58 protein-coding genes and 2 tRNA genes (2 of these 60 cut by a window edge) are annotated in these 57,671 nt (G+C 33.8%); 27 read left to right on the top strand and 33 right to left on the bottom strand.

The window, feature by feature from the left end:
- On the top strand, window positions 1-628 hold the 3' end of the coding sequence (locus ACIDC4_RS15375) for a DUF5686 family protein (RefSeq protein WP_412043444.1). It extends 1,865 nt beyond the left edge of the window; the window shows 628 of its 2,493 coding nt (coding positions 1,866-2,493); its start codon lies off the left edge, out of view; it ends in the stop codon at window positions 626-628.
- A 374-nt stretch (window positions 629-1,002) separates the two neighbouring features.
- Here ACIDC4_RS15375 and ACIDC4_RS15380 read toward each other — a convergent pair whose 3' ends face one another.
- The 4 genes from ACIDC4_RS15380 to ACIDC4_RS15395 all read right to left on the bottom strand — a co-directional run bounded on the left by ACIDC4_RS15380 (window position 1,003) and on the right by ACIDC4_RS15395 (window position 5,602).
- Entirely contained in the window at window positions 1,003-3,273 is a 2,271-nt protein-coding gene (locus ACIDC4_RS15380) for a cation:proton antiporter (protein WP_412043445.1), read from the bottom strand.
- Window positions 3,274-3,589: 316 nt separating this feature from the next.
- Entirely contained in the window at window positions 3,590-4,309 is a 720-nt protein-coding gene (locus ACIDC4_RS15385; RefSeq protein WP_412043446.1) for a LytR/AlgR family response regulator transcription factor, read from the bottom strand.
- The gene (locus ACIDC4_RS15390) at window positions 4,272-5,033 is read right to left on the bottom strand and encodes a sensor histidine kinase (protein WP_078006883.1); all 762 of its coding nucleotides are present in this window, start codon (window positions 5,031-5,033) and stop codon (window positions 4,272-4,274) included. The genes ACIDC4_RS15385 and ACIDC4_RS15390 overlap by 38 nt, the downstream gene beginning before the upstream one ends.
- 239 nt (window positions 5,034-5,272) lie before the next feature.
- The gene (locus tag ACIDC4_RS15395; protein ID WP_412043447.1) at window positions 5,273-5,602 is read right to left on the bottom strand and encodes a DMT family transporter; all 330 of its coding nucleotides are present in this window, start codon (window positions 5,600-5,602) and stop codon (window positions 5,273-5,275) included.
- Window positions 5,603-5,781: 179 nt separating this feature from the next.
- Between ACIDC4_RS15395 and ACIDC4_RS15400 the strand changes: the two genes are divergently transcribed.
- The 4 genes from ACIDC4_RS15400 (at window position 5,782) to rpoN (ending at window position 12,527) form a co-directional block, all read left to right on the top strand.
- Complete coding sequence (locus tag ACIDC4_RS15400) at window positions 5,782-8,163, top strand: efflux RND transporter permease subunit (protein WP_412043448.1); 2,382 nt, start codon at window positions 5,782-5,784, stop codon at window positions 8,161-8,163.
- A 10-nt stretch (window positions 8,164-8,173) separates the two neighbouring features.
- Entirely contained in the window at window positions 8,174-9,157 is a 984-nt protein-coding gene (locus tag ACIDC4_RS15405) for a PDDEXK nuclease domain-containing protein (protein WP_412043449.1), read from the top strand.
- 322 nt (window positions 9,158-9,479) lie between these two features.
- Entirely contained in the window at window positions 9,480-10,928 is a 1,449-nt protein-coding gene (asnS, locus tag ACIDC4_RS15410; RefSeq protein ID WP_412043450.1) for an asparagine--tRNA ligase, read from the top strand.
- Window positions 10,929-11,066: 138 nt separating this feature from the next.
- Window positions 11,067-12,527 (top strand): RNA polymerase factor sigma-54, encoded by a 1,461-nt coding sequence (gene rpoN / locus ACIDC4_RS15415; RefSeq protein WP_194617715.1) that lies wholly within the window; start codon window positions 11,067-11,069, stop codon window positions 12,525-12,527.
- A gap of 1,355 nt (window positions 12,528-13,882) precedes the next feature.
- Here the strand turns inward: rpoN and ACIDC4_RS15420 are convergent.
- Both ACIDC4_RS15420 and ACIDC4_RS15425 read right to left on the bottom strand, forming a co-directional pair.
- Window positions 13,883-14,320 (bottom strand): hypothetical protein, encoded by a 438-nt coding sequence (locus ACIDC4_RS15420; protein ID WP_412043451.1) that lies wholly within the window; start codon window positions 14,318-14,320, stop codon window positions 13,883-13,885.
- A 25-nt stretch (window positions 14,321-14,345) separates the two neighbouring features.
- Window positions 14,346-14,936 (bottom strand): thymidine kinase, encoded by a 591-nt coding sequence (locus tag ACIDC4_RS15425; RefSeq protein WP_029270718.1) that lies wholly within the window; start codon window positions 14,934-14,936, stop codon window positions 14,346-14,348.
- A 236-nt stretch (window positions 14,937-15,172) separates the two neighbouring features.
- Here ACIDC4_RS15425 and ACIDC4_RS15430 point away from each other — a divergent pair, with 236 nt between their 5' ends.
- The 9 genes from ACIDC4_RS15430 (at window position 15,173) to ACIDC4_RS15470 (ending at window position 24,288) form a co-directional block, all read left to right on the top strand.
- Window positions 15,173-16,222: a hypothetical protein gene (locus ACIDC4_RS15430; RefSeq protein WP_412043452.1), complete on the top strand. Its 1,050-nt coding sequence runs from the start codon at window positions 15,173-15,175 to the stop codon at window positions 16,220-16,222.
- 123 nt (window positions 16,223-16,345) lie between these two features.
- The gene (rsmI, locus tag ACIDC4_RS15435; protein WP_412043453.1) at window positions 16,346-17,083 is read left to right on the top strand and encodes a 16S rRNA (cytidine(1402)-2'-O)-methyltransferase; all 738 of its coding nucleotides are present in this window, start codon (window positions 16,346-16,348) and stop codon (window positions 17,081-17,083) included.
- Between the two features lie 143 nt (window positions 17,084-17,226).
- A complete protein-coding gene (locus ACIDC4_RS15440) occupies window positions 17,227-17,571 on the top strand; it encodes a HopJ type III effector protein (RefSeq protein ID WP_412043454.1) in 345 nt (114 codons plus the stop codon).
- Between the two features lie 151 nt (window positions 17,572-17,722).
- Entirely contained in the window at window positions 17,723-19,423 is a 1,701-nt protein-coding gene (gene recJ, locus ACIDC4_RS15445) for a single-stranded-DNA-specific exonuclease RecJ (protein ID WP_412043455.1), read from the top strand.
- The gene (locus ACIDC4_RS15450; RefSeq protein ID WP_412043456.1) at window positions 19,413-20,693 is read left to right on the top strand and encodes an MFS transporter; all 1,281 of its coding nucleotides are present in this window, start codon (window positions 19,413-19,415) and stop codon (window positions 20,691-20,693) included. Before recJ ends, ACIDC4_RS15450 begins: the two co-directional genes overlap by 11 nt.
- 3 nt (window positions 20,694-20,696) lie before the next feature.
- Window positions 20,697-21,620, top strand: coding sequence for an alpha/beta fold hydrolase (locus ACIDC4_RS15455; protein WP_412043457.1), 924 nt, complete (start codon window positions 20,697-20,699; stop codon window positions 21,618-21,620).
- A 46-nt stretch (window positions 21,621-21,666) separates the two neighbouring features.
- The gene (locus ACIDC4_RS15460) at window positions 21,667-22,530 is read left to right on the top strand and encodes a carboxypeptidase-like regulatory domain-containing protein (protein ID WP_412043458.1); all 864 of its coding nucleotides are present in this window, start codon (window positions 21,667-21,669) and stop codon (window positions 22,528-22,530) included.
- 115 nt (window positions 22,531-22,645) lie between these two features.
- Complete coding sequence (locus tag ACIDC4_RS15465) at window positions 22,646-23,002, top strand: hypothetical protein (RefSeq protein WP_412043459.1); 357 nt, start codon at window positions 22,646-22,648, stop codon at window positions 23,000-23,002.
- 83 nt (window positions 23,003-23,085) lie between these two features.
- Complete coding sequence (locus tag ACIDC4_RS15470) at window positions 23,086-24,288, top strand: cytochrome c3 family protein (RefSeq protein WP_412043460.1); 1,203 nt, start codon at window positions 23,086-23,088, stop codon at window positions 24,286-24,288.
- Window positions 24,289-24,295: 7 nt separating this feature from the next.
- Here ACIDC4_RS15470 and ACIDC4_RS15475 read toward each other — a convergent pair whose 3' ends face one another.
- The 4 genes from ACIDC4_RS15475 to ACIDC4_RS15490 form a co-directional block, all read right to left on the bottom strand.
- Complete coding sequence (locus tag ACIDC4_RS15475; protein WP_230033444.1) at window positions 24,296-25,039, bottom strand: UDP-2,3-diacylglucosamine diphosphatase; 744 nt, start codon at window positions 25,037-25,039, stop codon at window positions 24,296-24,298.
- Between the two features lie 73 nt (window positions 25,040-25,112).
- On the bottom strand, window positions 25,113-25,565 hold the full coding sequence (locus ACIDC4_RS15480) for a 6-pyruvoyl trahydropterin synthase family protein (protein WP_230033446.1): 453 nt from the start codon (window positions 25,563-25,565) through the stop codon (window positions 25,113-25,115).
- A gap of 31 nt (window positions 25,566-25,596) precedes the next feature.
- Window positions 25,597-25,773, bottom strand: coding sequence for a hypothetical protein (locus tag ACIDC4_RS15485; protein WP_412043461.1), 177 nt, complete (start codon window positions 25,771-25,773; stop codon window positions 25,597-25,599).
- A gap of 106 nt (window positions 25,774-25,879) precedes the next feature.
- Window positions 25,880-26,644: an enoyl-CoA hydratase/isomerase family protein gene (locus ACIDC4_RS15490; RefSeq protein WP_412043462.1), complete on the bottom strand. Its 765-nt coding sequence runs from the start codon at window positions 26,642-26,644 to the stop codon at window positions 25,880-25,882.
- A 191-nt stretch (window positions 26,645-26,835) separates the two neighbouring features.
- On the opposite strand from ACIDC4_RS15490, the gene ACIDC4_RS15495 reads away from it, so the two are divergent.
- The 4 genes from ACIDC4_RS15495 to ACIDC4_RS15510 all read left to right on the top strand — a co-directional run bounded on the left by ACIDC4_RS15495 (window position 26,836) and on the right by ACIDC4_RS15510 (window position 29,454).
- Window positions 26,836-26,909, top strand: a tRNA-Ala gene (locus ACIDC4_RS15495).
- A gap of 68 nt (window positions 26,910-26,977) precedes the next feature.
- Window positions 26,978-27,226, top strand: a complete 249-nt coding sequence (locus ACIDC4_RS15500; RefSeq protein ID WP_412043463.1) for a GIY-YIG nuclease family protein — start codon at window positions 26,978-26,980, stop codon at window positions 27,224-27,226.
- A gap of 326 nt (window positions 27,227-27,552) precedes the next feature.
- The gene (locus ACIDC4_RS15505) at window positions 27,553-28,923 is read left to right on the top strand and encodes a hypothetical protein (RefSeq protein ID WP_412043464.1); all 1,371 of its coding nucleotides are present in this window, start codon (window positions 27,553-27,555) and stop codon (window positions 28,921-28,923) included.
- Between the two features lie 126 nt (window positions 28,924-29,049).
- Window positions 29,050-29,454, top strand: coding sequence for a hypothetical protein (locus tag ACIDC4_RS15510; protein WP_412043465.1), 405 nt, complete (start codon window positions 29,050-29,052; stop codon window positions 29,452-29,454).
- A 78-nt stretch (window positions 29,455-29,532) separates the two neighbouring features.
- Here the strand turns inward: ACIDC4_RS15510 and ACIDC4_RS15515 are convergent, their stop codons facing one another.
- On the bottom strand, window positions 29,533-29,709 hold the full coding sequence (locus ACIDC4_RS15515; protein WP_412043466.1) for a hypothetical protein: 177 nt from the start codon (window positions 29,707-29,709) through the stop codon (window positions 29,533-29,535).
- 410 nt (window positions 29,710-30,119) lie between these two features.
- Between ACIDC4_RS15515 and ACIDC4_RS15520 the strand changes: the two genes are divergently transcribed.
- From ACIDC4_RS15520 to tnpA, 6 genes are all read left to right on the top strand, one after another.
- A complete protein-coding gene (locus ACIDC4_RS15520) occupies window positions 30,120-30,584 on the top strand; it encodes a hypothetical protein (protein WP_412043467.1) in 465 nt (154 codons plus the stop codon).
- On the top strand, window positions 30,571-31,167 hold the full coding sequence (locus ACIDC4_RS15525) for a hypothetical protein (RefSeq protein WP_412043468.1): 597 nt from the start codon (window positions 30,571-30,573) through the stop codon (window positions 31,165-31,167). The genes ACIDC4_RS15520 and ACIDC4_RS15525 overlap by 14 nt, the downstream gene beginning before the upstream one ends.
- Window positions 31,168-31,189: 22 nt before the next feature.
- On the top strand, window positions 31,190-31,543 hold the full coding sequence (locus ACIDC4_RS15530) for a hypothetical protein (protein WP_412043469.1): 354 nt from the start codon (window positions 31,190-31,192) through the stop codon (window positions 31,541-31,543).
- Between the two features lie 24 nt (window positions 31,544-31,567).
- A complete protein-coding gene (locus ACIDC4_RS15535) occupies window positions 31,568-32,599 on the top strand; it encodes an oxidoreductase (RefSeq protein ID WP_412043470.1) in 1,032 nt (343 codons plus the stop codon).
- A gap of 195 nt (window positions 32,600-32,794) precedes the next feature.
- The gene (locus ACIDC4_RS15540) at window positions 32,795-33,166 is read left to right on the top strand and encodes a VOC family protein (protein ID WP_412043471.1); all 372 of its coding nucleotides are present in this window, start codon (window positions 32,795-32,797) and stop codon (window positions 33,164-33,166) included.
- A 376-nt stretch (window positions 33,167-33,542) separates the two neighbouring features.
- Entirely contained in the window at window positions 33,543-33,995 is a 453-nt protein-coding gene (gene tnpA, locus ACIDC4_RS15545) for an IS200/IS605 family transposase (protein WP_230033471.1), read from the top strand.
- Between the two features lie 517 nt (window positions 33,996-34,512).
- On the opposite strand, the gene ACIDC4_RS15550 is transcribed toward tnpA, so the two are convergent.
- From ACIDC4_RS15550 to ACIDC4_RS15570, 5 genes are all read right to left on the bottom strand, one after another.
- Complete coding sequence (locus tag ACIDC4_RS15550) at window positions 34,513-35,715, bottom strand: hypothetical protein (RefSeq protein ID WP_412043472.1); 1,203 nt, start codon at window positions 35,713-35,715, stop codon at window positions 34,513-34,515.
- Window positions 35,716-35,797: 82 nt separating this feature from the next.
- Window positions 35,798-36,718: a hypothetical protein gene (locus ACIDC4_RS15555; protein ID WP_412043473.1), complete on the bottom strand. Its 921-nt coding sequence runs from the start codon at window positions 36,716-36,718 to the stop codon at window positions 35,798-35,800.
- A gap of 48 nt (window positions 36,719-36,766) precedes the next feature.
- Window positions 36,767-37,723, bottom strand: a complete 957-nt coding sequence (locus ACIDC4_RS15560; protein ID WP_412043474.1) for a lipid A deacylase LpxR family protein — start codon at window positions 37,721-37,723, stop codon at window positions 36,767-36,769.
- Complete coding sequence (gene mtgA, locus ACIDC4_RS15565; RefSeq protein WP_412043475.1) at window positions 37,713-38,504, bottom strand: monofunctional biosynthetic peptidoglycan transglycosylase; 792 nt, start codon at window positions 38,502-38,504, stop codon at window positions 37,713-37,715. The genes ACIDC4_RS15560 and mtgA overlap by 11 nt, the downstream gene beginning before the upstream one ends.
- Window positions 38,504-39,616, bottom strand: a complete 1,113-nt coding sequence (locus tag ACIDC4_RS15570) for an NAD(P)/FAD-dependent oxidoreductase (protein WP_412043524.1) — start codon at window positions 39,614-39,616, stop codon at window positions 38,504-38,506. Before ACIDC4_RS15570 ends, mtgA begins: the two co-directional genes overlap by 1 nt.
- 252 nt (window positions 39,617-39,868) lie before the next feature.
- Here ACIDC4_RS15570 and ACIDC4_RS15575 point away from each other — a divergent pair, with 252 nt between their 5' ends.
- Window positions 39,869-41,770, top strand: a complete 1,902-nt coding sequence (locus tag ACIDC4_RS15575) for a S9 family peptidase (protein ID WP_412043476.1) — start codon at window positions 39,869-39,871, stop codon at window positions 41,768-41,770.
- A 178-nt stretch (window positions 41,771-41,948) separates the two neighbouring features.
- Window positions 41,949-44,390, top strand: a complete 2,442-nt coding sequence (locus tag ACIDC4_RS15580; protein ID WP_412043477.1) for an ATP-binding protein — start codon at window positions 41,949-41,951, stop codon at window positions 44,388-44,390.
- On the opposite strand, the gene ACIDC4_RS15585 is transcribed toward ACIDC4_RS15580, so the two are convergent.
- The 12 genes from ACIDC4_RS15585 to pdxA all read right to left on the bottom strand — a co-directional run bounded on the left by ACIDC4_RS15585 (window position 44,387) and on the right by pdxA (window position 52,972).
- Window positions 44,387-45,736 (bottom strand): sigma-54-dependent transcriptional regulator, encoded by a 1,350-nt coding sequence (locus ACIDC4_RS15585; RefSeq protein WP_412043478.1) that lies wholly within the window; start codon window positions 45,734-45,736, stop codon window positions 44,387-44,389. The genes ACIDC4_RS15580 and ACIDC4_RS15585 overlap by 4 nt on opposite strands.
- 129 nt (window positions 45,737-45,865) lie before the next feature.
- Window positions 45,866-46,162, bottom strand: coding sequence for a PepSY-like domain-containing protein (locus ACIDC4_RS15590; protein ID WP_412043479.1), 297 nt, complete (start codon window positions 46,160-46,162; stop codon window positions 45,866-45,868).
- Between the two features lie 16 nt (window positions 46,163-46,178).
- A complete protein-coding gene (locus tag ACIDC4_RS15595; RefSeq protein ID WP_065448662.1) occupies window positions 46,179-46,472 on the bottom strand; it encodes a PepSY-like domain-containing protein in 294 nt (97 codons plus the stop codon).
- 26 nt (window positions 46,473-46,498) lie between these two features.
- Complete coding sequence (locus ACIDC4_RS15600; protein ID WP_065448663.1) at window positions 46,499-46,789, bottom strand: hypothetical protein; 291 nt, start codon at window positions 46,787-46,789, stop codon at window positions 46,499-46,501.
- A gap of 28 nt (window positions 46,790-46,817) precedes the next feature.
- Window positions 46,818-47,114 carry a hypothetical protein gene (locus tag ACIDC4_RS15605; protein WP_230033486.1) on the bottom strand — a complete coding sequence of 99 codons (297 nt, stop codon included), beginning with the start codon at window positions 47,112-47,114 and terminating at the stop codon, window positions 46,818-46,820.
- Window positions 47,115-47,194: 80 nt separating this feature from the next.
- Entirely contained in the window at window positions 47,195-47,491 is a 297-nt protein-coding gene (locus tag ACIDC4_RS15610) for a hypothetical protein (protein WP_078006853.1), read from the bottom strand.
- A 437-nt stretch (window positions 47,492-47,928) separates the two neighbouring features.
- Window positions 47,929-49,278, bottom strand: a complete 1,350-nt coding sequence (gene accC, locus ACIDC4_RS15615) for an acetyl-CoA carboxylase biotin carboxylase subunit (protein WP_412043480.1) — start codon at window positions 49,276-49,278, stop codon at window positions 47,929-47,931.
- 110 nt (window positions 49,279-49,388) lie between these two features.
- Window positions 49,389-49,874, bottom strand: coding sequence for an acetyl-CoA carboxylase biotin carboxyl carrier protein (gene accB / locus ACIDC4_RS15620; RefSeq protein ID WP_055093857.1), 486 nt, complete (start codon window positions 49,872-49,874; stop codon window positions 49,389-49,391).
- Between the two features lie 23 nt (window positions 49,875-49,897).
- Complete coding sequence (locus ACIDC4_RS15625) at window positions 49,898-50,896, bottom strand: beta-ketoacyl-ACP synthase III (RefSeq protein ID WP_230033487.1); 999 nt, start codon at window positions 50,894-50,896, stop codon at window positions 49,898-49,900.
- Window positions 50,897-51,069: 173 nt separating this feature from the next.
- Complete coding sequence (gene rpmF / locus ACIDC4_RS15630; protein WP_007137315.1) at window positions 51,070-51,264, bottom strand: 50S ribosomal protein L32; 195 nt, start codon at window positions 51,262-51,264, stop codon at window positions 51,070-51,072.
- A gap of 9 nt (window positions 51,265-51,273) precedes the next feature.
- Window positions 51,274-51,816, bottom strand: a complete 543-nt coding sequence (locus ACIDC4_RS15635; RefSeq protein ID WP_230033489.1) for a YceD family protein — start codon at window positions 51,814-51,816, stop codon at window positions 51,274-51,276.
- A gap of 106 nt (window positions 51,817-51,922) precedes the next feature.
- The gene (gene pdxA / locus ACIDC4_RS15640) at window positions 51,923-52,972 is read right to left on the bottom strand and encodes a 4-hydroxythreonine-4-phosphate dehydrogenase PdxA (RefSeq protein WP_412043481.1); all 1,050 of its coding nucleotides are present in this window, start codon (window positions 52,970-52,972) and stop codon (window positions 51,923-51,925) included.
- A gap of 57 nt (window positions 52,973-53,029) precedes the next feature.
- On the opposite strand from pdxA, the gene ACIDC4_RS15645 reads away from it, so the two are divergent.
- Window positions 53,030-53,620: a riboflavin synthase gene (locus tag ACIDC4_RS15645; protein WP_412043482.1), complete on the top strand. Its 591-nt coding sequence runs from the start codon at window positions 53,030-53,032 to the stop codon at window positions 53,618-53,620.
- A 34-nt stretch (window positions 53,621-53,654) separates the two neighbouring features.
- Here the strand turns inward: ACIDC4_RS15645 and ACIDC4_RS15650 are convergent, their stop codons facing one another.
- The 5 genes from ACIDC4_RS15650 to ACIDC4_RS15670 form a co-directional block, all read right to left on the bottom strand.
- Entirely contained in the window at window positions 53,655-53,909 is a 255-nt protein-coding gene (locus tag ACIDC4_RS15650) for a hypothetical protein (RefSeq protein ID WP_412043483.1), read from the bottom strand.
- A 379-nt stretch (window positions 53,910-54,288) separates the two neighbouring features.
- Window positions 54,289-54,362, bottom strand: a tRNA-Ile gene (locus ACIDC4_RS15655).
- Window positions 54,363-54,508: 146 nt separating this feature from the next.
- The gene (mce, locus tag ACIDC4_RS15660; protein ID WP_412043484.1) at window positions 54,509-54,913 is read right to left on the bottom strand and encodes a methylmalonyl-CoA epimerase; all 405 of its coding nucleotides are present in this window, start codon (window positions 54,911-54,913) and stop codon (window positions 54,509-54,511) included.
- Between the two features lie 11 nt (window positions 54,914-54,924).
- Window positions 54,925-57,297, bottom strand: coding sequence for a hypothetical protein (locus ACIDC4_RS15665; RefSeq protein WP_412043485.1), 2,373 nt, complete (start codon window positions 57,295-57,297; stop codon window positions 54,925-54,927).
- On the bottom strand, window positions 57,257-57,671 hold the end of the coding sequence (locus ACIDC4_RS15670; RefSeq protein ID WP_412043486.1) for a hypothetical protein. It continues 590 nt past the right edge of the window; the window shows 415 of its 1,005 coding nt (coding positions 591-1,005); its start codon lies beyond the right edge, outside the window; the stop codon is at window positions 57,257-57,259. Before ACIDC4_RS15670 ends, ACIDC4_RS15665 begins: the two co-directional genes overlap by 41 nt.

Consider the following 57,671-nt stretch of genomic DNA (forward strand, 5'->3'; position numbering starts at 1 on the left):
CTTTATGCAAACACCAACCGGGCGAAACGAATCAGAGAAAAGGTTCCCTAGATTTACTTTTCAGTACACACAAACATTACCCGACGTTTTAGGAAACGACTTTACTTTTGGTAAAATAGATTTTAAAACCGAGTATGAAAAAAATTACCTAAACGGTCAAAAAACAAGCTTGCTTTTGCAAGGAGGTTACGCAATAGGCGATGTGCCGCTTACGCATTTGTACAACACAATGCCCAACAACTTAACAAAAGAAACCGTTATCCAGCGTATTACTTTTGCAGGCCGAAACAGTTTTGAAACCATGTATTTTAATGAGTTTTTCTCGAGCCAATACATCTTTTTCCAAATCAAACATGGTTTTGACCGAATCAGAATCCTTAAAAAAGTCCGTCCTTCTTTAGTTTTAGTGACCAGAATGGCTTGGGGAAATATGGAAAACCCTCAACAGCATGTTGGCCCAACCTACAAAACATTAGACAAAGGTTTTTTCGAATCCGGAATCGAACTAAACAAGATTTACAAAGGTTTTGGACTTGGTGGTTTCTATCGCTACGGACCAAATCAGTTGCTGAAATTTGAGGACAATATTGCCGTTAAGATTTCTTATGTACTTGATTTGGGGCTTTAGTTTTTGAAATTCCAATCTTTTTAAATTCCAAATTCCAATTATCCTTAATCTTCTCATTTCAATACGAAGAAAAATCAAACAAGAAATCACCAATATTTACTGAGCTACTTACAGAGATCCTTCATCCTTCAGGATTGACAAGATTGTGTTAATCTTTGTCCATATACGAGTGCGATTTCTCCCTTCGGTCGAAATGACAAAAAATGCGAGTAAAGCAATGGAAAAATCCGCGCAAATCCGTGTTTTCGCGCAAGCGAATCCGTGTCATCCGCGTGCCATCTCTCAATCCTAAAAAAAAAGAAAACAAAAAAACCCCAAACCCCAATCGTAAAATTGGAATTTGGAATTTTAAAATATTGAGATTTAAAAAACTCTTATGGTTTCAATATCAAAACCGAAGGCGTATTATTCAGCCATGTACTTTGAGATTCGATTAGTTTTTTCCAACTGTCTAAACTAATAATCATCAAATTCTGATTTTCTAAAAATTCTTTTTTGATCGTTCTGTCATGCATAATCATGATATGATTGGGTGCAATTTGTTCAATAGAACGAATTGTTTCCTGAATATCCCTTGTATTTTTTACCTCTCCACTCGCATCAAGTACCGTGATCTGAGATCCGTTATTATTGATAAGTTTCTTCGCATATTCAATAAGAAAAGAATCTTCTTTACTGAAAATTGGCATAAAAATCTGATTGACTTCTTCTAATTCTTTATCGATAAAAATACCAACCGGCATTTTACTTTTTGCAATAATATGACGTGTTCTTTCATCAAAAGGAGAATTCTCGAACAAACCTTCTTTTCCTGTAAACTTATCGATCAAACGATCCGGATTTACAATTCGGGTCGTAAAACCAAGAATCTTCCCCAGCAAAGTTCCGTCAAAAATAGATTGTCCTAAACCAACTAATAATAAATCATATTCGCCTTGGTTAGCCGTATCTATAATATCAGTATCAATATCATTGGTTACTTTAAAAACACTCACCATATTCTGATTCAAACGTTCTGATTCTTCAATAACAGGAACTAACATTTTTCGTTCATGATCTTTTACATCAAACGAATGTATCTCGGTACTTAATGATAAATGCATCGCCGTTACAATCGAATTATCGCCTTGTTTTTTTACTAAACTATTAGCAAGCTTCAATAGCTTTTTACCTCTTTCAGGAGTTGCAAACGAAAGTAGAATCTTGTACTTGCTTTTATTTCCAATTTCCTGAGGAACTGCAGTGACTTTATCTTTAAATATAAAACCTATAAAATCCAGTGCCGGACCCGTCATAAAAGTTGTTACCAAAGCCATAATAACCATCATGGTAAAAATCTCCGTAGATAAAACTCCCAGATCATAACCAATATTTAAAACTACAAGCTCCATTAAACCACGAGTATTCATTAATGCTCCAATGGCTAAACTGTCTTTCCAACTTTGTCCTACGAATTTTGCAGCAAAAGCACTTCCTAAGAATTTACCCGCTACAGCAACTGCAATAATTACAGCTGTAACTTTCCATAAATACGGATCGTTTAATAATCCTATTTGCGTACGTAAACCCGTGAAAACAAAAAACAATGGCAATAAGACAATAATGGCAACGTCTTCGACTTTTTCGATAAAAATATTTCTGAATTTATTATTTTCAGGCATAATTGCTCCCGCTAAGAAAGCACCAAATAAAGCGTGAATTCCAATTAATTCTGAAGCATAAGCAGAGAATAAAAGGGTAATAAAGAAAATAGCCACAACAGGTTTGTTCAAACTTTCGCGAGTTGAATTTAAATCTCCAACACGTTTCAAAAACGGACGCACTATTTTTAGCATGACAATTACATACAAAATAGCCAACCCAATTACATATAAAGCACTTGTAAAAGAACCTGCTTTTACAATCGCAATTACAACAGCCAAGATACACCAGGCCGTAATATCATCGGCCGCAGCACAAGTTATGGCAATAGTACCCAATTTTGTTTTTTGCATGCCTCGCTCCTGCACGATTCTGGCGAGTACCGGAAACGCTGTGATACTCATGGCGATTCCCATAAATAAACCAAACGATGCAAACTCAACGCCAACCGGAGCAAAAGTATGGTAGATAAAATAAGCTAATGACAGACCCAGGGCAAACGGAATAACAATACTTGCGTGACTTATAACTACAGCATCATGTGCTTTGTTTTTTAATACTTTCAGATCCAATTCCATCCCGATAACGAACATAAAAAGGATCAAACCAATCTGACTTAAAAATTGTAAATTCCCTAAAGATTCTTTTGGAAACAATGCTGCAGAGAATTCAGGAAAATACATCCCGACCAAAGACGGTCCTAAAACAATACCTGCAATCATTTCGCCAATTACAGATGGCTGCCCTATTTTTCTAAAAACCCATCCAAACAAACGTGCTACTAAAATAATCGTAACGATTTGTGCCAATAAAATAGCCAACGGATGTTTTAAATTGTCTATCATCGAATCGAGAAAATCATTCCAATGATTGCTTTCGATTTGTTTGTGTACGATTCCGCGCCCCACTTCGAGTGCAGCACCTTTTGAAATTACCCAATATATCAAGGCAGTGAATCCGCCAATTACAGTAACGTAAAATAAGGAGTTTTTTATGTTATTCATAACTCGTTTTTTTGATTTTAATGGTGCAAATATCAGAACTGAGAATTAAGTGATAAAGCAATTTTAAACCTAATTTTCAATGTATGTAACAAGTCGGAAAAACTTTGTAATAAGTTATAATAATTGGCAGTATTACACTGTCAATCGGAATGAAATCAAAGGTATTTATCGTAAAAAGGGCTTCGACTTCGCTCTGCCTAACATAGATAAAACTAAAAAAAACATTATAATAAACTACTGTCATCCTTGAGCGAAGTCAAAGGCTCGGTCATACAAAATAGACTTCGGGTTCGCTCAGTCTGACATTGGTAATCCTCTAGATTTTTACCTTTTTTAGAAAATCAGAACGATAGGTTTCGCTTAAGATTAAAGTGCTGTTTTTATCATTTTTTTCTAAATGATGCAGCACAATTTCGTTATGATTAAAAAATTTAATGGCTTTTACTGCCACAATTTCTTTTTTGTTTACGCGACAAAAATCGGTATCAGGCAATTCGTGCAGCAGTGTATCAAATTTTACATTTTTTAGATTCAGAAAACTTCCATCAACAAGCAAAACTGTTTTATCGCGACTATCGCTAACGGCGGTTTTGATGTACACAATCTGATTAAAATACAATAACGTTTTTCCTTTGTCTGTATTCAACTGAATGAACTTTTTAGCCGCGTCCGGTTTATGAAAACGCTCATAAGCTTTTGAGATCGCTTTTTGTAAACGCTCCAGTTTTACGGGTTTTGTAATATAATCTACTGCATCAATATTAAAAGCATCGGCAGCATAATCCTTATAAGCGGTACAAAAAATCACTAATTTATTGTCGAGCATTTCTGCCAGATGCAAACCGTCGATTCCAGGCATTTCGATATCTGATATTAACAGATCAAAATCGAGATTCGGAATATCAGCAAGGAGTTTCTCCGGATTGTTATACGTTTTTACAATTTCGACTTCGTGAATTTGTTCGCAAAGCATTTTTAAGTACGTTAATCCCGGTAACTCATCGTCCAGCAGCAAGCATTTCAGTTTTGTATTCAAGTAAATCTATTTTAAGATGAGCTATATAAACATCGTTTTCTACAAACTTATCGAGTTTGAAGTTGTTTTTATAAATAATACGCAAGCGGTGTTCTAAAGTCGCATGACCAAAACCGCTTCGTTCTTTTTTTAATACTTTTTTATCAGAGATTTTATTCGAAACCGTCATAAAAAAAGCATTATCCCTAAACTCAAAAACTACCGAAATAAAAGCATCGGCACTTTGCAAATCAGCGTGTTTAAAGGCATTTTCGATTAAATCAATAGAAATCAGCGGCGCTAATAACGGCTGATCGTATAATTTATCTTCTTTATTGATGTTGGTTTTGATCTTCAATTCAAAAAGCGGGCTGATCTTGATTTTATTGATTTCAATTAAATTCAAGGCAAAATCAATTTCTTCTTTTGCGGTAACAAATTTCTTTTTGCTTTCGTATAAAATATAATCCAAAACATTGGCCAGTTTATCTAAAGCAAAATAAGTTTGATAGGCATGCGACTGAATGGAATTCAAAATATTCTTGAACAAATGCGGATTCAGTTTTGATTCTAAAGTTTCTAACTGCAAATCATTCACTTTCATTTCGAGTGCATAAAAACTTTTCTCAGCATCATCTTTTGCTTTTTTAAACTGCATCAACTGATACATCAAAAAACAAATGATAACGATAAGCAATAAAAGTATCGCCAGAAATATAAAAGTGATGGTATTGTTTTCTTGCATGTTTATGTAAAGTTAAAACGTTTTTTTTTGCCCACGGGTTTTACGGATTGAACGGGTTTACACCGATTTTCTTTTTATAGTATTTAATTCTATCTGCGTAAATCTGTTAAATCCTTACAATCTGTGGGCTGTTTTTTTCGCCACGAATTATGATATCTGCGAGAACTTTTTTTATTATTTAACCAAAATAATTTATCCGTGTAAACCAGTTTAATCCGTAAAACCCGTGGGCCAATTTCTTAATGGCTAGAAACAAATTTCAATCCAATAATGGAAGCGATCAAAGTTGAAAGAAAAAATATTCTCCAGAAAGTTGCCGGTTCTTTAAAAATTAAAATCCCGACTAAAACAGTTCCAACTGCGCCAACTCCTGTCCAAACGGCATAAGCGGTTCCTATGGGCAAAACTTGCGTGGCTTTATACAATAATACCATACTTATAGAAAGACAAATAAAAAAACCAACCATCCAATATGTGGAGATCATTCCTGTTGTTTCTTTGGCTTTGCCTAAACAAGAAGCAAACCCTACTTCAAAAAGTCCTGCTATTATTAATAAAATCCAATTCATTTTCGTCTCATTTTTAAATTACGTACAAATATGAGAAAAGCTGATCATTAAAACACAAAAAGAGAGAAATATATCACAAACATCAAGTGCTCATTTTGTGTTAACATTAAGTAAAATACAATCGATTATTTATGATTTAGAGCACTTTTCACTACATTTGCATCCATTTTAAAGAATTTATGAAAAACGCTGTACAAGTTGGATTTTGGGAAAAACTAGCCCGAATCATACTTAAGAACCGAATTATAATACTAGTAATCCTATCTGCTTTAACGATTTTCCTTGGTTATCAATGGAAAAACCTTTCTATGACTTATACCGAAGCCAACTTGCTTCCTAAAGATCATATCGTAAATAAACAATACCAACAGTTTCTGGATAAATTTGGTGAGGAAGGAAATTTAGTAGTAATTGGGTTTCAGGATCCAAAATTTTTCACACCTAAAAACTACGCGGCCTGGAATGAATTAATGACGGGTTTAAAAAATTCTAAAGAGGTAGATTTGGTCGTTTCTTTGAATGATTTAAAGAAACTCGAAAAAGATACCGTTAACGAAAAATTTGTCCTTACCCCGTTTATTGATCAAAAGAAAGCACTTGACCCTGAATACTTAAAAAAGATACAATATGATTTGTTTCACAATTTGCCTTTTTACGAAGGATTATTGTTTAACAAACAAAGTGGTAGTATTCGTTCGGCAATTTACATCAATAAAGCACTTGTAAATACACCGGAAAGAAAGACTTTTATTCTTGAAAACCTGGTCCCGAAAATCGATAAATTCGAAAAAACTACAGGAGTTGATTTGAAAGTTTCGGGAATGCCATACATCAGGACGATTAATGCGGATAATATGAAAGGTGAAATCGGGCTATTTATTGGCGCGGCTTTATTCACCGTTTCGTTGATTTTCTTTTTCTTTTTCCGTTCGTTCAGAGCGACTTTTATTTCGATTTGTATCTTAATAATTGGTGTAATCTGGTCTTTCGGGACGCTTGGTTTATTTCATTATAAAATCACGATTCTAACAGCTATTATTCCGCCATTAATTATCGTAATTGGGATTACGAATTGTATTTTCCTGATTAATAAATACCAGCAGGAAATAAAACTGCATAACAATCAGGCAAAGGCTTTACAACGTATTATTTCGAAAATTGGGGTTTCGACTTTAATGACGAATTTAACTACAGCGATAGGTTTTGCTACGTTTATGATTACGGGTAATGATTTGCTTTTTGAATTTGGATTGGTGACTTCGATCAACGTAATTTCAGTTTATTTACTAACGCTTTTAATTGTGCCAATTGTATACAGTTTTATGTCAATTCCGGGCGAAAGACATTTGTATCACTTAAACAAAACTTACATTTCGACTTTATTAAATTTTGTTGAAAATGTGGTAAAAAACAAACGAAAAGTAATTTATACCATTTACGGTTTGCTTTTGGTTTTTAGTGTAATTGGGGTTTCGCAAATGAAAGTTTCCGGAAGTTTGATTGGAGAAATGCCAAAAAGTGCTTCGTTTTATAAAGACATTTTATTCTACGAAAAAGAATTCAATGGTGTAATGCCACTCGAAATAATGATTAATACCAAACATAAAAAAGGTGTTATGAAATTATCTACAATGAAAAAAATGGATGAATTGCAAAACACGATTGCAGAACTTCCTGAATTATCAAAACCGGTTTCTGTAGTAAATTTGGTTAAATATTCCAAACAGGCTTTCTACAACGGAAATCCGGAATATTACCAATTGCCAACTTCGCAGGAACAGACTTTTATTTTATCGTATGCAAAAAATGCGACGAAAAACAGCAAAGACAATTTAATGAAATCGTACGTAGATTCGACTGGACAATATGCCCGAATCACGACTTTCATGAAAGATATTGGAACTCAGGAAATGGCAAGAGTAGAGAAAAAATTACGCTCAAAAATTGCCGAAATTTTCCCTGAAGATCGTTACGAAGTGACTCTGACCGGAAAAGCTTTGGTTTTCCAAAAAGGAACATCGTATTTGGTCGACAACTTAATCGAATCGTTGATTTTCGCGATTTTAGTAATTGCAGGATTAATGTTGTACTTGTTCAGATCGTTTAAAATGGTCATGGCATCTGTGATTACAAATATTTTACCGCTTTGTATTACATCCGGATTAATGGGTTATTTCGGGATTCCGCTTAAACCTTCTACGATTTTGGTATTCAGTATAGCGTTCGGTATTTCGGTAGATAATGCGATTCAGTTTATGGCGAAGTACAAACATGATTTAATTCAGAGCAACGGAAAGGTCAAAAAATCTGTTTTCAGTGCTTTGAGAGAAACAGGAATTAGTACTTTTTATACTTCGGTAGTTTTAATTTTAGGTTTTGCTACTTTCACGCTTTCAAGCTTTAGCGGAACAATCGCTCTTGGTGGATTAATTTCTTGTACTTTGGCCTTTGCGATGTTTGCTAATTTATTGGTTTTACCGGCTTTGGTTTTGACTTTTGAAAAGAAGAAAGCTAAGAAAGAGGATTTGGAGAATTTGGAGGGAAACACGAATTTGGAATAAACATTAAAGTATGGATACAGATTTTTCGGAGATCACCAGTTTAATTAAGCAAACCCGAATTAACGCTATAAAAATAGTCAATTCTGAGTTGATCAATTTATATTGGAATATTGGTCAATATATCCATTTAAAAATAGAACAAGCGGCTTGGGGACAATCTATAGTAAAGGAATTATCTGAATATATTCAGCATAATGAACCCGGCGCAAAAGGCTTTTCGGATAAAAATCTTTGGCGAATGAAGCAATTTTATGATGCTTACAAAGATTTTCCAAAACTCTCAACACTGGCGAGAGAAATTAGCTGGTCACACAATTTAGCTGTTTTTTCAAGATGTAAATTAGTTGAAGAAAGAGAATTTTATCTAAAACTTTCCAAAGAAGAAAATTATAGTTTTAGAGAACTTGAGCGCCAAATTTCGGCAAGCCTATTTGAAAGAACAATTATAGGAAATTCAAAACTCTCAACAGTGTTGAGAGAAATCGACTCAGACATCACCAATTCTTTTAAAGACAAATATGTTTTTGAGTTTCTAAATCTTCCTGAACCACATAATGAAAGCGATTTACAGAAAGGTCTTATCAAACAAATGAAGAATTTCATTCTTGAATTGGGAAAAGATTTTTTATTTATAGATGAAGAATACAGAGTACAAGTAGGAAACAGTGATTTTTTTATTGATTTATTGTTTTATCATCGTGGCTTACAATGCTTAGTTGCATTTGAGTTAAAAACAGATAAATTTAAACCTGAACATTTAGGGCAATTGAATTTCTACTTAGAAGCACTTGATAGAGATGTAAAAAAAGCAAATGAAAACCCAAGTATTGGCGTTTTACTGTGCAAAGACAAGGATAATGAAGTTGTTGAATATTCTTTAAGTCGAAGCTTGTCGCCAACATTGGTTGCTGAATATAAAATGCAACTTCCGGACAAGAAATTACTTCAGCAAAAATTACATGAATTATTTGGTAGAGAAACTGGTGATGAATAACAAAAATAAATCATATACGTAACCCCACAAAGATTGATTGCTTTTGCTTGCGGAATTTCTAGTCTGATTTCTCCTTCGTCGAAATTAACAAAAATGAGAGAAATTGCAAATTCATAAATAATAATTGCTTCTTAAGAAAACGAAATCCCTAGCCCCGATAGCAGCGGTATCCTTTTTCTTGCTCCTTTAGCAAGAAAAAGATATAGCGGATAGCGGGAAACAGCTTCTAATTTTAATAATTATCGTTTATATTTGCAACTCGATATAAAAACACTGATTTTTATTTTAATCTAAAATCAGAAATCTAAAATCTAAAATTAAAATGAGACACACAAAAGTTAAAGACTTATTAAACAGTACGACGACGCTTCAGGAGGTTAATGCAAAAGGATGGGTGAGAACTTTTAGAAATAATCAGTTCATCGCTCTTAATGACGGTTCTACCATTAATAATATACAATGTGTTGTTGATTTTGAAAATACGCCTGACGAAACTTTAAAAAGAATTACTACCGGAGCTGCTATTTCTGTAATTGGTACTTTGATCGAAAGTAAAGGTGCGGGTCAGAAATATGAAATTCAGGTAAATAAATTGGAGATCTTAGGAGATTCTGATGCAGAAAAATTCCCGATACAGCCAAAAAACAAACCTAGTTTGGATTTCTTGCGCGAAAATGCACATTTACGTGTTCGTACAAATATGTTTGGTGCGATTATGCGTGTGCGTTCGGTATTGTCATTTGCGGTTCACAACTATTTTCAACAAAAAGGATTTGTGTACGTAAATACGCCAATTATTACCGGATCTGATGCTGAAGGTGCTGGAGAAATGTTTAAAGTTACGGCTTTACCTTTTGACAACACACCAAGAACTGAAGACGGAAAAGTAAATTATAAAGAAGATTTCTTCGAAAAAGAAACAAACTTAACAGTTTCTGGACAATTAGAAGGTGAAACTTACGCGATGGCTTTGGGTCAGATTTATACTTTTGGACCAACTTTTAGAGCTGAAAACTCCAATACTTCTCGTCACCTTGCAGAATTTTGGATGATTGAGCCAGAAGTTGCTTTCAACAATCTTGATGACAACATGGATTTGGCTGAAGATTTTATTCAGTACGTAATTAAATATGCTTTAGACAATTGTCAGGATGATTTGAAGTTTTTAGAAGGAAGACTTTTAGATGAAGAAAAATCAAAACCTCAGGCAGAAAGAAGCGAAATGGCTTTGCTTGAAAAATTGAACTTCGTTTTGGAGAACAACTTCAAACGTGTTTCTTATACGGAAGCAATTGACATTTTGAGAGATTCAACTCCAAACAAAAAGAAAAAATTTCAATATATCATCAACGAATGGGGAGCTGATTTACAGTCAGAACACGAGCGCTATTTAGTGGAGAAACACTTTAAATGTCCAGTAATTTTGTTTGATTACCCTGCAAATATTAAAGCGTTTTACATGCGTTTGAACGACAACACTGAATCAGGAAGAGAAACGGTTCGTGCAATGGATATCCTTTTCCCTGGAATTGGAGAAATTGTTGGTGGTTCTGAAAGAGAAGAGCGTTACGATGTTCTAATCGAAAAAATGAAAGCCCTGGAAATCGACGAAGAAGAATTATCATGGTATTTAGATACCAGAAGATTTGGTTCTGCAACTCACGCAGGTTTCGGATTAGGATTTGAGCGTTTGGTATTGTTTGTAACAGGTATGACAAACATTAGAGACGTAATTCCTTTCCCGAGAACTCCTGGAAATGCAGAATTTTAGAAAAAAGGTTCTAAGGTGCTAAGACACTGAGGTTCTAAGTTTTTAAAATATAAATAAAAAATAATTCAACCGCGAATTTAATTCGCCAATATAAGATACTCAGTACCTTAGTACCTCAGTATCTTAGCAACTTTTTTTATGCTAAAGCAATTTTTAAATTTAAAATTATCCCAAAAATTATCTCCACAGCAAATACAGCTGATGAAGTTAATTCAATTGCCTACGCAAGCTTTTGAACAACGTTTATTAGAAGAAATGAACGAAAATCCGGCTCTTGAAGCAGGAAAAGAAGACGAATACGAAGCGGATGAATTCGCAAATGAAGAATACGACGATTATGATGATGCAGAATCTGACAGAATCGAAGCAGACGACATTAACATAGACGAATACTTAAGCGACGACGATACTCCGGATTATAAAACTCAGGTGAATAATTATAGTGAAGACGAAGAAAGAGAAACACCTTTTGCTTCTCCGATAAGTTTTCACCAGGATTTAATCAATCAGTTGAATACTTTTATTTTGAATGATGAAGAACGCGAAATCGCTGAATTCCTTGTTGGAAGTATTGATGATATGGGTTACATCCGCAGAAGCGTTCCGGATATTGTAGATGATATGGCTTTTACTCAGGGTATTTATACGGATGAGAAAATGGTCGAAAAAATGCTTCAGGTAATTCATGAATTGGAACCTTCAGGGGTTGGAGCGCGTGATTTGCAGGAATGTTTATTGTTACAATTGAAACACAAAACGCCAACAGAATATGTTGATTTAGCGATTGATATTATCGAAAATCAGTTTGATGCTTTTACCAAAAAACATTACGACAAACTGCTTCAAAAATATGGTGTTTCGAACGAACAGCTTAAAAAAGCGATTCACGAAATCGAAAGATTAAACCCGAAACCGGGCGGATCTTATACCGGAAATAATAAAGTAACGGAGAATGTAGTTCCGGATTTCGCAATCAGAATTGTTGATGGCGAACTGGAACTGACTTTAAACGGAAGAAATGCTCCTTCCCTGCACGTTTCTAAGGATTATCAGGAAATGATGCAGACGTATAAGGATTCTCGTGATAAATCATCCGCTCAAAAAGATGCGGTTCAGTTTATCAAACAAAAACTGGATTCGGCTAAATGGTTTATCGATGCGATAAGACAACGTCAGGAAACGCTGTTTGTAACGATGAATGCGATTATGCATTATCAGGAAGAATATTTCTTAGATGGCGACGAAACTAAGCTAAAACCAATGATCTTAAAAGACATTGCAGATATGGTTGGTTTGGATATTTCGACAATTTCGCGTGTTGCCAACAGTAAATATGTAGAAACGCCATACGGAACGAAACTAATCAAGGAATTTTTCTCTGAAGCGATGAAAAACGATCAGGGTGAAGATGTTTCGACTTTAGAAATCAAAAAGATTCTTAAAAATACAATTGAAGAAGAAGACAAAAAGAAGCCTTTACCAGACGATCAACTGGCGGAAATCTTAAAAGAAAAAGGCTATCCTATTGCCAGAAGAACTATCGCAAAATACCGTGAACAACTGGATATTCCGGTAGCAAGAATGAGAAAGAAGATTTAAGTTTTTTTCCACCATTAAGAGATTAAGAAAAATTAAGCTTACTTTGAGTTTATAATACATAGCAAACCCGATAGGTTAAAAAAACCTGTCGGGTTTGCTGTTTTATTAATCTGTAGAAATATACATTATTCGTTATTCCGTAGGAATATTTCATCGGTAGAAAAAAAATATTACGATTTTCCAATTGTGTCCTGTAGGGACACTTGTTTCATGAAATCAATCATCAACATATCCATTTGATTATTCAAACGTTCCTACGGAACGTATATTCACAAATCATTTAAAATAGCTACCGACCAGACATTCCTACGGAATGAATGGAAATCCTTTAAAACAAAAAAACAACAGGTCCAAAAAACCTGTAGGGTTTATTTTCTATATTTTCACATATCAAAACCGGATTAAAATCCGGCCCTACAATATAAACCGAGCCGAAGGATCTTTTATAGTTCCGGAGGAACATATCATATTGTAGAGCTGGACTTCAGTCCAGCTTAAAACAGAAATATGATTAATTCAAATCAAAAACAAAAAACCCAACAAATTCAAAATCTGTTGGGTTTATTTTTTTTACATTTTCACATATCAAAACCGGATTAAAATCCGGCCCTACAATATAAACCGAGCCCAAGGCTCTTTTATAGTTCCGGAGGAACATATTATATTGTAGAGCTGGACTTCAGTCCAGTTTAAAACAGAAATATGATTATTTTAAATCAAAACAAAAAATCCAACAGATCTAAAAAAATCTGTAGGGTTTATTTTCTATTTTCACATATCAAACCGGATTAAAATCCGGCCCTACAATATAAACCGAGCCGAAGGCTCTTTTATAGTTCCGGAGGAACATACTATATTGTAGAGCTGGACTTCAGTCCAGTTTAAAACAGGAATATGATTAATTCAAATCAAAAACAAAAAACCCAACAAATTCAAAATCTGTTGGGTTTATTTTTTTACATTCTCACATATTAAACCGGATTAAAATCCGGCCCTACAATATAAACCGAGCCGAAGGCTCTTTTATAGTTCCGGAGGAACATATTATATTGTAGAGCTGGACTTCAGTCCAGTTTAAAACAGGAATATTATTAATTCAAATCAAAAACAAAAAACCCAACAAATTCAAAATCTGTCGGGTTTTCTTTCTACATTTTGACATATTAAACCCGATTAAAATCCGGCCCTACAATATAAACCGAGCCAAAGGCTCTTTTATAGTTCCGGAGAAACATATTATATTGTAGAGCTGGACTTCAGTCCAGTTTAAAACAGAAATATGATTAATTCAAATCAAAAACAAAAAACCCAACAAATTCAAAATCTGTTGGGTTTTCATTTATTCAAACATCAGCTTATTTATACTGATCAGGCAAAATTCTTATTTTAAATAAAGTTACTTTCTTTTTGTCGTAATAATTATAAATCAATGAAAAATCATTGTCCCTAAAAACCTGAAGACCCGGATTTGCTTTAGCAGTGCTTATTAAGCTTTTTTCGATCTCTTCCTGTATGATATTGATTTCTGCTTTTTCTTTTTCTACATTCAGCAATGTCAAATTATACTGAACAGTTCTTTCTTCAGGCAAACTCACACTATCTAAACGAATGCCTTCCTGAATTGTCAGCGGGCAATTTTTATTATATTTTGCAATAAGTTCCGTCACCTCGGTATTAACTTCCTTGACGCTTTTAGAAAGATAAAACTGAAAATAAGCAACCAGCACCAATGCGATTCCAATTCCAATTAATAGTAGGATATTTTGCTTCCTTTTACTTTGTTTTTCTTCCATATGTTTACTAAAACTTAATTGAATATTACTTTTCCTGGCTTTTTTTCATTGCATTATAATAAGCTGCGCGGCTTAAAGGTTCGTACTCTTCAGTCTCTCCAAGCATTACCAACTTATCATTATCTGTTTTTCTGAAACTATAATTCGCCAGATTTCCTGTTCTGGTACAAACAGCATGAACTTTAGTTACATATTCGGCAGTTGCCATAAGTGCCGGCATTGGACCAAAAGGGTTTCCTTTAAAATCCATATCAAGTCCTGCAACTATCACACGAATTCCCTGATTAGCAAGATCATTACAAACTGTAACTATCTCATCATCAAAAAACTGTGCTTCATCAATTCCGATAACGTCGCAGCCTTGTGCTAAAATAGCAATATTGGCAGCAGCCGGAACCGGAGTAGAACGAATTTCGTTAGCATCATGAGACACTACCATTTCGTCATGATAGCGGGTATCAATTGCGGGTTTAAAAATTTCGACTCTTTGTTTGGCAAATTGGGCGCGTTTTAATCTGCGGATTAACTCCTCGGTTTTACCCGAAAACATTGATCCACAAATAACTTCAATCCAACCAAATTGTTCTTTGTGATTTACTGTATTTTCGAGAAACATTTTGTATTTTTCTACCTTTAAAAATGAATAGTTTTTATTACTTTGTACTGGTAATAAATCGACGTGAAAAATCGTTGTTTTTCACTTTTTCAAAAGTAGAAAATTTTTATCAAATCGGAGATTCGCAAACGCTTATTAACAGAAATAAAAAAATATCTTTTAGATTTCTACCGGGAATAAAGACATTCAAATACAAAATATACTAAAATACCCTATTCACTATAATTTCAACAGTTATGAAAAAAAAATTGGAAGCCGATTTAATCAGCATTGCACATCGAATTTTAAAGCTTAAAAACAAATCCGATATCAATCAATTGTATCTTGAAACGCAGAAATTATATGAGAAATTAGCGGTTTTAAAGTTTGTAGACGAAAATTTCGACACTTTGAAGCCAACAATTGGTCACAGCGAAATTACTTCTGAAATTGAATCTATTTTTGATAAAGAAGAAATAATTCCGGCAGAAGTTAAAATCGAAGAACCAATTGCAGTTGCAGAAACTCCAATTGAAACTATAGCTGAACCGGAAGTTACAGAAGAAATCAAAGCAGAAGAAGCTGCCGAAGAAATCGTTACAGAAGAAGCTGTTGAAGAAGAAATTGTCGCAGAAATTCCTGAAGAAGTAATTCCGGAAATTATTTCGGAGCCAATTGCTGAAGTAATCGAAGAACCTGTTGCTGAAAAAATCGAAGAACTCATTGCTGAAACTAAAACTGAAGCAGTTGAAGAACTTTCTTTTACAACCGTTAGCGATTTAAAACCAATTCCGGATTTTGTACCTCTTTTTGAATTAGATAAACCAGAAGAAAAAGAACCGGAAAAAGAAGAACCTAAAGCAGAAATTTCAATACCAAATCCTATGACAATCACGTTTGAAGATTTTGGAGTGAATTATGCCGATGCGCAATTTGTAAAAGTAGATAGTTTTGAAAACGTTGCCTCTACTCCTGCTCCGGTGATCAATGAGTTTAAAGAGAAAAAAGAAAATATCGAAACTGTTGTTATAGAAAAACCAGCAGAAACAAAAGCTGTTACTTTAAACGAAAAACTGGCAAAAGGTTTCCATATTGATTTAAATGACCGAATTGCTTTCACCAAAAACCTTTTCGGAAACAGTTCTGAAGATTATAGCCGCGTTCTCAATCAGTTATTGACTTTTGACTCTTACGTTGAAGCGCAGGAGTTTATAGAAAACATGGTAAAACCGGATTATAATAATTGGGACGGAAAAGACGATTACGCAGAACGTTTCCTGGGAATTGTCGAGAAGAAATTCTCATAAAAAGTAAAACACAAATTACACGAATTAGCACGAATTTTTCTTTGTGAAATTTTTTAAAGACACCTGAAATTTGTGTCAATTAGTGAAATTCGTGTTCTAATTAAAATAGAATAGCGAAAAATTATGTCTAAATTATATATCGTTCCAACGCCTATTGGCAATCTTGAAGACATGACTTTTCGTGCCATCAGAATTCTGAAAGAAGTCGATTTGATCTTGGCCGAAGATACCAGAACCAGTGGTAAATTGTTGAAGCATTTTGAAATTGGCACGCACATGCACAGCCATCATATGCACAATGAGCATAAAACAACCGAGAATTTGATTGCGCGTTTGAAAGCCGGTGAAACTATCGCTCTGATTTCGGATGCAGGAACTCCGGCAATTTCAGATCCCGGTTTTTTATTGACGCGCGCTTGTGTCGAAAATAAAATCGAAGTCGAATGTTTGCCTGGTGCAACTGCTTTTGTCCCTGCTTTGGTAAACAGCGGATTACCTAATGACAAGTTTATTTTTGAAGGTTTTCTGCCTGATAAAAAAGGACGTCAGACTCGTTTTTTGGCTTTAGCCGAAGAAACAAGAACGATGATTTTATACGTTTCTCCGCATAAACTCGTTAAAACATTAGCTGAATTTATTCAGTATTTCGGAGAAGACAGACAAGTTTGCGTTTCACGAGAATTATCAAAACTTCATGAAGAAAATGTTCGTGGAACTGCGAGAGAAGTTTTAACCCATTTTGAAAAAACAGCACCACGTGGCGAAATTGTAGTAGTCGTTGCCGGAAAAACAATAACAAAAGAACCTAAGAAAAGTAAGTTTTCTAAGGATGATGAAAAAGAAGAAGAAGAAGAAGATTAAAAAATATTTATGCCACAGAATAAAAAAGTTGCCACGAATTTCACTAATTATCACGAATTCAATTAGTGCAAATTCGTGAAATTCGTGGCAAAAAAATCTTTCGAATCATTTTAATCTGTGGCAAAAAAACTAAAATTATACTCATGAGCATACAAGCCTTTTTAGAAAAAGTAAAACAAACTCCAAACGAAATAACATTCCCGGAAACTATTGCAGTAATCGAGGAAAATTACAATTTTACTCCAACCGCTTTCCTAAACGGAACGCAGCATAACGCTGCCGGAGAAAACTCTGGTTCTTGCAAATTATTTTCTTTTGCCAAATTGCAAAACTTAAGCAAAGACGAAACTTTGGCTTGTTTTGGCTCTTTTTATTTCGAAGAAGTTTTAAAAGATCCAAACGGAACGAATCACCAAAACATTAGAAATTTCATCAACTTAGGCTGGGACGGAATTCAGTTTGAAGGGAATGCACTAGAGCTGAAGTAAAAATAAAATTCTGCCACAGATTTCACAGATTAACACAGATTAAAAAATCCATTTAAATCTTTTAATCTGTGGCAAAAAAAATAAATATCAGATTAAACGATTTTTGATTTCTCAAATCTAAAATCTAAAATCTAAAATCTACAATAAAAAAATGCGTTGGACATTAAAAACAAAACCTTCTGAAGATAAAGTCAAACATTTGGCGCAAGCCCTGAATGTAGAAGATTTTGTAGCAACCCTTTTGATTCAGCGTGGCATTGAAACTTTTGAAGATGCCAAGAATTTCTTTCGTCCTTCGTTAGAACATCTTCATGATCCTTTCTTGATGAAAGACATGGATAAAGCGGTTGCGAGAATCGAATTGGCGATAGAAAATCAAGAAAACATTTTGGTTTTTGGCGATTATGATGTTGATGGAACAACGGCTGTTTCTTTGGTTTCGGCCTATTTAAAATCACATTATCCCAATATTGCTACTTATATTCCGGATCGTTATGCAGAGGGTTACGGAATCTCTTTTAAAGGAATTGACTTTGCCGATGATAACGGATTTTCATTAATCATAGCACTCGACTGCGGAATAAAATCTATTGATCATATCGCCTACGCGAAAGAAAAAAACATCGATTTTATTATTTGTGATCACCACCGCCCAGGAGAATTTCTTCCGGATGCGGTTGCAATTTTAGATCCAAAAAGAGAAGATTGCTTTTATCCTTATGATGAATTGTGCGGTTGCGGCGTTGGTTTTAAACTGATTCAGGCTTTAGGAACAAACAGAAACGAAACAATTGAAGATTTAGTTCCGTATCTGGATTTAGTTGCCACAGCAATTGCAGCCGATATTGTACCTATTACAGGCGAAAACAGAGTTTTGGCTTACTTCGGATTACAGGTTATCAACTCAGATCCGAGACCCGGAATCAAAGCTTTGGTGCATCAGGTAAAAAAGAAAACATTGGATATTACTGATGTTGTCTTTATTGTTTCACCAAGAATAAATGCTGCCGGAAGAATCAAACACGGAAATCATGCGGTTGAATTATTGACGGAATTTAATTTCGAACAAGCACAACAATTTGCATCCGAAATAGAGCAATACAACTCAGACCGAAAAGATCTGGACAAACAAATCACTAAAGAAGCTTTTCAGCAAATTATACAAAATCAGGAGGAAGACCGATATTCGACCGTTGTATTTCAGGAAGACTGGCACAAAGGCGTGATCGGAATTGTAGCTTCGAGACTAATCGAAACCTATTATCGTCCTACTTTGGTTTTTACCAAAAGTGGCGACAAATATGCGGCTTCGGCAAGATCTGTAAAAGGATTTGATGTTTACAATGCTCTTGATGCCTGTTCGCAGCATTTAGAACAATTTGGAGGGCATATGTACGCTGCAGGAATGACTCTGAAAGCTGAGAACTATAAAACCTTTAAAGACGCTTTTGAAAAACAAGTAGAGGAAACCATTTTACCCGAAATGCGAACTCCGGAAATAGAAGTCGATGCCGAAATTAATTTTAGCGACATTACCCCAAAGCTCATCCGGATTTTAAAACAATTCGAACCTTTTGGCCCTTTGAATATGACACCTGTTTTTATGACGAAAGATGCAAAAGACACAGGCTACGCGAAAACTTTAGGTGCAGACGAAGAACATTTGAGACTTTTTGTGAAACAGCATAACTCAGACGGAATTGCTGCAATAGGTTTTGGCCTTGGAAAAAAAATAAACATCGTAAAAAATCAAAACCCTTTTCAGTTAGCTTATTCTCTAGCCGAAAACGAATGGAACGGCAGCGTTTCTACCCAACTTATGCTTAAAGACATTAGAACAAATGACAACTAAAACAAACAAGCAGGATCCTTATCAGGCGTTACGCTACAGAGAATTTAATGTATTTCTAATATTGCGTTTCGCTATGGTTTTTGCCTGGTCGATGCAATTTATTGTTATTGAATGGGAAGTTTATAGTTTAACCAAAAATCCGCTTTCATTAGGACTTATCGGATTAATGGAAGTAATTCCTGCCGTTGGTATGGCATTATTTGCCGGACATATGGTCGATCAGCGAGAGAAAAAAGGTTTATTGGTAAAGTGTATTCTGGGATTCTCCGTAATTAGTTTTGGACTTTTTTTACTCACCTGGCCAAAAGTCGTTAGCGGCTGGTCTACTGAGGCTATTTTATATTCGATTTACTTTTTAGTTTTTATTGGCGGACTGGTTCGTGCTTTTCTTGGCCCAACAATTTTCTCGCTTTTAGCCTTGATTGTCCCTAAAAAAGTATATCCTAATGCTGCAACCTGGAGCAGTTCGGTTTGGCAAATTGGGTCGGTTTTAGGTCCGGCAATTGCAGGATTTTCTATCAATTATATTGGGGTGCACTGGTCGATGTGTTCTGTTTTTGCATGTTCACTTTTTGCTTTAATTGCTTTATCTCAAATTAGTAAAAAACCAATCCTCAATCCTAAAATTGGTGAACCTATAATGGAAAGCCTTAAAGAAGGTTTAAAGTTTGTTTTCAATAACAAAACGATTTTAGGAGTACTTTCTCTTGATATGGTTGCTGTTCTTTTTGGTGGAGCCGTTGCTTTATTACCTGTATTTGCTCAGGATATCTTAAAAGTAGGCCCTGAAGGCTTTGGAGTTTTGAGAGCTGCTCCGGCAGTTGGCGCTTTTATAACAATGATGATATCTGCTTATGTTCCTTTATACAAAAAAGCAGGTATGAAACTTTTAGGGGCCATTTTTGTTTTCGGATTATCGATTATTCTATTTGGAGTGTCGACTATTTTCTGGATTTCTGTATTCGCATTATTTTTAAGTGGTCTTGCTGACGGAATTTCGGTTGTAATTCGCCAAACCATTTTACAGCTTAAAACTCCCGATCATATGCGCGGCCGTGTAGCTGCCGTAAACTCTATGTTTGTAGGATCATCAAACGAATTAGGCGCTTTTGAGAGTGGTTTAACAGCCAAATTGATGACACCTGTTATTTCGGTGGTTTTTGGCGGAAGCATGACACTTTTAACCGTTTTAGGCTTTGGTTTAAAATCTCCTACTTTTAGAAATTTAGATCTTCGCAAAGACATGGAAGATCATCAAAATATGGAATAACAAATGAAGAAGATATTTTTATTGTCGTTGCTTTCCCTATCATTCTTAGTTAGTAGCCAAGCCCTTTACATCAAAACCTACGGAAACAAAAGTGACAAACCCATTATTTTTGTTCACGGAGGTCCAAGCGGCAATGCTACACTTTTTGAAGGCAGCAATACCGCAGAAGAACTTTCGAAGAAAGGCTTTTTTGTCATTGCTTACGACCGAAGAGGCGAAGGAAGATCTACAGATCCTAATGCCAAATTTACTTACGCAGAAGCTTTCCAGGATCTAAATGCGATTTATAAAAATTATCATCTCAGAAAAGCCACGCTTCTTGCTCATAGTTTTGGCGGACTGGTTGCGACTTTATATGCTGAGAAATATCCTCAAAATATCAATGCGCTAATTCTTGCCGGAGCTTTATTTTCGCAACAGGAAACATACAATCATATTCTGGATTCGGTTAAAAAAATATATACTAAAAAGAATGATTTGGCCAAACTCGATAAAGTAGCTCTTGTTGAAAAACTCAATAAAAATTCTGCCGAATATCGAAAAGTATGTTTTGAATTGGCCGGAGAAAATAATTTCTTTAAAATACCACATCCAACCGAAGAATCGAAAAAATTATATGCTGCTTATGATGCAAGTGATTTTTTTAAAACCAACATTAGAAATAAAAATGCTCCTTTACTTTTCTATCAAAACGAAAAGAAAAACAATATAGACACCAGGCCATCTTTAAAAAAAATAAAAGCTGAAGGCATTCCTATTTATGCGATTTATGGCAAAGAAGATGGCGTATTTTCTACAGAACAACTTAGCTCTATTAAGAATTTGGCAGGTAAAAATCATTTCGCTTTATTGGACAATTGCTCACACTATCTCTTTGTTGATCAACAAAAAGAGTTTCTTTCGAATGTTAAAAATTGGATAAAGTAAGTTTTGTTTTTAATGGTTTTTCATTTCTTTATAAGAAATTTTCTAAATGAAATTCACGAACCTTTTACTTTTATTCCTGATTGCTTTTAATTGCTTTTCTCAGGAAAAAACCATTTCCGGCGAAATAAAAGACGCGCAAACCAATTCGATTTTAGAATACGTAAATGTGGGAATCAATAATAAAAATGCAGGGACGGTTTCAAACTCACAAGGCATTTTCAACTTAAAACTTAATGATAAAGTTGGTGCTAATGACACTATTGTATTCTCTTATGTGGGTTATAATTCCAAAAAAATAATTGTAAATCAATTAAAACAAGAAAAGAATCTGATCCTTTTAGAGCCTTCGGACAATATGCTAAAGGAAGTGGTTATAAAGTTCAAACAGCCTAAACCCAAACAATTTGGCAGAAGTGCGAAAGGCCTTTCACTAATGCATTCTAATTTTTACTACGCTCTTGATAAAGATGTTGATGACCGGTTAAGCCGCGAAAGAGGAATGAAATTTAAAATCAAAAAAGACTGTAAGCTGAGCGATTTTAATTTTAATATTACTTCAAACGAGTTCAAATCAGTCAAATTTAGATTGAATTTTTACAAAATAGAAAATGATCTGCCCACTAATCTCATCGTGGATAAGGATATTATTTTTGAAGTAAAAAATGGATTTCGGGGTTTATACACTTTAGATTTAAATCCTTTTGACATTTATCTCGATAAGGAAATGGGTGACATTGCCGTAACCATTCAATGGATTGAAAGTGTAAAAGAAAACGAAAAAAGTAAATTTTTCGCCATTTCAACTGCTATGTCAGCTACTGAAACGAGTTTTTACAGAGAAAAAAACAGGAGCAATTGGTATAAAAGCGGTCAGAGTTTGACTTTTTACCTCAACGCAATGTGTCAATAACAACATTGATCTTACGATCTAGTTATCGGTTAACATAAAATTATCTTTTTTATGACTTTTTTATTTAGAATTAATATAAATAATATTTATATTTGTTGAAATAAAGGGATTTATAATGAGAGAAATAGAACAATTATACCACAACAACTTCGGTATCGCCTTTTACTGGAAAAAGGACAACGAAACTATAACTGATAAAATACAATTGGTTTTTAAGGAAACCGGATTCTACTTTACGATCCAGGAATTAAATTATTTTTGTGATTTAATCGAAGACAGCATGATCGAAAATGCTTGTTGCGAAGCTTGTGAATTAAAAAACTCCTGTCACAAATTTTTACTTAAAACTCCATGTGCATCCATAGATTTAGCAGTTTCTGTAAAGGAATTAAAATCGATTAAGGATTTGGTTGAAGGTTCTTTATTCAGAATTGAGCTTGACGAATATGTTTACGGAGTTGGCTTAAACTAAGATACATTCTAAATATTTTAACAACATTTTTTCATTATTGAAATATATTTTGATTTTCTTCAAAAAAAAGTATATTTACAGCAATGAAAAAAACCAGAATACTTTTTATCCTTATTTTTTTGGCAGTTTTCTTTTCGAACTGCAATAATAAATCCGACGAATATATTGATCCGCGAGGTCCTGATTATGCGGGTTCCGAAAGCTGCATTCAATGCCATAAGGTAGAATACGACATGGCGTTAAAAAGTTCGCATTTTAAAGCAACTGCACCTGCTGTTTTAGGAAATGTCCTTGGCGATTTCGACGAAAAAAACCACACTTTTATTTACGACAAAGACACTAAACTGGTCATGGAGAAACGCAATGACAGTTTATATCAGGTTTTATATAAAAACGGAAAGGAAGTTCAGGCACATCGCTTTGAAATCGTTTTTGGTACTAAACATGCACAAACATCAGTTTATTGGCGAAACAATAATACCTACGAATTGCCACTTTCTTATTATAATGCAATAAATAGCTGGGCAACAAGTCCGGGCTTTCCTGCTGACAAGCCTTATTTTGACCGAAAGGTTATAAAAGATTGTTATGGTTGTCACAGTTCGAACATAAGCAGCAGAAGTGTAAACCAGAAACCTGAAGAGGTAAATTTTCTATCTGCAGAAGTTGAAGATGTAATTGATAAAAAAACTATTGTTTACGGAATTGATTGTGAACGCTGCCACGGACCTGCAAAAAAACATTCTGATTTTCATCTGAAAAATCCAAATATAAAAGTAGCCAATAGCATTGTAAGCTATAAAACATTAAACAGACAACAAAAGTTAGATGCTTGTGCACTTTGTCATTCGGGAAATGACGGAATGAAAATGAAATCCCGCTTTGAGTTTAAGCCCGGAGACAATTTATCTGAGTTTTACAGAAGTACCAGAAATGCTAATGACACAACATTTGACGTACATGGCAATCAATTTCATTTAATGTCGCAAAGCAAATGTTTTATCAAAAGCGAAAAAATGGATTGTATTACCTGTCATAATCCACATGAAAATGCTTCTAAAAACTTAGCTTCATACTCTAAAATTTGCATGAGCTGTCATCAGGTTTTAAAACACAACGCAACAACGCTAAAAACGATGTCAGGAAGTTTGCTGGCTAATAATTGTGTCGAGTGCCACATGCCTAAGAAAATGTCGAATGCTATTAAATTTCAAATTTCTAACACCAAAGAAATGTCGAATTATATTTTAAGAACACACAAAATCGGGATTTATCCAGCAAAATAAAAAACAATTATTCGCCGAATTTTTTAAGTTCAAAAGTTTCTCCGTCAAAAACGCCATAGGTAAAATAACCAATCCAGTCACCCAGATTTACATATTTGGCATCTTGACCAACGTCTATAATCATAGGTAAATGACGATGACCAAAAATAAAGTAATTGTAATGTTGGGTTTCGAGTTTGCGTTTGGCGTATAAAACCAGCCATTCGTTTTCCTCGCCTAAAAATTTTACATCTTCGGCACCTGAAATCAATTTGTTTTTAACTGATAAATATTGGGCTAAACTTACGCCAACATCCGGATGTAACCAACGAAAAAGCCATTTAGAAAACGGATTTGTAAATACCTTTTTCATTCGCTTATATCCTTTATCGCCGGGACCTTTTCCGTCGCCGTGACCAATCAGGAATGTTTTTCCGTTAAAAGTAAATTCCTTATTATCATGATATACCGGAATATTCAATTCGGTTTGAAAGTAATCGTTCATCCATAAATCGTGATTTCCCACGAAAAAATAAATCGGGATTCCGCTATCACGAATTTCAGCCAGTTTACCTAAAACGCGTACAAACCCCTTTGGAACAACTGTTTTATATTCGAACCAAAAATCGAATAAATCACCTAATAAAAAAATAGCTTCTGCATCCTGTTTCACCTCATCCAGCCAGGCCACAAATTTTTGTTCACGCGGCAAACTCAACTCAGGCGTTGGAGCACCAAAATGCTGATCAGAAGCAAAATATACTTTCTTCATTGAAGTTATGAGTTAGGAATTAAGAGTTATGAGTTAAACGCTCAATTGGAATTTGGATTTTTTTATTGGAATTTTAAACATTATCGCTCGCGTACCATTCTGCAAACGATGATTCTGTTTCCTGAAGTTTAAGAGAGAAAAGAGAGATATCCTTTGGCAAACGCGCAATGATTCTATCTGCAAAATCAACCACCATGTTTTCGCTTGTTGGCTGATAATCTACTAAAATTACGTGATGACCACGATTTTTCAATTCATTCGCCAATTCGATATGCGGCGTAGTTTCGTTAAAAACCGTTGCATGATCAAACTGATCGACGATTTCTTCTTTTACAATTTTCTTTAAGTCCGAAAAATCAATTACCATTCCGAATTTCACATTCGATCGATCTGTGATTGGCGAACCAATAACCGTTACCGATAATTTATAACTGTGCCCGTGAACGTTTTTGCATTTTCCGTCGTAACCGTACAAAGCATGCCCGGTTTCGAAACTAAATTGCTTTGTAATTCTGATATTACTCATCGATTTGAATTTTAGGTTGCAAATTTACAAATTAATAACCGTTTTCATCTCTTTTTTTAGCTCTGTTATACATCCAATATGCAATTAGAATCAAAACTACGAAAGGAATGAACGATCCGATGATCACCCCTATCTGATAACTGCCGTCAGGAGCGGTTTTAATTTTCTCTGCGACATCGACTTTTTGAAATAATGAAATGATATACATACTGATAATTTTAAGCTCAAAAATTCCAATATTTAAATTCCAAATTCCAATAGCCAACTCAATACTATTGGAATTTGGAATTTCCTATTTGGAATTTTATTTTTTTTTATTTTTTAAATTGAGTTAAGGCTTCCCTGGCGAAATCAGACAAAACCAATTTTCCGGTAATAGCAGCACGTTCTATAAGTAACGATTCCCAATGCTCCGTTCCTTCCCAAATAATTTTCTTCATTTCCTGCAAAGCTTCAGGATTATACAAACTTAGTTTTTCAGCAAAATTGGCAACTGCATGATCAAGATCTTCTGCCTTGTGAATTTCAGAAAACAGTTTATTTGCTAAAGCCCACTCTGCCGATTTCCATTCGTGTGCAGCCAGTGCCATTTCGGCCATTGCAGCTTTTCCTATTTTACGGGAAACGGCAGGCTCAATCACAAACGGACCAATACCAATTGCCAGTTCTGATAATTTTACAGCACATTCAGGAGTTGCCAAAACATAATCGCAAGCCGATATAATTCCGACACCACCACCAACAGCTTTTCCCTGAACACGTCCAATAATAAGTTTAGAGCAATTGCGCATGGCATTTAGCAAATGAGCAAAACCAGAGAAAAATTCAGTTCCCTGCTCCTCATTTTCTACCTGCAGAAGTTCATCAAACGAAGCACCGGAACAAAATACTCTGGATCCCTCGCTTTGTAAAATAATCACCGAAACAGTTTCGTTAAGACTTAAAGAATTGATTTCGGTTGTTAATCGATCCAATAATTCCCTTGGAAAAGAATTACTCGCCGGATGACCAAATTGCACTTTTGCAACAGCATTATTAAAGACAGTTTGTAAAGAACCGTTTTGATTTTCTGAACTCATAAAAATAAATTTGATCGTAAAGTTACGGTTTTGAAAAATAATTTCGCCTGAACGCGATTTGAAATTTGTTTTTTGAAAATTAATTGACTTTATTTGCTATCGCTTTGGGGGATTAGCTCATTTGGCTAGAGTATCCCGATCTGATCGGGAAGGTGACCGATTCGAATGCAAATTCTAAAGTTTACAAAAAAGGGGGATTAGCTCATTTGGCTAGAGCGCTTGCCTGGCAGGCAAGAGGTGATCGGTTCGAATCCGATATTCTCCACAAATATTTTACAATAAAAAAATACCCAAACATAAACATATGTTTGGGTATTTTCATTTATAGAAACAATGTTTTACACTTATATCTTATTTTCAACCTCACTTAATAAATATTATATTGGGTCTTGTCAAAATATTGAACAACGCTTACAAGATCATTTAAACAGCAGAAGTAAGTTTACCAAAATCGTCAAAGACTGGGAATTAAAATATTTTGAAACTTTTCTGACCCGCAGCGAAGCCTGCAAAAGAGAATTGCAAATTAAAAAAATGAAAAGCAGGAAATACATCGAAACATTAATACAAACAAAAGGCTAGAGTATCCCGATGCATCGGGAAGGTGACCGGTTCGAATCCGGTATTCTCCACAAACCTATTTTAAGTCTATAATTTATTATTTATAGACTTTTTTTATTTCTACTACATCCTTATTCAATACAAAACTTGTTTAGATTAGAGCTGTTTTACACAAGATCATATTTAACTTCTTAAGTTGTCATCAAATTATCTTAATTTAACCTCTGTAACAATTCGTCAAACAATTCGTCTATAGATAACATTAAACAGGACAAATTTCAGCATAAAAGAACATTTTGCTTCATTTACAAAACAGACAACCAATAACATAAACCAGAACCAACCGTATGAAAAATAAAATCTTACTTCTATTTTTATTTTTAACAACCTTAGGATTTGCGCAAAAACCAACCTTTAAGATTAAATATTCTGAGCAATTGGCAGTTTTTGTTTTTTTACAAAGTCTCTCTGATAATTACCCTGAAAATGTTTTTAAAACCGAATTCGAAAAATCAAAATACAATACCGAAAAATATAAAACTATCATTTCAAACTTTGATAAATTAAATATCTATTACAGTTATCGGTTTGACGAATATCCTTTCGGTTCAAAAAAGACAATGCAAACGGAAGACATCGTGAAAAAAAATCTGATTGAAACCGAAAACCTAACAGATTTCAAACTTCGAACTATTGGCTTTATTTCCAGCAAAACGTTGAGTGATTTTGCAGAAAGTATTTCAGCATTTACCCCAATTTACAACGAACTAATTTATAATCCGAACAAAGAAAAATTCGAAAAACAAGTCGAAGAAATTAAAAAATATTCTAACGAGCATAATATCGAAAACTACTTTCAAACAGGTCTAACATTTTACAATTCCAGTTGGGATAATTCAATTCCTTTCGAAATAGCTTTTTATCCCCTACCCAATTCTGAGGGATTTACAGCGCAAGCATTTTGCAACAATTTTATTAGCGCAGTACAAACTGACCTAAAATCCCACAAAGATTTATTTAGTGTGATGCTGCACGAAACGTATCATATTATTTATGACGAGCAATCACTTGAAGTAAAAACCCAAATTGATCAATATTTTAAAGAAAGTAAATCAAAATACAGTAATTATGCTTATCAGCTTATGAACGAAGCTCTGGCAACAGCATTAGGAAATGGTTATGTTTACGGAAAACTAGACGGACAAATTGATCCCGGAGATTGGTATAATAAAAAATACATCAGCCTTATGGCAAAGCAAATTTATCCCTTAGTAACAGAATATATCGACCAAAAGAAACCTATGGATAAAAACTTTATCGACAGTTACATCAATCTCTACGAAGTAAATTTTCCGGACTGGATAAACGAACTCAATAACATAATGAGTTACCGATATGTCCTTACCGAAAACGAAGACGATATTAATGCCATAAGAAAAATGTATCGTTATCGTTCCAGAACCGAAGGAGAATATCAAATTACCGAAGCCAGCATCGAAAAGATGAAAAAAACATCACTTACAAAAGTGATCATTATCTCAAAAAACAGTACCGAAAAGATCAAATTATTAAAAAATGAATTCCTGGAATTAAAAAACTGGAAGGCTAATGCCAACAAGGAATTTGCACACATGATTTTATTAAACGATAAAAGTCAATTGATTGTAATCAATCAAAAAACATCGACAATTGAAACGCTTTTTAAATCCATAAAATAAGGATTATTAACCCAAACCACTATTGCTTTTCTATTTTTATAAATTGTCGTAAACTATTACAATCAAAACCTATACAGTCTCTTTTATAGATTTTCTCTTCATTTATTTGTTTAAAATAAATAAGACATGAAAAAACTAATTTTATTATTTGCTCTGATCTTTATTACTTCTTGTTCTAAAGACGATACAAATCATGAGGATGTATTTACCAATGATACATACATGTATTTTGATCCTCCAAATTGGTTATTGGGTACGTGGACTAACACTCAAGGTGACAAAATAACGTTCACAGCAAACAATGTAATTTTTAATGAATACGGAAATCCCGCTAATTCTGCCAACGAAGAAATTGCCTATTATGAGAAGAATTTTGGAAACCCAAATATCCAGGAAACAGCTTACGCTAATTACTACAGTTTAAAATACAATTACAATATCGATTATCGAATGAAATTTACCATCATTCAAATATCCGACAGAAAAATAGATGTTGAAGGTTTCTTTACAGGAACATTTACAAAACTTTAATATTCCAACAATTAAAACATAAAAAACCCTTGTAGAACAATCCTGCAAGGGTTTTTAGTTTTATTCAGACCACTGTTTTTACTTTTCATTTGCCGCATCATCAAAATTCGGTTCGTCTTCTTCCGGTTTCTTAAAATCATTATTCAGCAAATCTGTTAGTTTCTTTTTCTCTTTCTGATTCTTTTTTGTGGTCAACACGACTAAAATAATCGCCACTGCAACTACAATTCCTATTATTACCCAATTGATTTCCATGACTTTAATTTTTTATTAAAGTTAAGATTTTAAACTTACAGAATATTATCAAAAGGTTAAGCCTTAGTATTATAAAATTCAGGAGCAGAAAGTTTTGCTTTCAAAACACCAATTGTCCCACTGTACACTGTATCCTATCTTCGGGCCATAAGTATAAAAATAAACACGAATTTCACTAATTGCCACTAATTAGTTTGTGAAATTAATTCCACAAACTAAGCTGACCATTAAAATTTGTGCAAATTTGTGAAATTAGTGTTTAATATTTGTGTCCAGATGGCAGGTTTCGATCAGCGCTAGATTAGAGGTTTTAATTTATTAGACATCTTTTTTTATATATTTATAACTGCAAAATGCCACTTGGTTTTTAATTTACTTGAAAGCTAAGCAAAATAATACCCCAAAATACCGTGAATACAACATCTTATAATTTCCTCCTGACCAAAATGTTTAAAAATCTAAAAAAGCCTTTATCAATTGGCTTGCTATTTTTCATAAGCACCCTTTTAGAGATTTACTGGGCTGTTGGCGAATTTTCCGGACGAATGTCAAGTGGCAATCCGGATGCTTCGTTTTTTGATGATGCTTATTTAATTTCATTGTTTACAACTATCTTTTTGACCATTGTATTTCTTTTTCTTTCCCTCATTAAAAACAAATATTTAAAAATCATCATTCAATTTATGTTCTTAATTTCAGTTTGGTTTTTCTGGAATTATACCGTTTTTGTCGATCGCGAATCGTCCTGGAGTACCTATGCTTTCAACGAAGAACTTTATTACACCCTTTCGGTTTCAATTTTGCCGGTGTTAGTTTTATCAATTCCCACAATATTTGGTTTAAATTATATCTTAAAAAGTCATGAGCCAAAATAAAAAATCTACAATAGTTTTAAGAGTTTATCTGATTCTTAGTTTGCTACTGGCAATAGATTGCCTGTTGTATTATTATGAACTCATTAGTTTACGAGGCTATTACAGCGATGTGGTTCTCTATTGGCTGTGGTTTGTAACCAACTTTGTGGTGATTGTACTATTTTGGAAAAAAATAATGGCAAAATTACTTTTGGGAGGAATTATATTAGCCATAATACTCAGCATTTTACCGTTAATGATGCCTTTTTATGCATGGATACTTTCGACTACACCACTAGGATTAATGATAGATAGAAATCTAAATGAAAAATACAGAGCGCAAATTGTAAGCTACAGTGCAATGACCCCACCGTGGCTTGAAGTAATAGAGAAACATGGTTTATTGGAAAAAAGAATATTAAAAAGTACCGATTATCAACTTATGAACGATAATCTAAATGTAAAAATCAGAACAGCAAAAGATATTATTTTTAATCAAGAAACTGATAGCACACTTACACTTACCCTATTTTATGGCGGCCCAAACAAAACCATTACCTTCAACAAAAATACCGGGGAAGTCCTGAATATAAAAACAAATTGAATTGAACTAAAAACAAAACAATATGACATTATTACTCCGTTGGTTACTCGTACCTATAATAGCACTGATCGCATTATTGTTCTGGAAAGGCAGTCCAATACTTATAAAATCAGCATTATTGATTGTTCCGCTGGTAGTTATTGTAAGCTGGTTTGCGCACGAAGGAGCCTTTAGCGGAAGCGGCGGATTAGAAAAACTTTACGGCATATTAACCATAATAGCATTCCTGGTTTGCTATGAAGTCGGAATGTTATTTAATCGCTTTTATTTGGCCAAAAAAAGCATCGAAACCGCTCAGGATGATGTACTTCTTACTATTGGTGCAATTATATTAGTATTATCAATCGTATATTTCTTTATAATTATTTCAAAATAGATAAAAAACTAACTTCCCAAATTTATGAATCTAAAAATACAAGCAATTACAGTTGCCTCATTTATTTTCCTGCTTTCCTGCAACAACAAACAGGAAACTAAAAGCAATAAACCTCAGGCCAACAAAACAGCAACAACCCAAAACGACTCTGTACAAAACGAGGAACTTCCCAGAAAAGAAAGCATCAATTTATTTACCCTTACTTACAGAGACAGTACTGATGTAGCTTTTGTTTCCCTTTCAGACATTTACCCGCTCGACGATACGGCTTCAGACACACTTGCTTTGCCCAATATCGAAAAAATGGAAAAAAAGGCTGCAAAATATTTCACCTTAGAAAAAAAATACAGAAATCGTTTTTTATCCAAAACCAATATTTCCGAAACCGATTCTTTATTTGTCTATGATTATGCCAAAAACAAACTGGCTTCATTTGCCATAAAAAATCTTAAAGCGGCTGCATGGCTAAACGGTTATTCATCCGAAGAGGACTGGCCTTATCCCAAATATTACTACATGATTGGGTTCGAAATCAGTAAACAAAGTTTAAAAGGTTTTAGCGATTATTATTCTGATGTGATCGTTTATGCAGGCAAAGAAAATCCGTTTGCAAACGAACCCTTAAAACCAATTGTCTGGAAAAAAATTCCTGGTAAAGATTATCCCTCTAAACCTATGAAAAAAGAAGATCGTGCGCTCTTAAAAAGCACCGTTGCTGGCAATACATATTTATATAACACAGCTACTTATCAATATTTTTTACAAGACTATCTCGATAGTGATAAAATAATTTATGCCAGACGCCTTTTGGTAACCAATTCTAAAACCAAAGAAATCATAATTGAAAAGCTTTACAGCCAAAGCGAAGGCACCTCACCCGCCCCTCTCAACGGCGAAAACGGAGATAACTCATTTGATCAATACACAGGTAAACTCTTTAAAAACAAACCGCCGGTTGTATTTGGTTTTCAATATGAATCTTTTGGCTGTCCTGCCATTTCGCTGATCGACAAATCAAACGAAGACATTTATATTCAATGCGATAACCGACATTAAATTCATAATTTAGAAAATCAGAAGCAGAAAAATTCATTTTCAAAAAGACCAATTGTCCCGCTCTCAGCTATATCTTTTTCCTGCTAAAGAAGCAGTAAAAAGGATACCGCCTCGATCGGGGCTAAACTAGAAGTTTTAGTTTTTATTAGAACTTTTTTTAGTTTCATTACCCAATAATTTAATTAAAACATTTACATGAAAATTTCTTTCTGGCTTTATTGTTCAAACCTCGAAGTCTCATTTGATTTTTATCAAAAAGTTTTTAATCTCAAAAACGAAACCTTTTCCAACAAAGTAAAAACTTTCTTTGTACCACTTGATAATCATACCGAATTAAAAATAAGCACTTTACAAAAACCCCTTAACGAAGGAAATATCGAAATAAACGAAGCAGATATAAATGATGTATACAATCGTCTCATAAAAAACCAGCTTCCGCAAAGCGATGAATCTGACGTAGAAAAAATGCAGCCTGGTACATTTTCTGGCCCTTGGGATTATCCCGGCGGAAAAGCGCTTTTTCTAAAAGATCCGGACAATCATTTTATTGTTTTTATGGAGTGGTGATTTAATAATCCCGTTTATTGAAAGAGAAATAGTCATTTGACATAAAATTAAAAAAGCCATTCTAAAGAGAGTGGCTTTTTTGATGGATAGAATAGTAGTTTAAAAACATAACTTATTTTGGCTAAAAAATGACTTTTAGAGGAAGAGCAGAAAATGGAATTAATCTATTTTTACTAATATAGATTATATTTAATTATTTAAACACAAAATAATATCAGAATAACCGAACCTTCCAATAAAACAAAGTTATCAATCATAAATTAGAAACAACCATAGCAAGTGGGCTGAAAGCCCAAAAGCAATAGCGTAGTGCAACGCACTGCGAACTAAAACCAATCGTGAATATTGCCCTGAAAGGGCCAAAGCAAAAATCAATATGTCGCAATCACTATCAAAAGTATATGTTCATTTAACATTTAGCACCAAAGGACGTCACCCATTTATTGATCATACTATACAAGAGCGATTATGGCAATACCTTGGCGGAATCTGCAAAGGATTAGAATGCAACCCAATTCAGATTGGAGGATATAAAGATCACGTACATATCTTATGCTTGTTGTCTAAAAAGATTACTCAAATGAAATTGGTAGAAGAAGTAAAAAAACAATCTTCAAAATGGATAAAAACGATAGATAAAAATTACGTGAATTTTTATTGGCAAGATGGCTATGGTATTTTTTCTGTCAATCCATCACAACTAGAAATAGTAACACAGTACATTAAAAATCAAGAAGAACATCATAAAAAACATACATTTAAAGAAGAACTACTGGCTTTTTTAAATAAATACCAAGTAAAATATGATGAACGTTTTCTTTGGGATTAGGCTTTCGCCCTTACAGGGCTTAAACAATAATCCTTCATTTAGTCATAGCGCTTCGCACTATGCTATTGCTAATGCTCTTTCAGAGCAATTTTCCAGCATTTTAATTTTGTGATTTATACACAAAAAGAGATCATCAGCGCAAATTTGCAATCATCAGTATTCGAAACTTGTAAAATGGGCTGAAAGCCCTAAAAGCAATAGCGTAGTGCAACGCACTACGAATTAAATCAAAAGTGGAAATTGCCCTGAAAGGGCAAAAGAAAATTGAGAATAAAGATTCAAAGAAAAAGGTATTTATTAGAAGAACATTCTGTTAAACATGATTTTTGAAATTAGGCTTTCGCCCTGACAGGGCTGAAATACTAATAATCATCATTCTATTCATAGTGCTTCGCACTATGCTATTGCTAAAGCTCTTTCAGAGCAACAGGTTTCGAACACTTTAACCCAATAAGAGCAGTCTTGCAATCCGTGCCCGCAAAGAGATTGTTTTGTAACCAAATGGAAATTCTAAAAGTTAACGCCCCAAAACCGTAGGCTTTTTAGATTTAACATAAATCAAATCCGGTTCATTATCCCAGGAAATTACAAGACTGTCTTTTGTTCCTTTTTTAATAATTCCTAAATATAATCTATGAGGAGAATAAACAAAAATGGTGTCATTGTTATAACTACAATCGTAAACTTCGCCATTACTATCATTTATAAAATAATCAGAATTGATTTCTATTTTATTAAAATCACCCTTCCTGCGAGATTCCCACTTGCCATAACAATCGGAATTATTTAAAGGTTCTCTTTTCTTTCCAAAAGTCAAACTAAACGTTTCTGTTCTGGAGAATTCGTTTAATTTTTTGTTCTCTATTTTACTAAAAAATGCTTTTTTATCATAGATTTTTAGCGCTTTCGAATTACTATCTAAAATTGAAATTTTAAAATCTTTAGGAAAACCTATTAATGTATCGGCAATATGCAAAGGCAATGCCAAATATCGTTCAGCTCCTGTATTCAATACAATCGAGCGTATGACACTATGCTTTTGTCTTAACAGCCATTCATCATTTACTTCCTTTACAATACTTATAGAATCAGATGGTTTAAAAACTAATCTATCCTCTTTTTCATCCTGACTAATAAATCTTTTGTAATTATCTATAAGAATTTTGATCTGTTGATTTTTATACGTCGCAATTTCATTTTCAGAAAATTTAAAATTTATTAAAACCGTTATCTTTTCATCAGATCGATTGTACAGATACAGATATGAAAAACCATCCTCAAATGTTTCAGGTCGGGGTTTCTGCGTAGTTGCAACAAAAGAAAAACAAGAAAGAAGAAAAATAAATTTTAGAAAAAAGGGTTGCACTTTATATACGACAGATTCTTGCTTTAATAACCAAAACGAAACCAGAATACTTATCAAGGCAATATTATCTGAAAAATCTACAACGCGATAAAAACCAAAAAAGTCAATAAAAGCTTCTGAAAAGGAACTCTTCCAAAAAACAAAAAATAAAGCAACAGCAATATGAATTTCTTTGGTTCTTTTTGGAAAAAGGACACTCCAAAAAAACGGGAAAGCAAGAAGTCCCGCAAAATCAGATAATTTTCCGGTGAGATAATTATGAAAGACCGTTTTTAATATGAAGTCATTTAAAAGAAGAATCAATAACGAAACAAGAAAAACAGGATGAGCTAATCTATTTAAATTTTTTATCATATTTGATTTGACATTACGAATTAACAGGTATGGGAAAAACCTGCATGGGAAAAATCAAATTTCGAGCCAGAGAATGTTGTACTTAGCTTTTAGTCAATTCGATCCATTCATTGATTGTTCCTTCTCCTCCAACTCCTTTTACGTAATATTTATCTTTTTCTTTTTTTATCGAGAAAGTATTATTAATCTGCTTGCATCTAACATCATCATTCTCGACATAAAACAAGTCCAAAACATTTTCATGCTGCAATACTTTGTATGCTCCCATACATGATACCGGCTCATGATAAGAATCCTTATTCAACAAAACTTTGTCTTTTAAAACTGAAAAATAATAGGTGATATTTGCCATTCCGGTTGAAGTTTCTTCTGTTTCAACATTTACAGAAAATTCGCCTTGAAATTCTTTTGGAATTGCTTTTGCATCTTTTAATTTATATTCTAAAATCAGATCATTGTACAGCGTAATTCCTTTTTTATCTATTTTGTTCGATGCTATTTTTTTAATAAAAACCCACTTCTTATTCTCATACAAATAAAAATAAACCAAAGCACCGTCTTTCAGCTTAAAGTCTTCAGGGCTGTTGTATTCAGCCATTTCTTCTTTAGGAAAGAACTCTGCAATTTTGTAATATTCATTCGAATTCTTTCTTAGAACCTCTTTTATTTTTTGATCTATTATTTCAGGTTTTCCAATTGCAGCTTTATTTTCCTCAGAGAAGAAACCAAACATATAATCTGCTTCCCAAAAAAACTGTTCATTCCCTGTCTTTCCAATATAATTAACCGTAAAAACACCAAGATCATCAGAGGAAAGATAGGATGGATAAGTTCGAACCGTTTTTGAAGTATCAGGTAAAACAAAACCATTCTCCTGATATTTCTTATCTAAAAAGTCAACAGGAGCAATTTCGAAATTGCTTTTGGCTTTAGGCGTACAGGCTATAAATAATACACAAACCAATAATGTTATCGCAATTCTTCCGGTTATTTTATCAATCATTTTTAAAGAATTTTTAGTTTTTTTATGCATTAACTTTCATGGCAAATCCTACTTCAACAAATACCCAAACCTGATCGATCCGTAAAAATAGCCCGAATTGGTATTCGTCTCCGGATCTCTCAATTCCCTGCCTCTATAAATAAAAGAATACGACATATTGAAGTTATTGTGACGGTATTTTAAACCAAACTCTGCATTAAAACGAAGCGGCTCGAGCTCAAAAGTTAACGGACTTGTATTACTAAACATGCTTCCCTCGATCGTCGCATCATAAAACTGATAATTGACACTTGGCATTGCGTAGAAATAAAATTCCCTGATATTGTATTGCGGTACAGAACTTACCGAAGCATCATGCAAATTCGAATCATAAATTGGCAGTAATTTTTTAAACCCAATTCGGGTTAAGAATCCTGTAGAAACGCCATCAAAAATAGTTCCCACATTTGCTTCTGACTGAAAATGAAGATCTATAAAATCATTGTGTTTTGATGGAAACATTTTTTTCGAATACATCACATGCGCCTGAACAGCAAAAGCATTATGCAACTGATTTTCCCAGCCAAAAACTTCTTTATATCCAATAATATGATGAAAACTTTCCTGAGTTTCTTTCCCTAAAGCATTTGGTCCCATGAAGCCCAATTGAAAATCGGTTTTTAAGACAGATTCGCTTTCGTAAAAAAAACTTCTTCCCGCTTCGACAAAAAGATATCCGGTAAAAGGGCGATCATTTATCGTTACAGCTTCGGCATTAATAAACCTCGGATTATAGATATATTGTCCAACACGAAATTCGGTAATCTTCTTGTTGATTTTCGGGTTCTCATTTTTCGATAAAAAGCGATAAAAAAGCTCTAAACCATTGGTATAATACATATCATTTTTTGATGATGTGTATAAATCGTTGTCGGTAATAAAACCAATCTCTGTTGTTTTTGCCTGACCAAAAGCCAAAGCCGTTGTCAATACGAAGAGCGCAATAAATGATTTTTTATTTGGCATTATAATTTATTTTTCCAACCGCGCGCATTTCACGAACAATTCGTTCTTTTCTTCTGTTTATATAACTTGAAGATCCTGTTGCTTTAAATTTTCTTGGGTTGGGTAATATCGCAGCAATTCCGGCCGCCTGCATTGGCGTTAAGCTTGATGCATCGCGGCGGTACCAATGTTCTGTTGCTGCATAAGCTCCGTAAACTCCGTCGCCCATTTCGATACTATTCAGATACACTTCCATAATACGTTCTTTACCCCAAATTACTTCGATCAAAACTGTGAAATAAGCTTCGAGACCTTTACGGAAATAACTTTTGCCCTGCCATAAAAAGACATTCTTGGCGGTTTGTTGAGAGATCGTACTTCCGCCACGAATTCTACGTCCGCGTTCGTTGCTTTTATATGCTTTTTGAAGTGCCTTGAAATCAAAACCATTGTGCTTTAAAAAAGTTCCGTCTTCGCTTGCGATCACGGCTTTTTGTAAATTCATCGAAATTTTCTCAATAGGTTCCCAATCGTGATCAAAGAAAACTTCTTTACCGTCGAGTTTATTTTCGATTGCCCTAATCAGCATCAAAGGTGTGAACGGTACGGGAATATATTTAAAAAATACCACAGATGCGATTGAGATTCCGAAGAACCATAAACATAGTTTAATAAAAAACCATTTTACTTTTTCACCAAAAGAGCGATTGCCTTTTTTTGGTGCTGCTTTAGGTTTTGGTTTGTTTCCGGTTGATTTGTTTGCGGTTGTTGTTTTTGGTATCGGTCTTTTGGTTACTCCCATTATATTAAATCTGCTAATTCTGTTCCTATTAAACTCCCAATTGCTACTCCCATTCCGCCTAAACGCACTCCACAAAACACGTTTTCAGACAGTTGAGCAACAACAGGATTTTTACTGTTTCCTATTCCCATAATCCCACTCCAACGATGGGCAATCTGGAAATCCTGATTTGGTAAAATTACATTTTTAAGTAAATCCTCCAATTTATTTTGTACAATTTTCGTCTGGCCAAATTCTGTTGTTGTTTCTGTCTCAAAATCAAGATTTCGACCACCGCCAAGCAAAATTCTATTGTCTATATTTCTGAAATAATAATAACCTCTATCCAGATGAAAAGTGCCTTTTATATCTAAATTTGCAATAGGTTCTGTAATTAAAACCTGCGCTCTTGCCGGTTGCACAGCGCCTTTTGTAATAATATTTGCAAAACCATTTGTCGCAAAAAGTATTTTATTTGATTTAAAACTAAAATCATTTAGTACAATTTCGACCTGATTTCCTAAATCAGCATAAGAAGTTACAGTTTGCTGATTCAGGATTAAAATGTTTTCAGAAACCGCCTGCTTTAGCAATTCCTGCATCATATTTCCCGTATCGATTTGAGCTTCAAACGGATTAAAAATTAAATATTCCTGAATATTATTAAACCCAAATCGGTCCACTTCTTTAGAAAAAACATCGGCTTTAAAAAGTGGTTTCAAAATTTCATTTACAAAAGGCAATTTCGAAATACATTCGCTAAATCCGCTTTCATCCTCTTTCAGAAACAATTCATATCCGCCGTGAGGTTTAAAATCAATTGCCGAATCTCCTAATCTTTTTCGGAGTAATTGCAAACCTTTCCAACGTTTCTCGATGAGATTTATTACCTCTTCTTCTGAATGTGTTTTGAGATCTTCCAAAATTTCAGAGAGACTTCCAAAACAGGCAAAACCTGCATTTTTGGTACTCGCGCCTTGCGGCAGCATTCCTTTTTCTAACACCAGAATTTTTGCTGCAGGAAATCTTTCGCGTAAGCGTAATGCCGCATGTAATCCTACAATACCGCTGCCCACTATGGTATAATCAACATTTGTGAACCAATTTTTAAGTTCCCAATAACTTAATTCCATTTTTATCTTAAAATAAATTCCAATCTTTTGAATTCCAAATTCCAATTTAGGAAATAAATTTAAAACTTTATTTTCAATCGCCACGAATTCATGAATTTTCATTTTAAAAAATTATCAAAAAAAAATCTTGAATTCGTGACGGAAAAACTTTAGTATAAACTTTTGGGATTTTTAACATTTTTGGGATTTGGAATTTAACTATTTGGAGTTTAAAAGTTGTATTTTTAGCCCCACGAATATTAGAATTTTATTATGAAAAAAGTATTATTTACAACCTTAATAATGATGAGTTTAAACGCTATCGGACAGAATGTGATGTCTCCGGAATTGTTATGGAAATTAGGAAGAGTAAGTGCTCTTGGACTTTCGAAAGATGCGAAAAATGTTGTTTTTAAGGTTTCGACGCCTTCGATCGAAGAAAACAAATCGTCTTCTAAGTTTTACATTATCCCTGTAAATGGCGGAAATGCAACTGAAATTAAAGACACAAAAGAAGTTTTGGCCGACAAAAATGTTTCGCCTGACGGAAAATTTTTAGTGTACAATGAAGAAGTAAAAATTGACAAGGTTTTAGGTAAAGATTTTTATCCAAAAATGGACAAATCTGATGCTCAAATCTATGATGGTTTAGATTATCGTCATTGGGATACCTGGAATGAAGGTAAATTTAACCACGTTTTTTATAAAGAAAACAAAGACGGCGCAAAAGGAATTGACATTTTGAAAGGGGAAAATTTTGATTCTCCGCAAAAACCTTTTGGTGGCGACGAAGATTATATCTGGTCTCCTGACGGAAAAAGTATTTTGTATGTATGCAAGAAAAAAGCAGGAACGCAATATGCAATTTCTACCAATACAGATATTTATGAGTACAATTTAGAAACTCAAAAAACGACAAACAGAACCGAAGAAAACTTAGGTTACGACACAGCACCGCAATTTTCTCCAACAGGAAACTTAACCTGGCTGCAAATGAAACGTGATGGTTATGAAGCTGATAAAAACGATATTATTGTTGAATTTAAAGGAATCAAAACCAACTTAACGGCAAACTGGGACGGAACTGTAGATAATTTTATCTGGAGTAAAGATGGTAAAAACGTATTTTTTGTAGCTGCTGTTGATGGAACAAAACAATTGTTTACGGTAAACTTTCCGGGATTAACCAGAATTGCGATTCAGGTTCGCCAATTAACAAAAGGAGATTTTGACGTAAATGATTTAGTAGGATTTGCGGGAGATGATATTATCGTAACCAGAAATGACATGAATCACGCTCCGGAAATTTATGCTTTTAACTTAAAGAAAAATAGCTGGAAACAATTGACTAATGTAAATACTGAAACGTACAAAACATTAGCGTTAAGCAAAACAGAAAAACGTTACGTTACGACTACAGACGGTAAAAAAATGTTGGTTTGGGTAATTTTACCTCCAAATTTTGATGCTTCTAAAAAATATCCAACTTTATTATTTTGTCAGGGAGGACCTCAATCTCCGTTGACACAATCATATTCTTTCCGTTGGAATTTTCAATTAATGGCTGCTAAAGGTTATGTTGTGGTAGCACCAAACCGTCGTGGAATGCCAGGACATGGTGTTGAATGGAATGAACAAATTAGTAAAGATTGGGGCGGACAAGTTATGGACGATTATCTATCGGCAATTGATGATGTATCTAAAGAAAGTTATGTAGATAAATCACGTTTAGGTTGCGTTGGGGCAAGTTACGGTGGATATTCAGTATTTTATTTGGCCGGAATTCATAAAAACCGTTTCAAAACTTTTATCGCTCATGATGGAGTTTTCAATACAGTAAGTATGTTAGGAACTACCGAAGAGGTTTTCTTTAACAACTGGGATTTTGGTGGTGCTTACTGGGAAAAAGATAATGCTGTAGCGCAAAAAGCGTACACTACTTTTAACCCTGCAACTTTAGTACAAAACTGGAACAAACCTATCTTGATTTTTCAGGGAGGAAAAGATTACCGTGTACCAATTGGGCAAGGACAAGAAGCTTTTCAGGCTGCGCAGTTAAGAGGAATAAAATCTAGATTTGTGTATTTCCCTGATGAAAATCACTGGGTTTTACATCCGCAAAACGCTCAGGTTTGGCAAGGTGAATTCTTTAAATGGTTAGACGAGACACTTTAATCAAATAATTTAAACATAAAAATAGCCGTAGATTTTATATAATCTACGGCTATTTTGTTTTTCAGACCTTTTAATTATGTAAAAGATTAGCATTTATTTGTATTTCTAAAACAGATTTTTTGAATAAATTGCAGCAATTTCCCAATATAAATCTTCTGAATCCCTACAATATCAATCTATGGAGAGTAAAAAAAGTTATACAGCACTCAAAGTCCTTTTTAGTTACATTGCTCTTTTGGGATTAGTAGTTACTGTTGGATGGTTTTTATATTCTGAAAATGTAGTTTATAAAAAATTAGAGGATAAAATTGCTTTCGAAAAAACCAAGATTCTTAGGGTAAGTAAATTATTTTCGAATGTTTATAAAACAGAAAGTTTAGCCCGAAAAACGATCCAAAACAATTCTGAAGAAGATTTTAAAAACTATCTTATCGAAACCGATTCTTTAAAATCAAGAATCGATACTTTAAAACAAATTGTTACCACTCAATATCAAAAAACGTTACTGGATAGTGTTACGTATTTATTGTCTGAAAAAACGAAAAACATTCGACAATTAAAAACGATAAAAAACAAAGCCGAAGATGAAGTATCGGTAAATACTGCTATTGATGAAATTACCAAAATGGAGTTTAAACTTCGAAAGTTAGAACTTCAGGATTTCAATAAAAACCCGAATCAATTGGGAAGCTATCAGCGCAATGTACTGCAAAAATATGTTGATTATCTTAATCAGAATATTCCGGATGACAGCACAAATACATTGAGCAAACAAGCATCGGATTCTATTTTGGCCAATTCGAAAAAATTGCTGAGCAATGTAAAAATTAAGGCCGAAAAGAAAAAAGAATCACTGAATTTTGAGGAGAACAAATTACTGAAAAACGAAATTGCCATTTCGGACCAGCTTCGTAAAGTACTTCGAATTATCGAAAGAGAAATTATCATCAACTCGATAAAAAACAATTCACTAAAAGAAAAATCACTTAAAAAAGTCAATGAGATCGTAACCGTTTCTGCTATTGTTGGTTTGGTTTTAACGTTGTTTTTCTCGATCCTGATTGTAAGCGATTATTCGAAATCGCAGGTTTATAAAAAACAACTCGAAATTGCGAATTTCAAAACCAAGAATTTGCTTAAAAGCCGCGAACAGTTAATTTCGACGGTAAGTCATGACCTTAAAACACCTTTGAGTACTATTGTGGGTTATTCTGAACTTTTGGGCAATTCTGATGTTACTACAAAGCAATCGTATTTCATTAAAAACATAAAAAACTCATCAGAATATATTACGCAATTGGTTCAGGATTTACTGGACTTTTCGAAAATTGAAGCCGGAAAAATTACCATCGAAAAAGTTCCGTTTTTATTACCTGATATTATTGATGAAGTCGCCAAAAGTATTCAGACCGTTTACAAACATAAAAACATTGATCTTATTATTAATGTCGATGAGAAACTGAATTCGAGAATTGTTGGAGATCCTTTTAGGTTGAAACAAATTCTGAGTAATATTATTGGAAACGCATATAAATTTACCGAAGAAGGTTTTATCAAAATTAGCGGATATATTGCGGAGAATGACAAGTTTTACACCATTAGAATTGAAGATACCGGAATAGGAATCGAAAAAGGAAATCAGAAATTAGTTTTTGAAGAGTTTGCGCAGGCAAATGAAAATATCGAAAAAGAATATGGCGGAACTGGTTTGGGATTGTCTATTTGCCAAAAAATAATTTCGATTTTGGGTGGTGATTTAAAACTGGAAAGTACATTTGGTAAAGGAAGTACTTTTGAAGTACAACTTCCGTTACAGTTTGATAATAGTCAGAATACAGTTTCTGAGGTTAAAAAACCTATAGTTCGCAACACCAAAAAACAAACTTTTATTGTTCTGGACGATGATATCAATCTTTTGAATTTGACAAGTGGGGTTTTAAGACAGGAACAACATCAGGTGCTGTCTTTTAATAGCGGTATAAAAGCTTTAGAAGCGATTCAGAACACCAATTTTGACTTTATTATTACAGACATACAAATGCCGGAAATGGACGGTTTTGCATTTCTGAAAAAATTAAAAAATTCTGGATATTCCACTTATAAAAACCAGCCTGTAATTGCACTTACAGGAAGAACTGATCTTGATGCTGCTATTTATAACGAAGCCGGTTTTACAACTGTAATACAAAAACCGTATTCGCCAAAAATATTACTGGAGACCATTCATCTTATTTTAGAAAATGACACCTTACCCAATGTTGACATTAATGAGCATGAAGAAAAAACCAGTACTAAATTGTATTCGCTGGAAACACTGCAAGAATTTCTAGGCAACGATACTACAGCATTAAAAGAAGTTTTAAAATCATTTATCGAAAGCAGCTCTGAAAACCTGAATTTATTAGAGAATGCCATGATCGACAAAAACACAGCCGAAATTAATTCAGTCGCACACCGAATTGCACCAATGTTCAAGCAAATTCAGGCGCGTGAAATTGGTGAAATTTTAAAAGTCTTAGAAAATAAGGATCTTGAAACTTCTGATTTAAACGATATTTTTAAGGTTTTGAAAGCAAAAACAGATGTGCTTTTTAAAGCTTTACACACAGAAATAGTTTAATCTATATTGTAATGCTTTAATTTATTATAAAGTGTTTTTCTGGTAATTTTAAGCAATTTTGCCGCTTCGGACTTATTATTCTGTGCTTTTGATAAAGCATGAATAATAGCTTCTTTTTCGTTTTCTGAAAGTGAAAAATCACCATTACTGGTTTGTTGTTTTTGAATCTGGAAAAACTCCACCGGTAACACATCGCTTTTTATAAAATCGCCCTGAGTTAAAAGTGTAGCGCGTTTTACGCAATTTTGAAGTTCACGTAAATTTCCCGGCCAGTTGTAGTTTTGAAAAATAGTAACTACTTCCGGTGAAAATCCGATGATGTCTTTATTCAATTGCTGATTGGCTTTTTCTAAGAAATAATCAGCAAAAACCATTAAATCTTCGTCTCTGTCTTTTAATGATGGAGACTGAATCGAAAATTCGTTGATTCTATGGTATAAATCTTCTCTAAAATCGCCATTTTTTACTGCTTCGCGCAAATCTTCGTTGGTAGCGGTAATGATACGTATATCAACATTAATTTCTTTATTGCTCCCAACAGGTTTAATTTTACGTTCCTGAAGCGCTCTTAAAAGCTGTATTTGATTTTCGTATGAAAGATTCCCTATTTCATCTAAAAAAAGAGTTCCGCCATTAGCAGCTTCAAAATACCCCATTTTATCGCTAATAGCTCCGGTAAAAGATCCTTTTAAGTGTCCGAAGAATTCACTTGCTGCCAATTCTTTCGGGATCGCTCCACAATCGACTGCAATGAAATTATTATTCTTTCTTAAACTTTGCTGGTGAATACTTTTCGCGATGATTTCTTTTCCTGTTCCACTTTCTCCAATAATCAAAACCGACATATCTGTTGGACTAACCAAATGAATGTGATCTAATAATTTTTTGGATGCAACAGAAATTCCTTTTACAAACTCGTTTTCAGTATTGGCAGTTTGTTTCTTTACAGATTTTTTTTCCTTTACAGGAATTTCTTCTTCTGTTTCTGAAGATTTTAAAGCATTGGTAATAACCAGTAAAACCTCATCAGGATTGAAAGGTTTCGAAATGTAATCAGCAGCGCCGTTTTTAATCGCTTTTACTGCAGTATTCACATCTGAATATCCTGTCATAAGAATTACAGGTATTTCAGGATAAGCCGTTTTAAATTCAGACATTAGTCCTATACCGTCAGAATCAGGCAAGCGAAGATCTGTCAAAATTAAATCGAAGGATTCCTTTTTGATGGCTAATCTTGCTTCTGCTGCAGAGAAAGCAATGGTTACTTCATATGCTTTTTTTACCAGAAATTTTTCTAATAATTTGCAAAACGAAATATCATCTTCTATGAGTAATATCTTTGGCATTTGTTTTTAGGGACTTTTTTGCTAAAATAAGACTATTAAAATTGTCTTTTCACAAAATTATGCAAAAAAAAAGAGATTGCGTAATGCAATCTCTTTTTCACCAAAAACATAAATCTAAATTCACCTAATTTATATCTTCAACCAGTTGCCATTGACATCTGAAAAAACAGTAGCCTTTTGGTCACCAACCGATATTTCGAGTTTATACTCTTTTTTTTCATTTACAAATGCTTTGTCCAGTTTTGCTCCCGGATAAGCAGTTTGCAGTGCGGTTTTTATAGCAGCAGGTACAACATCTGCACTTACTTCTGTATATTCTGTCTGAGCAGAAACAACCACCTTAGTTTGTGCGTGAGTTGTCTCATTACTTGCGTAAATAGACAAACTTCCTAAAACTATTACTGCTGATAAGATTAACTTTTTCATGTTGCTCTCTTTTTAATTATTTTTTAATGATGTTTCCAGAAGCATCTGTAAATACAGTATACTTTTTGTCACCACTAGAAATTTCCAACTTGTACTCATTCTTTTCGTTTTTGTACGCTTTTTCAAGTTTTGTATTCGGAAAAGATTTTTCGACAGTTGATTTTACAGCTGCCGGAACAGCATCTGTACCAATTTCAGTAAATTCATCCTGAACTGTCACTGACTGAGTCATTGAAGTTGTTACCGGATTAGCTGCCTGAATTGACAAACTTCCTAAAATGATTGCTGCTGATAAGATTAACTTTTTCATAATAATAGTTTTTATGGGTTACTTAATTATTTTTTGATAATTTTACCAGTAGCGTCTGTATAAACAGTAGACTTTTCACCTCTAACAGTGATTTCTATTTTATACTCTTTTTTCTCGTTTACATAAGCTTTGTCCAATTTTACACCTGGATAAGCTTCGTCTAACGCTGTTTTAATAGCTGCCGGTACGGCATCAACTTCTTTATATTCGTCCTGAATGTTTACTGATTGAACCATTGAACTTGTCACGGCTACATTCCCTGCTTGCATTGACAACCCTCCTAACAGGATAGCTGCCGATAATATTAACTTTTTCATAGTGATAGTTTTTACGGTTATTTTTTAATTATTTTTTAATCCAAGATCCATCTGCGTTAGCAAAAAGCGAACCTACTTTGTCACCTACTGTAACGTCTAGTTTATACTCTGATTTAGCATTTTTGTATGCTTTAGAAAGTACTGCATCCGGATACGCTTTTTTAAGTGCATCAGTAATTGCAACTGGTACTTCTTCTAATTTAATTTCAGTGTATTCGTCCTGAATTGAAATTGTTTTTACGATTGTATTTGTTACTGGAGAAGTTGAAGCAAATGATGTTAAACCTCCCAAAACGATTGCGGCTGATAAAAATAGATTTTTCATAATAGTTATATTTTAATATTGTTAATTTTATTTTAGTATTGCTAATTTGAATCTGCATGAGAATCTAAAGTTTAGCTAAATTATTTTTTAATCCAGGTTCCGTCTGCATTAGCAAAAAGATTTCCTACTTTGTCACCAACGGTAACGTCCAATTTGTATTCTGCTTTTTCGTTTTTATATGCTTTAGTAATTACAGCATCCGGATAAGCTTTTTTCAAAGACTCAGCAATTGGAGCTGGTAATTCTTCTAATTTGATTTCTGTGTATTCATCTTCAATAGAAATCGTTTTTACGATTGTATTTGTAATAGGAGTAGTTGAAGCGAATGAAGTTAAACTTCCTAAAACAATTGCGGCTGATAAAAATAGATTTTTCATAATGTATATATTTTAATTATTTAATAGTTGTTTACGCTTTAGATAATGAAAATATTGTGCCGCAACGCAAACGTTACCTCCCTAACTGCTTAATCTCTTATTTTTAAAGGGATTAAGCCATATGTGCCAAAATTAAGGATTGTGAAAAAGTGTGTAATTCTCTTAAATGTTGTGTAAAAAGTATACACAAATAGTGTTTACTTAGAGAATTTAAGCAATAAAACGGATAAACTTAGATGTTGCAAAAACCAAAAACATCTGAATCATGATTCCTTTTTAATTATTTTTCTACCAACGAAATATTCCTAACCGAATAACAAAAACAACATACAGTTTGATGAAGGTAATTAAACGACAAAACCCGATAGCATGAAATCTTTCGGGTTTAGCAATATTATAAAACAAAAAAGGCTGCCAAAATTTTGACAGCCTTTATATTATTCTTCTATAGGTTTCATTTTAAATGTATCCATAAATGCAGTTGTATAATCTCCTGCAATATATCTAGGATCATCCATTAATTGTCTATGGAAAGGAATTGTAGTTTTTACACCTTCAATTACAAATTCGTCCAAAGCTCTTCGCATTTTGCTAATTGCTTCTTCACGAGATTGAGCAGTCGTAATTAACTTAGCAATCATCGAATCGTAATTTGGTGGAATTGTATATCCAGAATAAACGTGAGTATCTAAACGAACTCCGTGACCTCCCGGCATATGAAGCGTAGTAATTTTTCCTGGTGAAGGACGAAAATCATTATAAGGATCTTCGGCATTAATACGACATTCGATAGCGTGTAATTCCGGTAAATAGTTTCTACCTGAAATTGGAATTCCGGCAGCAACCATAATTTGCTCACGAATTAAATCGTAATCAATTACTTGTTCTGTAATTGGATGCTCTACCTGAATACGGGTATTCATTTCCATGAAATAGAAATTTCTGTGTTTGTCTACCAAAAATTCTACTGTTCCAGCTCCTTCGTATTTAATGAATTCAGCAGCTTTTACAGCAGCTTCTCCCATTGCAGTACGCAATTCATCTGTCATGAAAGGCGAAGGTGTTTCTTCAGTTAGTTTTTGATGACGACGTTGTACAGAACAATCTCTTTCAGAAAGGTGACATGCTTTTCCGTAAGAATCTCCAACAACCTGAATTTCGATATGACGTGGCTCTTCGATAAGTTTCTCCAAGTACATTCCGTCATTTCCAAAAGCAGCAGCAGCTTCCTGACGTGCGCTTTCCCAAGCTTTCAATAATTCATCTTCTTTCCATACAGCACGCATTCCTTTTCCACCACCACCGGCAGTTGCTTTAAGCATAACCGGGTAGCCAAATTCTTTGGCTAATTGTTGTGCTTGTTCAAAAGATTCTAATATTCCTTCAGAACCTGGCACACATGGAACTCCTGCAGCTTTCATTGTAGCTTTTGCAGAAGCTTTATCTCCCATTTTATCAATCATTTCAGGAGCAGCACCAATAAATTTGATTCCGTGTTCCTGACAAATTTTTGAGAATTTAGCATTCTCAGAAAGAAATCCATAACCTGGATGAATTGCATCTGCATTTGTAATTTCTGCAGCGGCAATAATATTTGACATTTTCAAATACGATAAGTTACTTGGAGGAGGACCAATACAAACCGCTTCGTCAGCAAACTTAACATGTAAACTTTCTGCATCGGCTGTAGAGTAAACTGCTACAGTTTTGATTCCCATTTCTTTACATGTACGAATTACACGAAGTGCAATTTCTCCTCTATTCGCAATTAATATTTTTTTAAACATCTTACTTTAATTAGATAATTAGACAATTTGATAATTAGATAATTTTAGATGATTAACAAAACTTGTATTGTGAATCCTTCTAAAATCTAAAATCTAAAATCTAAATTTATTTATGATGGATCAACTAAGAATAAAGGTTGGTCAAATTCTACAGGAGACATATCGTCTACAAGAATTTTTACAATTTTACCTGAAACTTCTGATTCGATTTCGTTAAATAATTTCATTGCTTCAATTACACAAAGAACATCACCTTTAGAAATAGTACTTCCAACTTCAGTAAATACTGGTTTGTCTGGAGATGGTTTTCTATAGAAAGTTCCAATAATTGGAGATTTAATAGTAATGAATTTAGAATCTTCTGCCGGAACAGATGCTTCGCTAGTTACGTTTACAACCGCTGGAGCTTGTTGAGGAGCAACTGCTTGTGGCAAGGCAGCCTGAGCAGGCAATTGTTGTACATAAGTAGTTTCAGTTACATTTCCTTCTAAAGTTGTTCTGATAGTGATTTTTACATCATCCATTTCTAACTTTACCTCTGCAACTCCCGAATTTGCTACAAATTTGATTAGGTTTTGAATTTCTTTTAAATCCATAATGATTTGTTTTTAGTTTTAATTTATTTCTTATCGTAAGCCCATTTTAGGTAAATAGATCCCCAAGTGAATCCACCACCAAAAGCGGCAAAAATAATATTATCTCCTTTTTTGAACTGGTGCTCAAAGTCGCTTAATACTAACGGCAATGTAGCTGAAGTTGTATTACCATATCTTTCGATATTCATTAATACTTTTGATTCTTCAAGATTCATTCTGCTGGCAGTAGCATCAATAATACGTTTGTTAGCCTGATGTGGCACTAACCAATTAACATCTTCGTTAGTCAGATTGTTTCTTTTCAAGATCAACTCACTTGCATCAGCCATATTCGTTACAGCATATTTAAAAACGGTTTTTCCGTCCTGAATAATATTGTGTTGTCTATTTTTAACGGTCTCTTCTGTAGTTGGTATTAGAGAACCTCCGGCAGGAATTTTAAGAAAATCGCGTCCTACACCATCGCTTCGTAAGTATTCATCTTGTAAACCTAAGCCTTCATAATTTGGTTCGAATAAAACGGCACCCGCTCCATCTCCAAAAATAATACAAGTTGCTCTGTCTGTATAATCTACAATTGATGACATTTTATCAGCACCAATTAACAGTACTTTTTTGTATCGCCCTGACTGCACATAAGCTGCAGCAGTTGACATTCCGTATAAAAAACTTGAGCAGGCCGCTTGCAAATCGTATGCAAATGCATTTGTAGCTCCAATTTCTGTTGCAACATAAACTCCTGTAGAGGCTACCGGCATATCTGCTGTAGCTGTTGCCATTATAATCATATCAATCTCTAAAGGATCAATATTTGCTTTCGCAATTAAATCTTGTGCTGCTTTTATGGCAAGAAACGAAGTTCCTTTGTCAGCATCTTTAAGAATCCTTCTTTCTTTAATTCCAGTACGAGTAGTAATCCATTCGTCATTGGTATCGACCATTGTTTCTAATACTTTGTTCGAAAGAACGAAGTCAGGAACATAAGCTCCAACAGCGGTAATTGCGGCTGTGATTGTATTCATTATATTCTATTATTTCGTTTCAAATACTGCGTATCTGAAAAATTTTTAAAAGACTTGAAAATTACAAAAAAAAACGAAATGAATTTGTATGCATTTTCTTAAAAAAAGAAAATTATAACCAACAAAAAAAACTCTCACTATGTGAGAGTTCTAGTATCATTTACAAAAACGTATTAAGCAACCGCTACAGATTTATCGATAACAACTTGCCCTCTGTAATACATTTTACCTTCATGCCAGTAAGCTCTGTGGTATAAATGTGCTTCTCCAGTAATAGGACATGTAGCGATTTGAGCTACAGTAGCTTTATAATGTGTTCTTCTCTTATCTCTTCTTGTTTTCGAGATTTTTCTCTTAGGATGTGCCATTTTACTATATTATTTATCCGTTAATAGTTTCTTTAATTTGTCCCAACGCGGGTCAATATCTTCTTCTTGTTTACTCTCTTCTTTTTGTTCTTTAACTGTTAGCTCATTCAATTTTGTTAAAGCTTCGGTTTGCAAACTTCCGTCTTTTACTCCTGGATGAACTCGTTTTAGCGGTACCGAAAGTGCAATCATTTCATAAATGTATTGTGCAACATCTATTTCATGCTCTCCGTGCGGTAAGATCAACAGCTCTTCGTTATCATTATTGAATTCATCTCCAAAACGAACAATTAATTTCATTTTCCCTTTTATAGGAAGATCGAAATCTTCGCCTGTCAGATCACAAGGCACATTTACAGTTCCTTTGTGTTTGAATTCCAACTCTAACATGTTGCTTTTCTTATCTAAAACTAAACCTACTTTGATATCAGAACTTTGAAATTCGTCGTAATCAAAGTTCGCAAAGAACGTGTTACTTATTTGATACTCAAAATGGTGTTTTCCTAGCTTTAACCCTATGAAAGGAATTAAAAATTCTTTTGTTTTGCTCATTTCAACATCAATTTCACCAACTCGTATCTAAAAATCAGATACCTGAATTGGGGTGCAAAGATATAAAATTATTATAAAACTAATAATCTTATTCACCTTTTTTTGTTTATAACTGTTTTTCTTTTATTTTAAGAGGTTTTTGAGTAATCTCTTCGTACTGATTTCTCGAATGAAAAATATCTATCGCAAGATAAACTGCCTCTTTGAATGAATTAAAATCTGCCATGTCTTTTCCAGCAATATCATACGCTGTACCGTGATCCGGCGATGTTCTGATCTTATTTAATCCTGCTGTATAATTAACTCCTTTTCCAAAAGACAATGTTTTAAAAGGTATCAATCCCTGATCATGATAAGTTGCTACAATGGCATCATATTTTTCATATTGACCACTTCCAAAAAATCCATCAGCAGAAAAAGGACCAAAAACCATAGTTCCGGCATCGAATATTTTCTTTAAAGCTGGTTTTAAAACCAAATCATCTTCTTTTCCTATTACACCACCATCACCCGCATGTGGATTTAATCCTAAAACAGCAATTTTTGGTCGTACAATACTAAAATCCTGAATTAGAGATTTTCTTATGGTTTCGATTTTTCTTGTAATTAACTCTTCTGTTAAGTGCGAAGAAACCTCACTTAAAGGAACATGATCTGTCAATAAACCAACTCTCAAATTATCCTGAACCATCATCATCAATGCATTTCCTTCTAATTCCTGATCTAAATAATCTGTATGTCCCGGAAATTTAAAATCTTCTGACTGAATATTATATTTATTAATGGGAGCCGTAACCAAAACATCAACTAAACCATCCTTTAAAGCCTTGGTCGCCGCAACAAATGATTTTATAGCGTACTCGCCAATTCTCTCATCGTTTGTCCCTAAATTGATATCCACTCCTTCTTTCCAAAGATTGAATACGTTTACTTTCCCAATAACAACCTGATCCAGTTTATCAACTCCATGAAACTGAACTGTAGAAGTAAAGCTCTTTTTTACAAAAGAAAGAATTTTGGCATTGGCAAAAATAACCGGCGTACACATTTCTAACATGCGAGAATCTTCGAATGTTTTTAATATAACTTCGCTTCCAATACCGTTTAAATCTCCAATTGAAATTCCAACAATTATATTTTCTGCTTTTTTATTCATGAGCTCAGGTTATTTATTACTAATTTTGATGTGCAAATTTAGTAAAATAAAACAACAATGTTTACAGGAATTATAGAAACCCTTGGAAGGATTCACGAAATAAAAAAAGACCAAAGCAATCTTCACGTAACAGTAGAAGCTTCAATTACAAATGAATTAAAAATAGATCAAAGCGTTTCGCATAACGGAATATGCCTGACAGTTGTCGCTATAAAAGACTCTTTTTATACCGTAACTGCTATTGAAGAAACAATTTCGAAAACAAATATTGGCAACTGGAAAGTGGGCGATATTGTAAATTTAGAGAGAGGAATGAAACTTGGCGACCGTCTTGACGGACATATCGTACAAGGTCACGTAGACCAAACAGGAACCTGCATTAAAATCGAAGAAGCAAATGGAAGCTGGAACTATACTTTTGAATACGATAAAAACCTCAGCAATATTACGATCGAAAAAGGATCAATAACCGTAAACGGAGTAAGCCTTACGGTTGTAAACTCTAAAACAAACGAATTTAGTGTTTCGATTATTCCGTACACTTACGAAAACACCAATTTTAAAAACTTTAAAGTTGGCACAAAAATAAATCTGGAATTTGATGTGGTCGGAAAGTACATTTCAAGACTTTATTCGATAAACAAATAAGCAAGAAATCATTTTTCACAAAAAAAGCTTCAATTTACATTGAAGCTTTTTTTATTTTATTTCTATATATAACCGTACTACCTAAAATTAAGCCTGCAACCAATAAAAGAATGATATTTTTATCAACTGACATCTCGACTGGATCCGGAAAAGGAATCGGTTCCCCGTCCTCAACGAATGCCGTCGCGTTAACATTTTGCGGGCTAGGAGGATGAACTTCCGCTTTAACACTTGATATCGAAACCAAAACAATAAAAAACAACAAAAAAACTATTCTTATTCGCTTCATAATTTTAACATGCTGCATTACAGCAAGGTAGATTGTTAAATTTATTAAAATTTAATATAATTCGCACAAAAACAGGGGCTTAGACGCAAATATTTGACAAAAGTATATGTTTTTTGCAAAAAAACAAGATTTAAAGCAAAAAACGGCCAAAAAAGGAGATAATACTTTTTATCGTAAGAATAGACCCAAAAAAAAGCAAATTATCCTTTAATTATTTATGTATTATTTTACAATTTAAAACCTCAACATTAATACATTTTACTTCCAAAAAACAGCTAATCAATTAACTGATAAAAGATTAAAGATTTTTCACACAAAACATTTATTTAAAAAACTCCAAAAAAAAATGCCCTTACATTTCTGTAAAGGCATTTTTATGTGGTCCCACCTGGGCTCGAACCAGGGACCACCTGATTATGAGTCAGGTGCTCTAACCAGCTGAGCTATAGGACCGGTTTGAGGATGCAATATTACTACTATTTTTAATTCACTCCAAATATTTTGGGATATGATTTGTAATTAATTTCAAATAATACTGAGTCTTTTCAGAACACAATTGATTTTCAACCTTTTATTTCACATCTTTAAATGACATTTTTTTATCTAATTTCCTGACAAAGCTCGACTAAAACCCCATTTGTGTTTTTTGGATGCAGAAAAACTACCAATTTATTGTCAGCACCTTTCTTCGGCACTTCATTTATCAATACAAAACCTTCGTTTTTTAATCTACTAATCTCTGCATGGATATCTTCGACATCAAAAGCGATGTGATGAATTCCTTCTCCTTTTTTTTCTAAAAACTTCGCAATTGGACTTTCCGGATTTGTCGCCATCAAAAGTTCAATTTTATTGGTTCCTGTTTGAAAAAAAGATGTCAAGACTCCTTCACTTTCGACTGCCTCTTCTTTGTAAGACGGAACGCCTAATAATTTTTCGAACAAAACATTAGCATCTTTCATGTTTTTTACTGCGATTCCGATATGTTCAATCTTATTTACCATCTTAAATACAATTACTGATTTATATATGTATTAAAATAACCGCATTCTGCAATTACATCCTGATAGTATTTTGTGTCTGAATACTCTTTTTTCAAAGTTTTAAAACTACTCCAGGCTATAAAATTAATTTTATCATCATTTGCATCCCACCAATTCTTGAGATCATTATATTTCTTATTATAATATTCGTTTCGTTCGCATTTTGCCAACATGTAGATACATTTTGCTTTTTGTTCTTTTGTTGTTGCAGCTTCAAATGCTTTTTGATAATACATCTTAGGAACATCGCAATTGGTAATCATTTTTTTCATCGAATCTCTAAATGAATACGGATTTGAACCATAACCTACAATACTGGTTTCATAAAAAGTTCTGCCGTTCCCAAAATGAGTGATATTATAGAATGCATTCCCCAACAATAAACTATTCGTATAAACATCTTCTTTCTGAGCCAGTTTATCCTGCATTGATTTTATGGTATTCAAAAATTCAAGCTGAGAATATTTCTTTTTTTGATAGGCTGCGTGATCACAATCATGACAATCTTTAATATTTCCGTTAAACGGATTTCCTAAAAAAGTATAATGCTGAACTGAATCTGTTTGCTGAATAAACGCAATTGCTTCAGGAATTTTATTATTGAATGTTGCCTGAACGGCCTGAAAATTATTAATATCTTTTAATTTCAGATAATAAATTCCAACTCCAATTTTCTCGATTTCGGTTTTATTTGGCTTAGCCAAAAATCCTTTCATATCTAACAAATTCTTTTCGTTATCATAAAAGGCATTTCCTCCGCCCCAATAGTATAAATTAGAATGAGAATCACCTCCAAACAATTCTACCATTACGGGATCTGCTTTTGCTCTGTATAATGTAGCCAGATAATTCTTGCTCCATTGCGCCGCATTTTGATAACGGAATTCCTGTCCTTTATATGTTTTAGGAAGTTCCTGATACAGCCAATTCAAATCGGCCAGGATTGTTTTTTCGTTTTTATCAGTGAGCTTATCTATTTTACTCATATTGTTTACAAAACGAAGTAATCGCAATTGGTAATTGGCCAATTCGGTTTTCGGCATTGTTTTTTCCGCTTTATTCAAATTATTATCTGCGGCAGTATAATCCCCTTTTAAGGTTTGCAGATATCCTAATGAAATATCCCATAAATATGGTTTTTCAGTATTTCCGGCGGTGGCAATTTTAGACACTAAGTCGAAAGCTTTAGCATTCATTTTAGCTTTATTTGCGTCTCTGTTTTCTGCAACTGTTTGCTTAACAACAGGCGAATTATAATCGTCAGCATTTGTTTTTACCTCAAACGAATTATTTATGGCTTGCTCCTGATTGTTCACCAATCTGGTTAGTAAAAAGTTCAAGTGTTCGCTTTTAGGATCTAATTCATAAATTTTTCCGATAGCCTGGGTTTCATCTTTATAATATCCGTGAATGGCCCAAAGTGCTGCTTTTTCTTTATTACTTTTGGCCATTGCTAAAGACTTGTTCCAATCGGCATCATTTTGCGGACGAAAGCTATAAGCAGTAACAACTCTCAATTCAGGGCATTTATCAAATACCTGAGCATATAAATAATTTGATGTTGAATATTTTTTCTGTTGATAATTTATTCCCGCCACATAAGACAGTGCGCGGTAATACAAGGTGTTTTTAGCGACAGAAGCTTCGGTTTTATTAAAAAACTCGATTGCTTTTTTCTTGTTGCTACTATAAAAATAAGCTTTCATGGTAAGAAACCAATACCTGTTTTTTAAGAACGAATCTGAAGTTGTATTGTAAACATTCTCTATGGATTGAATCATCTTGAGATCATTAAAAGTTTTTGCCACAACGGGATCGTAACTCCAATAATCACTATTTATCGAAACGGTTTCTATCTTTTGTGCCAAATACAAAAACTCGACAAAACTCTTCACCTTTGCATCTTTCAAATCCATCTTTTTACCCCATTTTAATGAAGTTGGATTTTCTTTTTTATTTTTAAAGAAAACATGAAGTTGTGTAATATCCGTCTTGTTCTGAGCTGTTTTTTTCTCAGAAGAATATCTTGTCGTTTCTTCGCCAATTAAAAAATAATTTACGGTCGTAGTATCGATTTTCCCTTTTAGGTAATTCGACCAATCTGATTTTATATTTTCATTGAAACGCGAGTTATGCTCAGTATCAAAACCAATTCCGTAAAAAATAGCACCTGATAAAAAAAGTGGCGAATATGATTTATCAGTAAATGTTTCAGGCGTAAAGTTTGAATTATAACCAAAGAAATCCCAGTCATCGCCACCTCCACACGCATGAATTATTCCGTAAACAGAAAGTAAAGCAGCACTAGAAACAAGAAATAACTTGCTTAAAAATATTCTTTTCATAATTTTTAATATTGAATTCGTCTAAATCGTAAAATATAATTTCTCTTGGGCGCTGAACTACATTGTCATCTAATTCTTCTGCCATTTCTTTTAAATCTTCTGAAGAAATTGCCTCTATTTTAAGCAAATCATTTTCTTCATAAAAAATTCCATTTTTATAATTTGATTTTTTTACTTTAAAAAAAAGAGCATCAACTTTTTCAAAATTAGCATCTTTTTTAAGTTCGTTTGCATTGATTTTCGAACGTAATCCTATCACTTTTTGATTCCTGATATGAACCGCCCACGAATAAATTGGCAAAGCAAAATCAAGATGCAGCGGATATTTTTTTAAACTCTTCAAATATTTCCCGGCGATTTTTTGGCTGTAAATA

Origin of the sequence: Flavobacterium sp. C3NV (assembly GCF_046825355.2) — a bacterium.
Taxonomy (GTDB): Bacteria; Bacteroidota; Bacteroidia; order Flavobacteriales; family Flavobacteriaceae; genus Flavobacterium.

What these genes read in the sequence shown, in the direction of transcription:
- accC (WP_412043480.1), bottom strand. Translation starts at nt 49,278, where the DNA reads ATGTTTAAAAAAATATTAATTGCGAATAGAGGAGAAATTGCACTTCGT.
- ACIDC4_RS15530 (WP_412043469.1), top strand. Translation starts at nt 31,190, where the DNA reads ATGACATTATTACTCCGTTGGTTACTCGTACCTATAATAGCACTGATC.
- ACIDC4_RS15625 (WP_230033487.1), bottom strand. Translation starts at nt 50,896, where the DNA reads ATGAATACAATCACAGCCGCAATTACCGCTGTTGGAGCTTATGTTCCT.
- mtgA (WP_412043475.1), bottom strand. Translation starts at nt 38,504, where the DNA reads ATGGGAGTAACCAAAAGACCGATACCAAAAACAACAACCGCAAACAAA.
- ACIDC4_RS15585 (WP_412043478.1), bottom strand. Translation starts at nt 45,736, where the DNA reads ATGCCAAAGATATTACTCATAGAAGATGATATTTCGTTTTGCAAATTA.
- ACIDC4_RS15570 (WP_412043524.1), bottom strand. Translation starts at nt 39,616, where the DNA reads ATGGAATTAAGTTATTGGGAACTTAAAAATTGGTTCACAAATGTTGAT.
- ACIDC4_RS15590 (WP_412043479.1), bottom strand. Translation starts at nt 46,162, where the DNA reads ATGAAAAAGTTAATCTTATCAGCAGTAATAGTTTTAGGAAGTTTGTCT.
- accB (WP_055093857.1), bottom strand. Translation starts at nt 49,874, where the DNA reads ATGGATTTAAAAGAAATTCAAAACCTAATCAAATTTGTAGCAAATTCG.
- recJ (WP_412043455.1), top strand. Translation starts at nt 17,723, where the DNA reads ATGCGTTGGACATTAAAAACAAAACCTTCTGAAGATAAAGTCAAACAT.
- ACIDC4_RS15595 (WP_065448662.1), bottom strand. Translation starts at nt 46,472, where the DNA reads ATGAAAAAGTTAATCTTATCAGCAGCAATCATTTTAGGAAGTTTGTCA.
- tnpA (WP_230033471.1), top strand. Translation starts at nt 33,543, where the DNA reads ATGTCGCAATCACTATCAAAAGTATATGTTCATTTAACATTTAGCACC.
- ACIDC4_RS15395 (WP_412043447.1), bottom strand. Translation starts at nt 5,602, where the DNA reads ATGAATTGGATTTTATTAATAATAGCAGGACTTTTTGAAGTAGGGTTT.
- ACIDC4_RS15490 (WP_412043462.1), bottom strand. Translation starts at nt 26,644, where the DNA reads ATGAGTTCAGAAAATCAAAACGGTTCTTTACAAACTGTCTTTAATAAT.
- ACIDC4_RS15510 (WP_412043465.1), top strand. Translation starts at nt 29,050, where the DNA reads ATGAAAAAACTAATTTTATTATTTGCTCTGATCTTTATTACTTCTTGT.
- ACIDC4_RS15515 (WP_412043466.1), bottom strand. Translation starts at nt 29,709, where the DNA reads ATGGAAATCAATTGGGTAATAATAGGAATTGTAGTTGCAGTGGCGATT.
- ACIDC4_RS15460 (WP_412043458.1), top strand. Translation starts at nt 21,667, where the DNA reads ATGAAATTCACGAACCTTTTACTTTTATTCCTGATTGCTTTTAATTGC.
- ACIDC4_RS15650 (WP_412043483.1), bottom strand. Translation starts at nt 53,909, where the DNA reads ATGAAGCGAATAAGAATAGTTTTTTTGTTGTTTTTTATTGTTTTGGTT.
- ACIDC4_RS15645 (WP_412043482.1), top strand. Translation starts at nt 53,030, where the DNA reads ATGTTTACAGGAATTATAGAAACCCTTGGAAGGATTCACGAAATAAAA.
- ACIDC4_RS15440 (WP_412043454.1), top strand. Translation starts at nt 17,227, where the DNA reads ATGAGCATACAAGCCTTTTTAGAAAAAGTAAAACAAACTCCAAACGAA.
- ACIDC4_RS15555 (WP_412043473.1), bottom strand. Translation starts at nt 36,718, where the DNA reads ATGATTGATAAAATAACCGGAAGAATTGCGATAACATTATTGGTTTGT.
- ACIDC4_RS15525 (WP_412043468.1), top strand. Translation starts at nt 30,571, where the DNA reads ATGAGCCAAAATAAAAAATCTACAATAGTTTTAAGAGTTTATCTGATT.
- ACIDC4_RS15505 (WP_412043464.1), top strand. Translation starts at nt 27,553, where the DNA reads ATGAAAAATAAAATCTTACTTCTATTTTTATTTTTAACAACCTTAGGA.
- rpoN (WP_194617715.1), top strand. Translation starts at nt 11,067, where the DNA reads ATGCTAAAGCAATTTTTAAATTTAAAATTATCCCAAAAATTATCTCCA.
- ACIDC4_RS15390 (WP_078006883.1), bottom strand. Translation starts at nt 5,033, where the DNA reads ATGCAAGAAAACAATACCATCACTTTTATATTTCTGGCGATACTTTTA.
- ACIDC4_RS15610 (WP_078006853.1), bottom strand. Translation starts at nt 47,491, where the DNA reads ATGAAAAATCTATTTTTATCAGCCGCAATTGTTTTAGGAAGTTTAACT.
- ACIDC4_RS15425 (WP_029270718.1), bottom strand. Translation starts at nt 14,936, where the DNA reads ATGTTTCTCGAAAATACAGTAAATCACAAAGAACAATTTGGTTGGATT.
- ACIDC4_RS15475 (WP_230033444.1), bottom strand. Translation starts at nt 25,039, where the DNA reads ATGAAGAAAGTATATTTTGCTTCTGATCAGCATTTTGGTGCTCCAACG.
- ACIDC4_RS15635 (WP_230033489.1), bottom strand. Translation starts at nt 51,816, where the DNA reads ATGAGCAAAACAAAAGAATTTTTAATTCCTTTCATAGGGTTAAAGCTA.
- mce (WP_412043484.1), bottom strand. Translation starts at nt 54,913, where the DNA reads ATGGTAAATAAGATTGAACATATCGGAATCGCAGTAAAAAACATGAAA.
- ACIDC4_RS15605 (WP_230033486.1), bottom strand. Translation starts at nt 47,114, where the DNA reads ATGAAAAATCTATTTTTATCAGCCGCAATCGTTTTGGGAGGTTTAACA.
- ACIDC4_RS15470 (WP_412043460.1), top strand. Translation starts at nt 23,086, where the DNA reads ATGAAAAAAACCAGAATACTTTTTATCCTTATTTTTTTGGCAGTTTTC.
- ACIDC4_RS15465 (WP_412043459.1), top strand. Translation starts at nt 22,646, where the DNA reads ATGAGAGAAATAGAACAATTATACCACAACAACTTCGGTATCGCCTTT.
- pdxA (WP_412043481.1), bottom strand. Translation starts at nt 52,972, where the DNA reads ATGAATAAAAAAGCAGAAAATATAATTGTTGGAATTTCAATTGGAGAT.
- ACIDC4_RS15500 (WP_412043463.1), top strand. Translation starts at nt 26,978, where the DNA reads ATGTTTTACACTTATATCTTATTTTCAACCTCACTTAATAAATATTAT.
- rsmI (WP_412043453.1), top strand. Translation starts at nt 16,346, where the DNA reads ATGTCTAAATTATATATCGTTCCAACGCCTATTGGCAATCTTGAAGAC.
- ACIDC4_RS15535 (WP_412043470.1), top strand. Translation starts at nt 31,568, where the DNA reads ATGAATCTAAAAATACAAGCAATTACAGTTGCCTCATTTATTTTCCTG.
- ACIDC4_RS15550 (WP_412043472.1), bottom strand. Translation starts at nt 35,715, where the DNA reads ATGATAAAAAATTTAAATAGATTAGCTCATCCTGTTTTTCTTGTTTCG.
- rpmF (WP_007137315.1), bottom strand. Translation starts at nt 51,264, where the DNA reads ATGGCACATCCTAAGAGAAAAATCTCGAAAACAAGAAGAGATAAGAGA.
- ACIDC4_RS15575 (WP_412043476.1), top strand. Translation starts at nt 39,869, where the DNA reads ATGAAAAAAGTATTATTTACAACCTTAATAATGATGAGTTTAAACGCT.
- ACIDC4_RS15600 (WP_065448663.1), bottom strand. Translation starts at nt 46,789, where the DNA reads ATGAAAAAGTTAATATTATCGGCAGCTATCCTGTTAGGAGGGTTGTCA.
- ACIDC4_RS15450 (WP_412043456.1), top strand. Translation starts at nt 19,413, where the DNA reads ATGACAACTAAAACAAACAAGCAGGATCCTTATCAGGCGTTACGCTAC.
- ACIDC4_RS15540 (WP_412043471.1), top strand. Translation starts at nt 32,795, where the DNA reads ATGAAAATTTCTTTCTGGCTTTATTGTTCAAACCTCGAAGTCTCATTT.
- ACIDC4_RS15560 (WP_412043474.1), bottom strand. Translation starts at nt 37,723, where the DNA reads ATGCCAAATAAAAAATCATTTATTGCGCTCTTCGTATTGACAACGGCT.
- ACIDC4_RS15405 (WP_412043449.1), top strand. Translation starts at nt 8,174, where the DNA reads ATGGATACAGATTTTTCGGAGATCACCAGTTTAATTAAGCAAACCCGA.
- asnS (WP_412043450.1), top strand. Translation starts at nt 9,480, where the DNA reads ATGAGACACACAAAAGTTAAAGACTTATTAAACAGTACGACGACGCTT.
- ACIDC4_RS15430 (WP_412043452.1), top strand. Translation starts at nt 15,173, where the DNA reads ATGAAAAAAAAATTGGAAGCCGATTTAATCAGCATTGCACATCGAATT.
- ACIDC4_RS15580 (WP_412043477.1), top strand. Translation starts at nt 41,949, where the DNA reads ATGGAGAGTAAAAAAAGTTATACAGCACTCAAAGTCCTTTTTAGTTAC.
- ACIDC4_RS15480 (WP_230033446.1), bottom strand. Translation starts at nt 25,565, where the DNA reads ATGAGTAATATCAGAATTACAAAGCAATTTAGTTTCGAAACCGGGCAT.
- ACIDC4_RS15485 (WP_412043461.1), bottom strand. Translation starts at nt 25,773, where the DNA reads ATGTATATCATTTCATTATTTCAAAAAGTCGATGTCGCAGAGAAAATT.
- ACIDC4_RS15455 (WP_412043457.1), top strand. Translation starts at nt 20,697, where the DNA reads ATGAAGAAGATATTTTTATTGTCGTTGCTTTCCCTATCATTCTTAGTT.
- ACIDC4_RS15400 (WP_412043448.1), top strand. Translation starts at nt 5,782, where the DNA reads ATGAAAAACGCTGTACAAGTTGGATTTTGGGAAAAACTAGCCCGAATC.
- ACIDC4_RS15420 (WP_412043451.1), bottom strand. Translation starts at nt 14,320, where the DNA reads ATGGAAGAAAAACAAAGTAAAAGGAAGCAAAATATCCTACTATTAATT.
- ACIDC4_RS15380 (WP_412043445.1), bottom strand. Translation starts at nt 3,273, where the DNA reads ATGAATAACATAAAAAACTCCTTATTTTACGTTACTGTAATTGGCGGA.
- ACIDC4_RS15665 (WP_412043485.1), bottom strand. Translation starts at nt 57,297, where the DNA reads ATGAAAAGAATATTTTTAAGCAAGTTATTTCTTGTTTCTAGTGCTGCT.